Raw genomic sequence first — 55,013 nt, forward strand, 5'->3', positions numbered from 1 at the left:
CATCCGATGGCCTGTCTGCGCTGAGCTGCTCCAGAGACGGCAGGGGCCGCCGCAGAGCATCGGGCTGCAGCCCTTCGCGCAGGGCCAGCACCATGCCGGCGGCCTCGGCATAGCTGGCTGCGGCGATCGCGCGCAGGCCAAGGTCCTCGGCGCTCACCTTCAGCACCGACTGATTGCCCTCGACGGCGATCAGCGGGATGCTTCGCTCCGCGCAGGCCAGAACGGCCTCACCGCCAAGGGCGCCGGCAGGGGCCACCACGGCACCGATCCGGCTGGGGTGGATCAGCGACTCACCAAGGTGGTCCATCAGGGGCTGCGGCCCGACGGGGAACAGCTGGCTTGCGAGCGGACCCAGGGGAATCAGGTCGGGGGCCCGACTCAGGCCCACCAGAACGCAGGGCAGAAAGGTGTGGCCCAGTTCTTCAGCCGCAGCCAGGGGATCCAGCCGCGGATCCAGAGGCAGGGAGGCCAGGGCCGGAGCATGGGCGCAGGGGAGCCCCAGCTGGTGACTGAGCAGATGACTGATCACCGCTTCTGCACCGGCCAGGGCATCCACGCCGCTGCCCTGGCGGTAGGAGGCCAGCGCAGCACTGCCGGGATCATCCGGGAAGCGGGCCACCACGGCGATGGCGGTGGCACCGGCCCGCTTCAGACGTTCCCCGGCTCTGATCAGGGCATCCGGTCGGCCGAGTCCACCACTGCTCGCCCCGCTGGCCGCCAGCGAAAGGGTCACATCCAGGGGAACGTCGGTGCTGAGAACAGGGCCGATCGACAGGCCCAGACTGGCGCGGCAGGCCTCAGCGGCCTGCAGGTGGCGCAGCCTCAGGTCCTGCTCGATGCCCGCATCCAGCAGCAGTCCCACCCGCTGCGCCGCCACCGGGGCCAGGGCCAGATCACCCGCTGCGAAACGATTCAGTCCCCAACCCTCCACGTAATGAATCCGCGGGTCACTCCAGTAGAGGGCCGCCGCGTTGAGGGCATTGGGATGGGTGATCAGGCAGCCTGAGGCCGCTGCCAGCAGCCTGGCGGCGGGCAGGGCATCGCCGGCATAGCCCCCGATGGCGCAGCCGATCCCGGTGGGGATCACCAGCAGGGTGGGCAGAGGCCGGCTCAAGGGAACTGAAGCAGCACCGCTTCGATCCGCAGCCGCCGCGATCCATCTTCGGAGGGCCGCACGGTGGTGATGGCCCAGCGCAGGGGCTCCCCCCGCTCAGCCAGAGCCGCGCGCAACTGGGGCAGCAAGGGACCGGGCGCCGCCAGCAACCAGAAATCGACCGGCTCAAGCCGGGGCCATGAGCTGAAATCAGGGCTCGTCGGGATCTCCGGGTCTGGCACTGGAAGAGGGTTCAGCGCTGGTACTGGCCGAACTGGGCCTCATAGAGCGCATCCTCCTGGCCCGCCACCAGGATCAGATCGCTGCGGGGATAGGACACACAGAGCAGGGCGAAGCCCTCGGCCTGGAGGTCAGCCTTGACTCCCATCGCATCGGGTTGATGCACCTCACCCTGACGGAGGCGGGCCGCACAGGTGGTGCAGACCCCTGAGCAGCAGGAGCTGGGCAAGGGAACACCCGCCGCCTCCGCGGCGGCCAGCACGGTCTGATCAGGCTGGCAGGGGAAGGTGTGAGTCACGCCGTCGAGCTCGGCGGTCACGGTGAAGCTGTCACTCATGGCGTGGTGGAATCGCGGCAGAAAAGCTGTCGCGGTGCGGGGCGGTTGCGTGGGGGTGACCGCCGATCCAGCGGTTCACTGCACCATCTTCCCGGACCGTGGGGCCCCGTCGGGGAGAAGCTCCAACCACTGGCTGGGATGGGGCGCAAGGTATTCGGGCGGCTGGGGCCGGTCGGGCCCGCTGGCCGGCGCCGTCAAGACAAGATCGAAACTGATCGAGAGGCGCAGATCATCGTCGTCTTCACTGGCGAGCACGGCATGGTCCACCCTGGCAGGGAAGAGCACCAGCAGGCCCGCCCGCGGGGCCAGGTCGTGCCAGCCGGCATTGAGGGGATGACCCATGGTGATCGGCCCGTCATGGCCCACGGCGAGTCCGGGAACCAGCTCATTGCTTCGGCCTCCATCGAACAGCCGCAGGCAGCCGCTGCGGCCGCTGCCATCGCCATTGAGGTAGTAGACGGCACTGAGGTGGGCGTTGGGATGGTGGTGACGGCCAACCCCCTGGCCCGGCTCGGCCACGACGGGCCAGCAGCGCTGCAGGTGCAGCCTGACCCGCTCCAGGTCGAACCCGAGAGCGAAAAGATAGTGCTGCGCCTCAAGGCTCACCTGCGACAGCAACCAGGCGAACTCAGGCCGCTGATGGACCTGCCAGACACCATGAAGGTCCCCGGTCCAGGCACAGCCCGGATCCGGGTTGGAGTGATGCCCGCCCCGCAGGGCCAGCACCTGTTGAAGCATCAGGGCTGAGTCGATCGGATCCGGACGCAGTTGCACCTGGGCGACCGCCAGGGGGAACAGGCTGTGGATCTCGCGATCCGGCTCAGGCCATGGCTGTGGCACCACCCACCACTTCGAGGATTTCCTGGGTGATGGCCGCCTGACGGGCCTTGTTGTAGTCAAGGGTCAGGCTCTTGGCCAGGGCCTTGGCGTTGTCGCTGGCGTTGTTCATGGCCGTCATTCGGCTGGCCAGCTCACTGGCCGCCGACTCCTGCAGGGAACGCAGCAGCTGGTTCTCCAGGTAGAGCGGCAGCAGGGCGTTGAGCAGCTGATCCGGGCTCTGCTCGAAGACAAAGTCCGACTGAAGCGCGGGCTCCTGGTTCGGAGCGGTGCCGCGCTCCACGGCCAGGCGACCCTCACGGGTGGTCAGGCGGAAGATCTCGTCGTCGGGACTGGCGACACCCTGGGGATCGAGGGGCAGCAGGGTCTGGGAGACAGGGGCGCTGTTCACCAGGTTGATGAACTTGGTGTACACCATCTCGACACGATCCGTGGAGCCGGAGAGGAACTCGGCGAGCACCTGATCGGCGATGTCACGGGCCTCCTCGGCATTGGGCACCTGGTCGAGCCCGGTGAAGGTGGCCGTGATCGGATACGAACGGTTCTGGAAGTAAGCGATGGCCTTGCGTCCGATCAGCACCAGGGAGATCTCGTAGCCCTTGCCCTTCAATTCAGCGAACCGCTGCTCGGTGCGCTTGATGATGTTGGCGTTGTAGCCACCACACAGACCCCGATCGGCACTGACGGCCAGCAGGGTGATGTGGTGAAGCGGACGCTCCTGCTCGAGCAGGGGGGTGTTGACCACATCTTCGAAGCGCATGCGCGACTGAAGATTCTCGAGCACCCGGGCCAGACGGTCGGCGAAAGGTCTGGATCGGAGCACCTGCTCCTGGGCACGCCGCACCTTGGCGGCTGCCACCAGGCGCATCGCCTCGGTGATCTTGCGCGTGTTCTTGACCGAACTGATCCGGTCGCGGATTTCCTTGAGATTGGCCATGGTGGAGGGACCTCAGGCGGCGGCCAGAAGGGTGGACTTGACTTCGTTGATGGCGTCCTTGAGCATCGACTCGGCCTCCTCGCTGAGCACCTTCTCGCTCTGAACCTTGGCGATGTAATCGGGCTTGTTGCTCTTGAGGTAGTCGCGCAACTCGCGGCAGAACTGTGCCACCTGATCCACGGGCACCTCGTCGATCAGTCCCTTGACACCGGCATACACCACGGCCACCTGCTCAGCCAGGAGCAGCGGGCTGAACTGGGGCTGCTTGAGCAGTTCACGCAGACGCTTGCCACGGCCCAGCTGGGCCTGGGTGGCGGCATCGAGGTCAGAGGCGAACTGGGAGAAGGCGGCCAGTTCATCGAACTGGGCCAGCTCCAGTTTGAGGGTGCCGGCGATCTTCTTGATCGCCTTGGTCTGGGCGGCACCACCCACCCGGCTCACAGAGATGCCAACGTTGATGGCGGGGCGCAGACCGGAGTTGAACAGGTCGGAGCTGAGGAACACCTGGCCATCCGTGATCGAGATCACGTTGGTGGGGATGTAGGCCGAAACGTCGCCGGCCTGGGTTTCGATGATCGGCAGAGCGGTCATGCTGCCCTTGCCCATGGCATCGGAGAGCTTGGCGGCCCGCTCCAGCAGACGGCTGTGGCAGTAGAAGACGTCGCCGGGGTAGGCCTCCCGCCCGGGCGGACGGCGCAGCAGCAGGGACATCTGCCGGTAGGCCTGGGCCTGCTTGGTGAGGTCGTCGTAGACCACGAGAGTGGCCTTGCCTTCGTACATGAAGGACTCGGCAATGGCCGCACCGGTGTAAGGAGCCAGGTATTGCAGAGCCGCGGGCTCGGAGGCACTGGCGGCCACCACCACGGTGTAATCCAGGGCTCCGCGCTCGCGCAGCACTTCGACCACGTTGGCCACTGAGGCCGACTTCTGGCCGATGGCCACATAGACACAGACCACATCCTCACCCTTCTGATTGAGGATGGTGTCGATGGCGATGGCGGTCTTGCCGGTCTGACGGTCGCCGATGATCAGCTCGCGCTGGCCACGACCGATTGGGATCATGGCGTCGATCGCGGTGATGCCGGTCTGCATCGGCTCATGCACCGACTTGCGCTGAATGATGCCGGGGGCCATCGACTCGATCAGGCGGGTCGACGTGGTGGCGATATCACCTTTGCCGTCAATCGCCACCCCCAGGGGGTTGATGACGCGACCCAGCATGGCCTCGCCCACCGGCACCTCAGCGATGCGAGTGGTGGCCTTGACGGTGCTGCCTTCCTGAATCCCAATGCCATCGGTGAGAAGCACGGCGCCGACGTTGTCGTCCTCGAGGTTGAGGGCGATGCCTTCACTGCCGTCGTCGAACTGCACCAGTTCACCGGACATGACCTGCTGCAGGCCATAGATGCGAGCGATGCCGTCACCCACCGACAACACGGTTCCAACGTTGCTGACCGAGACGGACTTGTCGTAGTCCTCGATCTGCTGCTTGAGGATGGCGCTGATCTCGTCGGGGCGGATGGAAACCATGGGTGGAGATCCCCGGATGGGGAGGCGATGGAAGGAAGAAGGGGAAGGCGGAGGGGGAAGGGCTAGCCGGCCTTGGCCAGAGCGAGACCGAGGCGGCGCACCTGGCCGGCCAGGCTGGCGTCGATCACCTGGGAGCCCACGCTGACGACGAAACCACCGATCAGAGCTGGATCGATGTGCAGATCGAATTCCACCTTGTCGGTGCCGGCCACGGCCAGAACCTTGGTGTGAAGGGCCTGCTGCTGCTGCTCACTCAGCGGCGATGCGGAGGTGATCCGGGCGAGGGCGATGCCCCGCTGCTCCCGGTAGAGCCCCAGGAAACGATCCAGCACTGCATCGAAGATGCTGATGCGTTGGCGGTCAGCCAGAAGCTTGAGCAGGTTGAGGAACGTCGGGGTGACGTCCTTCTCGAAGAGGATGACCAGAATGTTCTTCTTGGCCTCAGGCTCGAGAACCGGGGAGGAGAAAGCAGCACGCAGCTCCGGGGAGGCATGCCAGATCTCGAGCAGATCCTTCGCCTCCTTGGCCAGCTGATCAGTTTCCTGGCGCTGGTCAGCCACCTGAAGCAGGGCTTCGGCGTAGGGCGTGGAGATGGAGTTGAGAAGAGGCATCAGGCTTGCCCGAGGCTGTTGATGGATTGATCGATGAACCGAGCCTGAGCTTCGGCATCGAGCTTGCCGGGAAGGGAGGCCAGAGCCTTGTCAACGGCCCGGCGGGCAGCCTCGAGGCGCAGCTGTTCGCTGACGCGGCGAGCCTCCGACTGGAGGTCGGCGACGGCTCCATGCTTGAGGCGGGCCATCTCCTCGACGGTGCGGCGCTCGCTCTCCAGCCGAAGGGCATCGGCACGGGCCTTGGCATCGCTGCGGATCAGCTCGGCCTTCTTCTGAGCCTCGGCCAGGTCTTTCCTGGCCGAGGCCAGTGCAGCAGTGGTGTCCTGAAGGCGTTGCTCGGCATCCTGAAGATCAGAGAGGATCGCCGCCCGCCGTGACTCAAGGATTCCACCGAGCACCTTGGGCAGAAACCAGACCAACGCGGCGATCACGATCGCCAGGTTGATGATGTTGGTTTCGAAGAGATCGAGGTTGAGGCCGAGACCTCCCTCGCTGGCCAGCAAGGCCGGGATCGTGAGGAAGAAACTCATTGAACAGCAAGCAAACGGGTGACGATCAGATCGCCGAGCCGGTCGGCTTCGCCATTGAGGGTGTCTTCAGCCTGCTGGCGCTGGCTGTCGATCTCCCGCCGTGCGGACTCACGGCTGGCGTTGGCTTCAGCCTGGGCCTCGGCCAGGGCGCTGCGGTATAGACGATCCATCTCCTGCTCCGCGTCGACGATCAGGGTCTGGGCCTGCTGACGGGCTTCGCGCAACTGATGGCGCAGATCGGCTTCCAGTCGCTCGGTCTGGGCCAGCTGCTGCTTGGCTTCGGCCCGGCTGGTGGAGATGTAGCTCTCACGCTCCTCGACGGTCTTGCCGACAGGGCGGAAAAAGAGAGCGTTGAGAATGAAGGTGAGGATGACCACCTGGACCGCCATCAGCGGCAGGGTGGCGTCGAGGTCGAACAGACCTCCCTCGGGAGCACCTGCTGCGGCAAGCAGTAGCCAGCTGGTCATGGGGCGGGGTCGCTGGAGGGATCGGGTGGTCCGCACCGGCCTGAGGCCGGAGGGGACGAAATGGAGCGGAAGGCCGAGGGATCGGGGACCGTGGGTTCAGCCTCGGTGCCCCGGTCCTGCCGGGAGGACGATCAGCCGGCGAAGGGATTCGCGAACAGCAGCACCAGTGCCACGACCAGGCCGTAGATGGTGAGCGCTTCCATGAACGCCAGGGACAGCAGCAGGGTGCCGCGGATCTTGCCTTCGGCTTCGGGCTGGCGGGCGATGCCCTCGACAGCTCCCTGGGCAGCACTGCCCTGGCCGATGCCGGGGCCGATGGCGCCGAGGCCGACGGCCAGACCGGCAGCCACAACAGACGCTGCAGAAGTGATGGAATCCATGGTGGAACGTTGGGGATGTGGGGCGCCGGAAGAGCGCGGGATGAACCTGGCGGCTGGGACATCTCCGCTGGGGAGATGGGCCCGGATTGAGACCGGACCTGCGCGCAGGAGATTTAGCAGAACGGCTGACCGGCCCGGAAGGGACCCGTCGGCCCACGGTTAGTCAGTGATGTTCTTCGTGCACCGCTTCACCGATGTAATACGCGGCAAGGGTGGCGAAGATGAGCGCCTGGATGGCACTGGTGAACAGGCCCAGGAACATGGCCGGCAAAGGCACGATCAGTGGCACCAGGAACGCCAGCACGGCCACCACCAGTTCATCGGCAAGGATGTTGCCGAACAGACGGAAGGAGAGCGAGAGAGGTTTGGTGAAATCCTCGACGATCTTGAAAGGAAGCATGATCGGGGTGGGTTCCACGTAGTACTCGAAGTACCGGAAGCCCTTACGGCTCAGTCCTGCATAGAAGTAGGCAAGCGACACCAGCAGAGCCAGGGCGATGGTGGTGTTGATGTCGGCGGTGGGTGCTCCGAGCTCCCCGCTGGGGAGATGGATCAGCTTCCAGGGCACCAGAGCACCACCCCAGTTGCTCACGAAAATGAACAGGAAGAGTGTGCCGATGAAGGGGAGCCAGTCGCGGTAGGCCTTCTCACCGATCTGCTCACGGGACAGGTCACGCAGATAGCCCCAGATGAACTCCAAAAGGTTCTGAACACCCCGAGGATCCCGCTCGAGCTTGCGGGTGCCGGCCACCACAAGGGCGAGCAGCGCACCGATGACCAGCCAGGAACTCAGGAAGACCTGGCCATGAATCTGATAACCACCGACCTGCCAGTAGAGGTGCTGACCCACCTCGAGTTCGGCGAAAGGAAGAAAAAAAGGCAACGGAACCATCGAGGGGTACAGAGGGGCCGCTGAAGCGACGGATGGATTGATCTGGGGACTGGGGATCCTTGATCAGGGGCGGACGAATGCCTGAAGCAGGAGAGCCGGCTTGTAGAGCAGGAATCCGATCAGAGCGGGAAGGATCTCCAGCTGGGGGATGCGCGAGCAGCCCAGCACGAGCACCACCGGAACGAGCAGCTGACCCTTGCCCACCTGCTTGGAGTCGGGACCGATACGCTCAACTCCGCGTGCAAGAAGCCGCAGATAGAGCATGCCTGACACCGCTCCTGCCGAAAGGCTCAGGGCTGTGGTCCGATCGAACAGAAGCGCCGTCACGGGAACAGCGACTACCGAGACGAGCAGCGTGGACAGCAACAGACGCCGTTGAAGGCGGATGTAATCGTCCATGCCGTTGTCCGGCACGTCCACGTCCACCACGGAGGCGGACTCGGCGGTTGGGGCCGGTGGCACCAGAGCAGGAACCACCAGTTCTCTTCCGGCCAGGCCACGCAGCAGGGACGCCCGCAGATCAGAAGCCTCCTGAGGGGACACCTCAGGGGAATCAGGGCCGGCTGGGGTGCCGGATGCGGGAGTGGCCTGCAAGCGCGTCAGCACATTGGAAAAGGCGCGCGGAATCTATCACAAACCTGTTACATCCCAGCCCCAGCGGACGTCCCGGCAGGTGCCAGCAACAACAGGCGACGGCGCCAGAGAGTCCGCGCCACCGTCGCCAGCTGGGTGAGCGACCAGCCCAGGGGCAGCAGACGGATCGGGGTTGACTCGGGCGCCGCCTCCAGGGCCTTCAGCAGCGCCAGCTCCTGATCGTCGAGCTCGATCGGCCGCAGGTCGGGGTCCAGCAATGTGGCCCCCGGCCACCCCCACAGGCAGGGGTTGCGGCGGCCGCTGGCCTCCAGCAGCGACTCCTCCTGCTCCCAGTCGCTGAAGGCAAGGGGGCCACGGCTGAGAAAGAACTCGAAGTGGCTGATGTCGGGGTCGAGGCTTTCCACCAGGGCCCAGCGCTCACGATCGGGAAGGGCCCTGGCTCGCTCAAGCAGCTCTCCCTGCAACAGGCGGGCCGGATCCCAGACCTCGGGATTGGAGAAGCCGGCGAATTCAAGACCGGCACTGGCCACGAAACGGAACAGGCTCTCCAGGTCGTAGCTGGTCTCCTGGGGATGGAGGTACATGTCGGCGAAATTGGCATCCGCCGCGGTGTCGAGGGCCCAGCGCTGTTCGTGGTGGCGCCGCAGGCGGTTGGTCTCGGGCAGTTGCTCGAAGAGTGCACGTCCCAGTCGCAGCCCCTCGCCATCCCCCACCACCTCCAGGGCGGTGAGGGCGCGCTGCACCCGGTGGATCTCCCAGCGACCGCCATCGGCATACAGAAACAGGTGAAGGAGCCCACCCGGCCTGAGCAGCGTGGCCAGCGACCGCAGTCCGGCCTCGGGCTGGCGCAGGTGGTGCAGCACCCCCACCGAATTGATCAGATCGAAGGGGCCTTCCCCATCGAGATCCAGCAGACTTCTGTTCTCCAGGCGCAGCGAGGAGCAGTGCCGGGCGCCGCCGGAGCGGCGCAACCGCTCGCGGGCCAGCTCCAGGGCACCGGGGCTGATGTCGACCGCCAGGATCTCCGCTCCGGGGTTGAGGTGAGCGAGGTAATCGGTGCTCACCCCTGTGCCGCAGCCCGCATCGAGCAGCCGTGGCGGCGGGCCGGGCTCAGGCAGGCGGCCTGTGCAGGCGCTGCTGACGCATGGGTAACACCATCGCCAGTTGTAACCAGGTGGTGGGCCGTCCTGCAGAGGATCCCCGGGGTAGGGGAAGCGGTCGTAGAAGGCGCTCACCGCCGGCGTGGCGGCATCGGCGGGGCCTGGGCTCATCGGCGAATGGATGCGATCCAAGGGGGAGCTTTTCATGGGCCGGGCCCCGGGATGGCGGCAGGCGACGGTCCGCTGCAAACATTTGTTCATGCGAAGCGGGAGGGCAGGAGCTCAGCCGTAACGTGACTTCGCCCGGTACACGCCCGTTCATGACCGTGACCGCCAGCAGCGGCAGCACCAGGGTCAGCCCCCAGCTCTACGACACCCTGCCGCTCTCGAGCGTCCGTCAGGCGGAGCAACAGGATCGTTTTCCTGAGAAGGGTGAGCTTGAGACCCTCCTCACCTTCTATCGGAGCGGCACGGCCCGCGTTGAGGCGGCCCGGCTGATCTCCGCCAATGCCGACGTAATCGTTGCCAAGGCCGCCAACCGCATCTTCGCCGGAGGCACCCCGCTCTCCTACCTCGATGCGCCCCTGACCCCGTTCAACGTGGGTGCTCTGGAGAGCGAAATCCTGGCCAGCGACCAGGTGGCTGCGGCCACCTCCGTGCGCACCTTTGCCCAGGGCAGTGGTGGCACGGGTCTGCTCGGCCGAATTCTGGAAGGCGTGCAGGCCGATGCCGATGTGCGGGTGGTGCTCCCCCCCGGTTTCACCCCGATCAGCGTGGCGCGCTACGGCACCGAGCGCATGCGCAAGTCGCTGCGGGACATGGGCTGGTTCCTTCGCTACGTGGGCTACGCCCTGGTGGCCGGTGATCCCAGCATTCTTGCGGTGAACACCAGGGGGCTTCGGGATGTGCTCGAGAAGGCCTGTTCCCTGGCCGCCACCAACGTGGCCCTTCAGGAAATGCGCGCCGCCGCCGCCAACCTCTTCAGCAAGGAATCGGAGTCGCGTCAGCTCGTCATCGACTGCTTCAACGTGCTGCTCAAGGAGCTGGCGGTTCCCACCCCCTCCGCCCGCCAGCGCCTGGGCAGCCCTGAAAACCAGGGTCTGCAACTCCCTGCCATTTATGCCCTGGCCGCCGAATCCCGCCAGCGCTTCGTGATGAAGCCCGGCCTCTCCGGACGGGAGAAAGCCGAGGTGATCCGCGCCGCCTATCGACAGGTTTTCGAGCGCGACATCGTCAAGGGCTATTCCCAGGTGGTGGCCCCCGTGGAAGCCACCCAGGTGGCCCAGGGCCAACTGCCGATGCGGGAATTCATCCGTGCCCTGGGGCGCAGCAAGGAATACCGGCGCCAGTTCTACGGCCGCTTCTCCAACAGCCGTGTGGTGGAGCTGGCCTTCCGCCATTTCCTTGGCCGAGGCGTGAGCACGATTGAGGAGTTCCGTCGCTACTTCGCCATCGTCAGCCAGCAGGGCTTGCCCGGCCTGGTCGACTCCCTGATCAACACCCAGGAGTATGCCCAGACGTTCGGGGAAGAAACCGTTCCTTACCTGCGCGATCTCGGCGAAGAGGCTCAGGAAAGCGCAGGCTGGGGATCCAATCGCAAACTGTTCCGCTTCAGCGCTCCTTTCGAAGGCGCCCCGCAGTACATCACGCTCTATGCCTCCTACGGCCAACCACTGCCTGACCAGCACGCCTACGGCGGCGGCAACGATCCCCTGGGCCTGACCTACGGAGCCATCTTCCCGTCAGGAACGGCCTCGGTGGCCACCCGGCCGGCCCCCTTCAATTACGACACCCGCAGGATTCTGGTGGGCAACGGCATGGCCGAACCCGGTCAGATGGACAGTCCCCAGTTCCGGGCCTCCGCGCCCCGGCGGGTCGGTCCCAAGGTCGTGAGGTTGCAGCAGATCGCCACAGGTGGTGCCTCGGTGCCCCGCCGCGGCGGCCAGCCCAGCATCCGCGGCACGGAATCCAGCACCCAGGCGGTGATCAGGGCCGTCTACGTGCAGGTGCTCGGGACCACCGGCTACGCGGGTGAGCAGCTGAAGGTGGAAGAGATCAAACTCGAGAACGGCGACATCAGCCTGCGCGAGTTCATTCGCCAGGTGGCTCGTTCTGCCGCCTTCCGCCGCCGTTACTGGTCGAATCTCTACATCACGAAGGCGATCGAAGTGATGCACCGTCGCCTGCTCGGGCGACCCACCTTCGGCCGGCGTGAAATCAACGGCTACTTCGACACGGCAGCTCGCCTGGGTTTCTACGGCGTTGTCGACGCCATCCTCGAGAGCCCCGAGTATCTGGCGGCCTTCGGCGAGGACACCGTCCCCTACGAACGTTTCGTCACCCCCGCCGACCTCAATGCCCGAAGGGTCCCCGCTCTGCGGCGCAGACTCGACCCTTCGGCCATTCCCGACCTCACTCCGGTGACCCGTCCGCAGGTGGCCTCGGGCAGCAGTTTCCGCGGCAGTGGTGACCTCACGCCGCGCAACCTGCCGGACCGCCGTCTGCGCCAGGTGGTCGGGGGCTGGACGGCCCGTTTCGCCGAGGGTGAAGAAGGACCGGCAAAGCCTCAGGGCAGCACACCCCAGAGCCTGCGTCAGCCTCCTGAGCCCAGCCGCCGCTGGAGCGTCTCCCCAACGAAACCCGCCGGCACCCCTTCCAGGGGCTGGAGCGCCAATGTGGGCGACTCAACCGGCGTGACGGCCACCTCCTCCCGCGGAAGGATCGTTGGGGGCTGGAGCGCTCAGGTCAGCGCCAATGGCTTCAGCGCAGCCGTGGCTCCCCAGCCTGGAGCGGCCATGGCCAAGGCCCTTGATGGGGCTCGTCCCCAGGGCTTCAGCCGCCGCCGCAGCCTTGGTCAGCCGGTCATGCTGATGCCCGAAGCCGATGAGGCCTCGCTGCAGCAGGTGATCGAAGCCACCTACCGGCAGCTGCTGAACCGTGTCCCCCTCGCTGCTGAACGCCTCAGCGATGCCGAATCGCAACTGCGTGACGGCCGCTTAGCGGTTTCGGAATTCGTGGCGGTGATCGCCGGGTCCGATCTCTTCCAGCAACGGCTCAACCGGATGGCCCCGCTTCGGGCCGCTTCGGCGGCCTACCTGGCCCTGCTGGGCAGAGCCGCCCAACCCAAGGAAGTCAGCCTCTATCTGGCCACCCGGGGCAAAAAAGGGCAACAGGCCGCCCTCGACGACCTGCTCTCCGGCAAGGAGTACGCCAACCGCTTCGGGCGGGACACCGTGCCCTACCTCAGGGGCATGGGCACCGAAGATGGCATTCCCCTGGCCACGGTGAATCGCACCGCTCTCCTCTATGCCGGGAACGCCGGACTGACGCCTCCCCCACGCGGAGCCATCTGATTGCCTGGTGGATGGATCCACCAGGAGGTGGATCCCCGGATTGTCTTGATCAACCCCGGGCAAAAAAGTCCGGGGATTTTTTAATCAGAACATGATTTCCAAGAACGCATCCTGAATGACGAATTAACCTGGGAAGCCACAGGAAGGCTGCAAAGCGTTAACAAACTACGCAGGCTTCCCTTAGCCGCACGCTCCTCCAGAGTCATTGCCAGCCAAGGGGTTTGGCAAAATCCGACCGCCGTGAAGAACTGTTACCGGCCCCGGGAGGGGTGGCCCCCTCTGCCGCAGAATGACTCGGCGGTCGGCAAGCCTGATCGCCAGCCCACTCTCCCCAGCGAACCGTTGGCGTTCACGTCAACGAAGTGAAGGAGCGAGGGGCATCCCTTACCCACCGGATATCGGTCTCCATTACGGCGACCGCTTGCTTCGAGGCAGAACTGCATGAGCATCGTCTCCAACTCGATCATCAACGCGGACGCCGAAGCCCGCTACCTCAGCCCTGGCGAACTCGACCAGATCAAGTCCTTCGTAGCCGGCGGTCAACGCCGTCTGCGGGTGGCTCAGGTCCTGGGAGAGAGCCGCGAGCGCATCGTGAAGCAGGCCGGCGGCGCCCTCTTTCAGAAGCGACCCGACCTGATCTCTCCCGGAGGCAATGCCTACGGCGAGGAAATGACGGCCACCTGTCTCCGTGACGTCGACTACTACCTGCGCCTGGTGACCTACGGCGTCGTAGCCGGTGACGTCACCCCGATCGAAGAAATCGGCATCATCGGCGCCCGCGAGATGTATCGCGCACTCGGCACTCCCCTGGAGGCCATGGCCGAGGTCGTCCGTGAGCTCAAGAACGCCTCCATGGGGCTGCTCACCGGAGCCGACGCCGAAGAGGCAGGCTTCTACTTCGACTACGTCATCGGCGCCCTCTCCTGAGGCTTCGCCTCTCCTTGCCCCCCGCCTCTTCACAGGACACATGCAAGACGCGATCACCAACGTCATCAACCAGTCCGACGTTCAGGGTCTCTACCTGGACGACTCTTCGATCGGACGGCTGGAGCAGTACTTCTCCAGCGGCGAGCTCCGTGTCCGCGCTGCGGCCACCGTCGGTGCCAACTCGGCAGCGATCATCAAGGAAGCCGTCGCCAAGACCCTGCTCTACTCGGACATCACCCGTCCGGGCGGCAACATGTACACCACTCGTCGCTATGCCGCCTGCATCCGCGACCTGGACTACTACCTTCGCTATGCCACCTACGCCATGCTGGCCGGTGACACTTCGATTCTCGATGAGCGGGTGCTGAACGGGCTCAAGGAGACCTACAACTCCCTGGGTGTGCCCATCGGCGCCACTGTCCAGTCGATCCAGGCCATCAAGGAAGCTGCAGCTTCGCTGGTGGGTCCAGACGCTGGTCGTGAACTCGGCACCTACCTCGACTACATCAGCTCCGGCCTGGGCAACTGATCCCAACCCAACGCCCCACCCGCGAGGATCACCACATGCGCCTGTTCAAGATCACGGCCTGCATTCCCTGCCCTGAAAAGGTCAGGAGTCAGCGGGAACTGCAGAACACCTTCTTCACCAAGTGGGTGCCCTACGAGAGCTGGTTCGCTGAACAGCAGCGGATCATGAAGCAGGGGGGCAAGATTCTCAAGGTTGAGCTCGCCACGGGTCGTCGTCAGATCAACGTCGGCAACTGAAGGCTGAACGGGCTCCGGTGAAGTCCAACACGATCGCCTTGATCCATGGCCTTCACGTCCCAATCCAGCTGAGCCCGGCCCTGGCCGGGCTTTTTTTTGTCCCACCCCCCTTTCCCCAAGCCTGCGTCCACGGCTGAATGGGGAACGGCACGCCCTGCGCCAGTTTTTGCCGGCCACCATGAACCGTCGCTCCAGGAGCCCAGCCAGTCCACGTGCCGGAAACCCGGGAGCAGCAGCGGAGGCGGCCCAGGGGCCGCTGCACCTGGCCTGGGCCCAGTGGCCAGCCGAAGCCAGGTTGCTGCTGGTGATGGTGGCGATCTGGTGCCTGGCTGGGCTGCTGATCCTGGGGTCAGCCAGCTGGTGGGTGGCGGCCCGCGAGAACGGGGATCCCGCCTTCTACATCAAACGCCAGGCGATCTGGTTGATGGCCAGCTGGGGGCTGCTGTGGCTGGCGATGCGCACCTCCCTGCGGCGCTGGCTGCGGTTGGCAGGACCGGCCGTGCTGATCGGCGGCGTGCTGATCGCCGCCACCCTGGTGGCGGGCAGCACGGTCAATGGAGCCAGCCGCTGGCTGGTGCTCGGACCGATCCAGATTCAGCCCTCCGAATTGGTCAAACCCTTCGTGGTGCTGCAGGGGGCCTCCCTCTTCGCCCACTGGAAGCGCATCGGCCTCGATCAGAAAATGCTCTGGCTGGGCACCTTTGCAACCCTGCTGCTGTTGATTCTCAAGCAGCCGAACCTGAGTACGGCCGCCCTGACGGGCCTGCTGCTCTGGTTCATGGCCCTGGCGGCCGGTTTGCCCCTGGTCTCATTGCTGGGCACCGCAGCGGCAGGAGGGGCCCTGGGTTCCGCCAGCATTCTGGTGAATGAATACCAGCGCCTCCGGGTCGTCTCTTTCCTCAACCCCTGGCGGGATCCCCAGGGGGACGGGTATCAGCTGGTGCAGAGCCTGCTGGCGATCGGCTCAGGAGGGGTCCTGGGGGAGGGATTCGGCCTCTCGACCCAGAAGCTGCAATACCTGCCGATCCAGTCGACTGATTTCATCTTCGCGGTCTTCGCCGAGGAGTTCGGCTTCGTGGGCTCGATGGTGGTGGTGCTGTTCCTGATGTTGTTCGGCTTTGTGGGCCTGCGGGTGGCCCTGGGCTGCCGCAGCAATCAGCAGCGCCTCGTGGCCATCGGTGCCACCACCCTGCTGGTGGGCCAGTCGATCCTCAACATCGCTGTGGCCAGCGGATCCATGCCCACCACTGGCCTGCCGCTGCCCATGATCAGCTACGGCGGCAACTCACTGCTCGCCAGCCTGCTCACCGCCGGCCTGCTCATCCGCTGCTCGCTGGAATCCCGCGGCTTAGAGAGTCGGCCGAGCCGCAGCCGCCGCCAACGGGGCGGTGAGGCCCGCGCTGGGGCCGGCCCCGACCCTGCCCCGATAGGCTGAATCTCCCTCCCGAGCGACGGGCCCGCCGCCGTCCGGGACCATCAGGACAAGGATGAACGGCTTCGGCCTGCCCCTTTCGGATTTGGCCCTCTGGAGCGAGCAGCTGCTTCAGAACTCCCTCTCGGCACCCGGTCCTCTCACGGTCACCATGGTGTTCGGTGCCGGCTTGCTCACCAGCCTGGGGCCCTGTTCGCTCTCGCTGCTGCCGATCACGGTGGCGTACATGGCCGGCTTCTCAAGACCGGAAGCGCCGGGGCGGCCCTGGCAGCGCAGCTTCAGTTTCGCGGCGGGAATCGTGGCCGCCCTGGTGGTGCTTGGTGGCACCACCTCCCTGCTTGGGCGGCTCTATGGCCAGGTGCCCGGCTTCATTCCCACCGTGGTGGCCCTGCTGGCGGTGCTGATGGGCCTCAACCTGCTCGGACTGGTGCCCCTCTCCCTGCCGGCGGGTCCTGATCCCGAGCTATGGCGCCAGCGGGTGCCCGCTCCCCTCGCCCCGCTGGCAGCGGGGGCCGCCTTCGGCCTGGCGGCCAGCCCTTGCACCACACCGGTTCTGGCCGTTCTGCTGGCCTGGATTGCCCAGCAGGGTCGCCCGCTGCTGGGCATGCTGCTGCTCACCTGCTTTGGGGCTGGTCAGGTCATTCCCCTGGTGCTGGCGGGGTCAGCCGCGGCCACGATGCCCCGGCTGCTTGCCCTGCGTGAACGCAGCCGCTGGATCCCCCCGATCAGCGGCGCGATTCTGCTCGCCAGCGGTGGTCTCACCCTTCTGGCCCGGCTGCCATGAAGACCCTCAGCCGTCTGGCTGGCTGGATCTCGGATCTGCGCCTGGCCATCGGCCTGCTGCTGGTGATCGCCCTGGCTAGCGGCCTGGGCACGGTCATTCCCCAGCAGGAGGCCGCCGAGGTGTACCACCAGGCTTACGACAGCAAGCCCTGGCTCGGGCTGCTCGATGGCGCCGGGATCCTCAACCTGGAGCTGGATCATGTCTACGCCAGCCGGTGGTTCCTGGCTCTGCTGGCCTGGCTGGGCCTGTCGCTGGTGCTGTGCAGCTGGCGACGCCAGTGGCCCGCCCTGCAGGCTGCCCTGCGTTGGATCGACTACCGCTCTCCCCGCCAGCTGAGCAAGTTGAGCCTGGCCGAATCCCTGCCCAGTGCCCAGCCCATCGCCGACCTCGACGCCCTTGCTCAGCTGCTGGAAAGCCAGCGCTGGCAGCTGAAGACCCAGGGTGATCGGCTGGCGGCCCGACGCGGGATTCTGGGCAGAGTTGGGCCCCTGCTGGTCCATGCCGGTCTGGTGGTGCTGATGGTGGGAGCCTCATGGGGGGCGCTGGCCGGCCAGCGCCTGGAGCGTTTCCTCGCCCCGGGCCACGACCTTCAGCTCCTCAACCAGCGTGGTCAGACCCAGATGACCCTGGCGGTCGACGCGTTCCGGATCGAGCGGGATCCTGCCGGGCGGCCCGAGCAGTTCCGTTCCGAGCTGCGCCTGCTCGATCCCGACGGTGAACCGCTGCAGCACAGCCAGATCAGCGTGAACCATCCCCTGCGCTTCCGGGGAATGACCGTGTACCAAGCCGACTGGTCACTGGCGGCGATCACCGTGCAACTGGGGCGCAGCCCCTTGCTGCAGCTTCCCTTGCGCAGCCTCCCCGAGCTGGGGGAGCAGGTGTGGGGCCTGGCCCTGCCGACCAGGCCGGACGGCTCAGAGCCCGTGCTGCTGGCCCTCAACAGCGAGATGGGACCGGTTGATGTGTACTCGGCCCAGGCCCAGCTGATCGGCCAGATCACCCCTGGGGGCGAGGCCCTGGAGATCGCTGGTCTCCCCCTGAAGGTGGTGGAAGTCATGCCCGCCAGTGGCCTTCTGCTCAAACGGGATCCGGGAGTCCCCCTGGTCTATGGCGGTTTTGCCATTGCGCTGCTGGGCGGCGGCCTGAGCCTGATCGCCACCCGACAGCTCTGGGCCATTGCCGACAGTGATCAAGGCCAGCTGCACGTGGGAGGCCTCTGCAACCGCAACCTCACGGCCCTGGCCAACGAACTGCCACTGTTGCTCGAGCACCTGCGTTCAGGCGCGGGCCTCAGCAGTCCTGCCGCTGGCCGTGGCTGACCCTGATCACGGTGTGCACGTTGCCACGGGGATTGAAATCGGCTTCCAGCTGCATCCAGACCGGCTTGGCGGCGGCCACCAGTTCATCAAGGATTCGGTTGGCCACCTCTTCATGGGAGATGCTGCGGTCGCGCCAGCTGTTGACATAGAGCTTGAGGGCCTTGAGTTCGAGCACGCTCGGTCCTGGCTGATAGATCAGCCGCAGCACAGCGAAATCGGGGTAGCCGGAGAACGGGCACTTGCAGGTGAACTCCGGCAGCTCGATCGACACCTCGTAGGCGCGGCCCCGGCGGGGGTTGTCGAAGCAGATCAGCGGTGCCTCCTCGCTGATCAGTCGCTCTCCGTAGCGCGGGCTGATGGTGCCCTCCTGGGAATCCATGCCGGCTGCGGCGCGACCTGTGGCCGTAGCGGTGGCGGCGGCAGTGGCAGTGGCGGTGCTGGAACTGGAAGGGGATGGCATCGGTGGTGGAAGGAGGAGAGAGGACGTGGCATCGATCGTAGGAACGCTTAATTCGTGAAGATTGCCGAAGGAAGCCCGTTTTTGTTCTCAATGGACAGCTGGACTGGCTAGAAGTAACTTGAAGGACAAAACGTTGGACACCTTTCGGAGAGGTCCCTGGCCCTCCTGTCGGAAGTAGCCCCCGCGAGGCGAAGCAACGCTCCTTCCCACGAAGCGACACCGAGCCCATTGGGCCAGTGAACTCCATCCCTTCGAGGACCCAGTCATGTCCACAGACCAACTTGTCTACCGCGGCGTCCACTACGCCATGCCCCAGCATCAGCAGTTCCCCAGCGTCGAACCGGTGGAGCACGTGTACCGCGGTGTTCACTACCGCGTGCCGCTGAAGCATGAACCCCAGCCGGTCGATGAAACCCTCGATCTTCACTACCGCGGGCACATTTATCACCACCACCACCACCAGCAGGCCCAGCGCGATCTGCAGGAAGGCTGAGGCCCGCCAGCCTGACAGCCCGTAGCAACAGCTACGTCGAAGCCCTGCGCACTCAGGCCTAATGGCCCCAGTGCGCAGGGTCTTCCTTATGGACCTCCTCCTCGCCAGCAGTCATGGCGGCTTTCGCCTCAAGCCCCAGTCAGCTCTGGGGATGGTCTGGCTGCAGACCCACTTCGACGATGCCGTGTGGTCCCATCTGGCCACCGGCAGGGTTCAGGTGAGTCCAAGCTCCGCCGATCGGCTTTGTCAGGATGCCCTGTCCGCAGGGCTCCGGGTCAACCGCATTCCCAACCTTTCCCTTCCTCTCAGCGATCCTTCCTGAGAGACTTGATCCGAACCATTGGAGACTCCATGAAAAAAGTTGAGGCCATCATTCGCCCTTTCAAGCTTGAAGATGTCAAGGTAGCTTTGGTCAATGCCGGCATCGTTGGCATGACGGTGAGTGAGGTCCGCGGCTTCGGCAGACAGAAAGGCCAGGTGGAGCGCTACCGGGGCTCTGAATTCACGGTGGAGTTCCTTCAGAAACTCAAGCTGGAAGTGGTGGTAGACGACGACCGCGTCGACACCGTGGTGACCGCCATCCAGGATGCAGCCCGCACCGGGGAAATCGGAGATGGCAAGATCTTCATCAGTTCCGTGGGCACCGTGATCCGCATCCGCACCGGCGATCGCGATAGCACCGCGATCTGAGTTCGGCGGCCAACCACCGCTTCTGCATCGTCAACCGGAGATCCAAACGGGTCTCCGGTTTTTTGTGCTCAGCCAGCTTGGTTGTTCTCAGCCACCCAGGAGGGTGCGGCTCACCAGGTCACTGATCGATTCCGGTGTCAACGGGTTTCCAGCCTTCAGGTTGCCTGCCAGCGGAGCCTCACCACCTGACTCAGGCATCGAGCACAGCCAGAGCAGGTATTCGTGATTGCCGGCGGGGCCGGTGATCGGGGAAGCGATCAGGCCGCAGGGACGCCAGCCAAGCGCTTCGGCGGCGCTGATCACGGCCGTGATGGCATCAGCATGGGCGACGGGATCGCGCACCACCCCGCCTTTGCCAACCCGCTCGCGACCCACCTCGAACTGGGGTTTCACCAGCAGCACGGCTTCGGCGCCCCTGGGCTGCAGCAGGGCCCGCAGGGCCGGCAGCACCAGGGCCAGGGAGATGAACGAGACGTCGGCCACGGCCAGATCCGGCCAGACATCATCGGGGCCGTAAAGCTGCTCGGGGGTGAGGCGGCGCAGATTGGTGCGCTCGCGCAGCACCACCCGCGGGTCGGTGCGCAGGCTCCAGGCGGTCTGGCCGTAGCCCACATCGATGCCGTAGACCCGCGCGGCGCCGTGCTGGAGAAGGCAGTCGCTGAAGCCGCCGGTGGAGATCCCGCCATCGAGGCAGACGCGGCCCTGAACCTCCAGGGGGAAGGCCTCCAGGGCCGCCACCAGTTTCTCGCCACCGCGGGAGACGAAGCGAGGCGGATGGCTCACCTCGGGCCTCAGCTCCGCCGGCACCTCCTGACCGGGCTTGTCGAGTACCCGGTCGCCGCTGCGCACCCGCCCGGCACGGATCAACTGCTGCGCCTGCTGACGGCTGGCGGCCAGGCCCAGCGCCACCAGATGCTGATCGAGCCGCTGCTTGCCTGCCATCGGGATCCCGTTGGGGTCGACCCATAGATTGACCAGGACGTTGCCACGCGCTGGCCCTTGATCGAGCGTTACACCCTGCCCGAGATGGGCAGCCTCTGGAGCGAAGAGGCGAAGTTCCAGAGCTGGCTGGAGGTGGAGATCGCCGCCTGCGAGGCCAATGCTCAGCTGGGTCGCGTCCCCCAGGAAGCCATGGCCGCCATCCGGGAGCGGGCGCGCTTCGAGGTGCCGCGAATTCTGGAGATCGAGGCGGAAGTGCGCCACGACGTGATCGCCTTCCTCACCAACGTCAATGAACACGTTGGTGAGGCGGGCCGCTACATCCACGTGGGCATGACCAGCTCGGATGTGCTCGACACCGGCCTTGCCCTGCAGCTGAAGGCGTCGGTGGCTGTCCTGCGGCAGGAACTCGATCAGCTGGGGGCCGCCCTGCGCACCCTGGCGGCGGAGCACAAGGACACGGTGATGATCGGACGCTCCCATGCGATCCATGGCGAGCCGATCACCTTCGGCTTCAAGGTGGCGGGCTGGCTGGCGGAAACGGAGCGCAACCGGGAGCGGCTGAAGCGGCTGGCCCAGGTGGTGGCGGTGGGTCAGGTGAGCGGGGCCATGGGCACCTATGCCAACACCGATCCCCGGGTGGAGGCCCTCACCTGCACCAGCCTCGGCCTGGAGCCCGACACCGCCAGCACCCAGGTGATCGCTCGCGATCGCCATGCCGAATACGTGCAGACCCTGGCGCTGGTGGGCACCTCGCTGGAGCGGTTCTCCACCGAGATCCGCAACCTGCAGCGCACCGATGTGCTGGAGGTGGAGGAGAACTTCGCCAAGGGACAGAAGGGAAGCTCGGCGATGCCCCACAAGCGCAATCCGATCCGCAGCGAGCGGATCAGTGGCCTGGCACGGGTGCTGCGCAGCTATACGATCGCGGCCCTGGAGAACGTGGCCCTCTGGCACGAGCGCGACATCAGCCACAGCTCGGTGGAGCGGATGATGCTGCCCGACTGCTCCTGCACGCTGCACTTCATGCTCCGGGAGATGACGGAGGTGGTGAAGGGTCTCGGGGTGTATCCCGAGAACATGAGCCGCAATCTGAACGTGTATGGCGGGGTGGTGTTCAGCCAGCGGGTGCTGCTGGCCCTGGTGGAGAGCGGCCTCAGCCGGGAGGAGGCCTACCGGATCGTGCAGCGCCACGCCCACGACGCCTGGAACCGCGAGGGGGGCGACTTCCGCGCCAACCTGGCCGCCGATCCCGAGGTGAGCGCACGCCTGAGCGAGCCCCAGATGGAGTCCTGCTTCTCCACCGATCTGCACCGCGCCCAGCTGGATGTGATCTGGGAGCGGCTGGGGATCTGAGACTGCCGGGTTGGACCTCCACGGCCCCATCGGCAGGGCCCACCGATCAGAGCGACTGACCAGCCGGGCGCTCCATGGCTGGGGTGGCTGAAGCCGAGGCCAGCAGATCGATCGACTCCGAAACCGGAAAACGGTTGATCGCCTGGAGTGCCTTGCGGGAGGTGGTACGCAGCTGCTCGCTGATCGCTTCGGCGTAGGGCACCTGCGCCAGCAGGTCGACGGTACGGCGCAGGATCCGAACCACATCGCCCTCATCAAGGGACGTGTTGGCGATCACGTCATTCCAGCTGCTGCCGCGGGCCCAGGCATGGACCAGTCCCATCAGCTCGGGCTCCCACCAGGCCGGCACCACCACCTGGGCCCGCTCCTGATGGCGCAGCAGCTCCCGGCGCAGGCCGCTCAGGTCGTGCAGGGCCTCCTCCGAGCGCGGCGGTGGAGGGAAGCCGCTCCAGAGATCAGGGCGGTTGACCTCGGTGCTGATGGCTTCAAACACCGCCGCCAGCTCGGCCGGGTTGAGCTCATCGAGGTGACCGCTCATCAGGGCCAGGCCCAGCCAGAGCTCGTTGTCGCCCCGCAGGGCCGCCACGGTACGGCCCACCTCGGTGGGCTCGAGGCCCTCAGGCCCGGCCAGGGCGCCGAAGGCGCGCAGGATCTCGATCAGGGCCAGGAAGGTGTCCCAGTGGCGATTGGCGCGGTGGTGCAGCAGGCGCTGGCGCTCCTCGATCTCGATGCCCAGTTCCTCCATGCGCCGTCGCTGCTTCTTGAGCTGGCGCCGGTCTCCCCAGCGATGGGCGGGATGCTGTTCCAGCTCCTCCTCCAGCTGCTGCACCAGCTCCGCCTGGCTGCGGACCTCTCCGGCCAGGTCGTACTGGGGGGTGTGCATGTCGTGGCGGCGGGCCATCGACGCCACCGCCAGAGCCAGGCCACCACTGGCGTTGTCGCCATGGCGAATCTCCCCGGCATGCTCCAGCCGGGGTGTCGCGATCGTCTCCACCTGCAGACAGCTGAGCTCGGCATGGAGGCTCACCACCGCATGGCAGGGGACCAGGATCCAGACGTTCTCGTCGGTGAGGCAGAGCAGCAGGGGGAACTGGCCGGAGCCCTTCTGCTTGGCCACGATCACCGCCGGCGTGACCCGCCCCCGCAGCTGGGGGGCCTTGAGGCTGACCAGGGCACCCTCGCTGGCGAACTGCAGCGCCAGGGTGAGCTCGTGGGCCAGGGTCTCCTCGGCCTGCTGCTGAAGGATGCGCTGGATGCGCCGCTCCTCCCGCAGCCGCTCCCGTTGCTTCTCGTAGACCTCGAAGTCCTCCCAGGGGATGTCGGCGGTGGGGCCCGCCAACTGGGCCAGCTGGGCGCGCAGGCCGGCGATCCTGGATTCGTCCTCGGCCAGATCCAGGGTGGCGAGGTAGCGCCCGAAGCTGCGTTCCACCAGCTGCTGGGCCTTGGTGAGGTCGTAGCGCTGCAGCAGGTTCAGCACCATCCCGTAGCTGGGAGTGAACTGGCTCACCAGTGGGTCGGCGGGGCTGGTGGCCAGCGCACCGGCCTCACGCACCCCCTCGAAGCGGCTCTGCACCGTGACGACATAGCCCTGCACATCAAGCCCCCTACGGCCGGCCCGGCCTGCCATCTGCAGGAACTCGCTGCCCATCAGCGGACGATGGCCCCGCTCGGTGCGCTTGGAGAGCGCCGAGATCACCGTGGTGCGGGCCGGCATGTTGATGCCCGCCGCCAGGGTTTCGGTGGCGAAGACCACCTTGATCAGCCCCTGCTGGAACAGCTCCTCGATCAGTTCCTTCCAGGCCGGCAGGACACCGGCATGGTGGGCGGCGATGCCGCGGGTGAGGGCCTCGGCGTGGCCGCCATCGCGCACCGCTTCGGGGGTGGCGGCCACGAAGGCATCAAGCCGCGCCACGATCCTGGCCTGCTCCTGCTCGCTCACCAGGCAGACCCGGCCCAGGTCACGCACCGCCTTGTCACAGCCGCGGCGGCTGAAGATGAAATAGATGGCGGGTAGCATGTCGCGCTCGGCCATCTGGGCCACCACGAAGGGGAGCGGAGCCGCCTCAGGCTGAGGGGGCCTGGGGCTCCGGCCCTTGCGACGTTCGCCCTTGGGGGCCCGCCACACCTTGCAGTTGGGGTGGAGGCCGGTGCCCTGCTCGTTGAGGAGGGGATGCAGGCCCTTGGCGCTGCAGAAACTGAAGGCCAGCGGCACCGGCCGGTGATCGCTGATCACCAGCGTGGTGGGCCCGTGCACCCGCTCGATCCAGTCGGTGAGCTGGCCGGCGTTGGCCACCGTGGCCGAGAGGGCCACCAGCTGCACGGGAGGCGGGCAGTGGATGATCGATTCCTCCCAGACGGTGCCCCGCTGGGAGTCATTCATGTAGTGGCATTCATCGAGCACCACCGCCTCCACATCGGCAAGCGGATCGTCGCCGCGATCCACCTCCGCGTAGAGCATGTTGCGGAAGATCTCGGTGGTCATCACCACGATCGGGGCGTCCCGATTCGTGCTCAGATCGCCGGTCATCAGGCCCACGCGATCGGCGCCGAACTGCTCACGGAAATCGCGCAGTTTCTGGTTGGAGAGAGCCTTGAGCGGAGTGGTGTAGAACACCTTCTGGCCGTGGGCGAGGGCCCGGTGGATGGCGTATTCGCCCACCAGCGTTTTGCCGGAGCCGGTGGGAGCACTCACCACCACCGAATGGCCCTGGTTGAGAGCATCAATCGCCTCCAGCTGGAAGGGATCGAGGGGAAAGGGAAAAAGCTGATCCAGGGCCGGAACATCGACCGGAACCATGGCCCCAAACGCGGCTGGACGCCCCCGAGCCGCCGCCGGATCAGGTGGAGCGTCGGAACCGGCGGTTTGCATCCTCCAATCCTATGGGCTGCTCAGCAAGCAGAGTGGAGGTCTGCAACTGCCCCGGCGGTGCCGCCCGCGTGCCCCCTGATCCGCTCGATACGATCAAGCAGGCTCTGAGCCGGCTCCCCGCCGAGCGGAGACGCTCTCTGCGCACGTTTCGTCCCGGTCCCGAGGCCACCCTGTTGCCTGGCCAGGCTGGCCGACCAGTGGGCCCCCTGCTTGATCTGGCCAGCAACGACTATCTGGGGCTCAGCGCCCACCCCAGCCTGAAGACGGCGGCGATGGCCGCGATCAACGGCGAAGGGGTGGGCTGCGGGGGATCAAGGCTCGTGAGCGGCACGCGTCCTTGCCACGACTCCCTCGAGGCGGCCCTGGCCCACTGGCTGGGGCGTGAGCGGGTGCTGCTCTTCCCCAGCGGCTTTCAGGCCAATCTGGCCGCGGTGCTGGCCCTGGCCGATCGCCGCAGCGACGTGATCGCCGACCGCCTGATCCACCACTCCCTGCTGGTGGGGATCCAGGCCAGCGGCGCCCGCCTGCGCCGGTTTCGGCACAACGATCTGTCCGACCTGCGGCGCCTGCTGGCGCGGGGAGCCCGCAGCGAGCCGGACCGGCGGCGGCTGGTGGTGAGCGAAAGCCTGTTCAGCATGGAAGGCACCAGTCCGGATCTGGCCGGGATCGCCGCGATCTGCCAGGAGTTCGGGGCCCTGCTGCTGGTGGATGAAGCCCACGCCCTGGGGCTGCTGGGCCCGGGGGGACGCGGGCTGGCCTGGGGCTTGACCGGGGTGAGTCTGGTGAGCGGCACCTTTGGCAAGGCTTTCGGGGCCGGTGGCGCCTTCCTCGCCGCCGATGGCCCCGTGGGCGACTGGTTGCTGCAAAGCTCGGGCGCCTTCCGCTACACCACGGCCCTGGCGCCGCCACTGGCCGCCGCGGCCCTGGCGGCACTGAGGCTGCTTGAGGCCGATCCAGGCCAGGGCGCCGCCCTGCACCGGCGCGCGCAGCGCTGGCGGGATGGCCTCGAGGCCGCCGGCTGGCGGCGCCCGCCCGGCGAGGGTCCGGTGCTGCCGCTGCACGTGGGCGACGACGCACTGGCCCTGAGCCTGCAAGGCAGCCTGGAGCAGGCAGGGCTGCTGGGAGTGGCGATCCGCCCACCCACGGTGCCGGAGGGAACCGCGCGCCTGCGGCTGGTGCTGCGCCGCGACCTCCCTAGAGGAAGCCTGGATCGCCTGCTCAACGCTCTGGCCGCCTGGCCCCACGCCCCCTCCCCATGAGCCGCCCTTGCTTCGAGCTGATCGCCATGCACGGCTGGGCCGGCGACAGCCGGGCCTGGCGCCCCTGGCAGCAGGCGGCGACCAGCCGGGGCTGGAGCTGGCAGAGCGGCGAGCGCGGCTACGGCCAGCTGGCGCCCCACACTCCCCGCTGGTTGGAGCTGGGCGGCCCCAGGGCGGTGATCGTGCATTCCCTCGGGTTGCATCTGCTGCCGGCCCCGGTGCTGGCCGAGGCGGAGGCGGTGGTGTTGCTCGCCAGCTTCGGACGCTTCATCCCCACCGGACCCGAGGGGCGGCGCTGGCGGCAGGCCCTGCGCGGCATGGACCGGCGCCTGGGGGCCGGCGACACCACCGCCCTGCTCGAGGAGTTTCTGCGGGAGGCTGCCGCTCCCGCGCCGGTGGAGCTGCTGCCGGAAGGACCCTCGTCGCGGGAGATGCCTGCCGAGGGGGTGGAGAGGCTGCGCCAGGATCTGCTCTTGCTGGAGCAATGCACCGCCGTGCCCTCCGCCTTCCCTGCCGGAGCCCGCACCCTGATCGTGGAGGCCGAGGCCGATCGGATCGTGGCGCCCGAGAGCCGCACGGCCCTGCACCGGGCGCTGCCGGCCGCCGAGCGCTGGGCCCTGCCGGGCATCGGCCACAGCCTGCTGGGCAGCGATCTGGTGGAGCCCGTCCTGACCTGGCTGGAGGACGCCCACTGATGGTTGTGCTCCAGTCCCCCCCCTCGATGGCCCAGCGGGTGCGGGTGGCCTTCAGCCGCAGAGCCCGTCACTACGACGCCGCGGCCAGCCTGCAAAAGGCCGTGGCCTGGCGGCTGGCCCGCCACTGCCGCGACCTGACCCTGCCATCCGGCCCCAGGGCCGATCTGGGGGCTGGAACCGGCCTGCTCAGCAGCGCCCTGGAGCAGCAACGCCCCGGGAGCACCCTGCTGCGGCTCGATGCCTGCGCGGCCCTGCTGGAGCAGGGCGAGGCCCCTGGAGCCAGGCTCCTCTGGGACCTCAACGACGGCCTGCCTGAAAGCCTGGGCGGAGCGGCCCTGCTGGTGTCGAGTTTCGCGCTGCACTGGCTGGAGAATCCCGCAGTCAGCCTGCGCCAGTGGTGCGACGCCCTGGGGCCGGGCGGCTGGCTGGCTCTGGCGGTCCCCACCGCTGGCAGCTTCCCCCAGTGGCGCCAGGCGGCCGCCGCCGCAGGCGTGCCCTGCACCGCCCTCGTCCTGCCCGAGGTGCGGCAGCTGCTGGCTGTGGTGGCGCCACGGCTGGACCTGCGACTGGGAGCACCGCTGCGCTTCAGCCAGAACGGCCCCAGCGGCCGGGCCCTGCTGCAGCGCATGCGGGCTGTGGGGGCCGGCACCACCGCAACCCCACCCCTGGGGGTCGGGGCCTGGCGGCGGATTGAGGCCCACTGGGCCGGGGGGCCGGGCGGCAAGCGCCTGAGCTGGGAGGTGCTGATGCTGCTCGGCCGAAAACCTCAGGGCAGGGCAGAGCGATGACCCGTCTGGTGGTCTGCGGCACCGACACCGATGTGGGCAAGACCGTGGTGAGTGCCCTGCTGGTGCAGGGGCTGAACGCCCACTACTGGAAGCCGGTGCAGTGTGGCCTCGAGGAGGGGGGCGACAGCGCCAGGGTCCAGGCCATGCTCGGGCTCACGCCCGCTGAAGCCACCCGTCGCCTCCTGCCGGAGGCCTACCGCTACACCCATCCGGTCTCCCCCCACTGGGCGGGTGAACTGGAGCAGCGGCCGATCGACCCAGAGCTTCTGAGTCTGCCCCAGGTCAGCGGACCCCTGGTGGTGGAGACCGCCGGCGGACTGCTGGTGCCCCTGCGCCTCGACTGTCTCCAGATCGGTCAGATCCAGCGCTGGGGCTTGCCGGTGCTGCTGGTGGCCCGCAGTGGCCTGGGCACGCTCAACCACACCCTGCTCTCGGTGGAAGCCCTGCGCCGCCGCCGGATCCCCCTGCTGGGGCTGATTCTCAACGGCCCCCCCCACCCCGACAACCCCCGCACCCTCGAGACCCTGAGCGGGGCGCCGGTGCTGGCCTGCCTGCCCCCCCTTCCCCGCCTTGAGCCCGGCACCCTGGCCGCTCAATGGCAGGCGAGCGGACTGGCCCGTAGCCTGGCCGGATGACACGAGGCAATCTGCTGATCAGCGCGTCTGTCGCCCTGCTCTGCGCCGGCATCCTGGTGCTGTTCACCGACGTGGAAATCGGGATGGTGCGCTGGTTCAACTGCGGGCCCTGGGCCACCGAAACGACCCGCCAGGAGAAGTGGTGCCGCTGATGCACCCGGAGGCCATTCCTTGAACTGGCATCCCCATCTCTGGCATCCCACCACCCAGGTGGCCGGGGCCGATCCACCCCTGAGGGCAGTGGCCGGCCGCGGCGCCCTGCTCATGCTCGACGACGGCCGGGAGCTGATCGACGCCATCAGCAGTTGGTGGGTGACCCTGCATGGCCATGGGGAGCCCAGCATCGCCGCGGCTGTAGCCGAGCAGGCCCAGCGTCTGGAACAGGTGATCTTCGCCAACTTCAGCCATCCCCCAGGGGAGCGTCTGGCCGAGCGGCTCAGTGCCATTTCAGGGCTGGAGCGGCTGTTCTTCTCCGACGACGGCTCCACAGCCGTGGAGGTGGCCCTCAAGATCGCCTGGCAGTGGTGGCGCAACCAGGGCTCCGATCGGCGGCAGCTGATCGCCTTTGAGGGCGCCTATCACGGCGACACCTTCGGGGCCATGGCCCTGGGGGAGCGCTCACTGTTCTCGGCCCCCTTCGAGCCGCTGCTCTCCCCGGTGGCGCGGGCCCCCTGGCCCGCCACCTGGTGGGACGATCCCGAGGTGGAAGACAAGGAGGAGGGCGCCCTCGCCCGGCTGGAGCAGCTGCTGGCGGTGCCCACCGCGGCGGTGATCCTCGAACCCCTGGTGCAGGGGGCCAGTGGCATGGCGATGGTGCGGGAGGGTTTCCTGCGCCGGGCAGAGGAGCTGGTGCGCCAGGCCGGCGCCCTGCTGATCGCCGATGAGGTGATGACCGGCTTCGGGCGCACAGGTGACCTGTTCGCCTGCCGACGGGCAGGCATCCGCCCTGATCTGATGGCCCTCTCCAAGGGGCTCACCGGGGGCTTCCTGCCGATGGGAGTCACCCTGGCGAGCGAGCGGATCTACCAGGGCTTCATCAGCGACGATCCCAGCCACACCCTGTACCACGGCCACAGTTTCACGGCCAATCCACTCGGCTGCGCCGCCGCCAACGCCAGCCTGGACCTGCTCCTGCGGCAGCCGGCTCTCCACGCAGGCTTCGAAGCCCGCCACAGGCCCCATCTCCAGGCCCTCCGCGCCCATCCCCTGGTGCGACGGCCGCGGTTGTGCGGCACCATCGCCGCCTTCGACCTGGCCGTGGAACAGCCGGGCTATCTCCACCCCGCCGGCCGCCGGCTGCAGCGTCATGCCCTCGAAGCCGGGGTGTTCCTGCGGCCCCTGGGTCACGTGGTTTATCTCCTGCCGCCGCTCTGCCTCAGCGACAGCCAGCTGGAGCACTGCTACGCCGTGATCCGCTCAGGGCTCGATCAGCTCGCTCAGGGGCCCGCCAGGATCGCCGATTCCACGTCGGCGCGGCTGAGTCCGTAGGGAAACAGACGCACGGTGACGTTGCCCCCTTGCTCCCAGCTCACCTTGAGCTCCTCCACCTCCAGCTCGATCCGGGCATTCCACGTCGGGCGTCTCAGGTCCCAGAGGCAGGGCGTGGCGGGCTCACGGGAGGCGCCGAGATCCCTCAGCCACTGCTCAAGCGCCGGCAGCGGGTGGTTGTACAGAGGCGTCTGGTGTGGGGGCAAGGAACTCATCCCCGGGCAGGCGGTCTAGCGGAGCTCCAGTTTGCCGCTCGATGGGACCAATGGTCCGGGAGCTCACCAGGGGTTGTGTGACCAGTTCCACCCCGCGCCACCAGGCCAGACCCAACCCCAGCACGAGGCTGAAGAGCAGGGCAAGGGCCAACAGCACCAGGGCGAACCATTCCCCACCCGAGAAGGCCCGACGGATCGGGAGCGGCCGCCGGGCAGGCACCGGCCCCGAGATCACAGGTGAAGGCGCCTCAGGAGCGGCCGGGCCGTTGAGGGCCCCGATGCGCTGGATCAGGGCCAGGCGCAGCTGACTGTCGTAGGTGGAGCGGCGCTGGGGATCACCCAGCACCAGGTAGGCCTCCTGCAGCCGGCGGAACTGGTCCTGGGCCTCCGCCACCGGCAGGGTGGTGGTGTCGGGGTGATACCTCTTGCTGAGGGCACGGAAGGCCTGGCGGAGCTCCTGGGGCGTGGCCGTGCTCGGCAGACCGAGCAGGGCATAGAGGGATGGGCCCATGACCGGGTGCTCGCCGCCTGCCACCAACCTCGCGCCATGGTTGGGTGATCCTAGAGAGCTCCTCCATCGGTGCTGCAGGAATGACGGCGGATGCGGCTTCCCGCGATCAACCAGCAGGCCGGGCCTGGGAGGCGATCCCTGCCGATCCGGTGACGGCCGAACTCTGGGACAGCCTGGGCTGGGAGCCCACCCAGGAGCAATTGCAGCTGTTGATGGCCCTGCAGCAGCTCTTGCGTCACTGGAATGCTCGCCTCAACCTCACCCGTCTGGTCGACGGCGACGACTACTGGATCACCCAGGTGTACGACAGCCTCTGGCCCTGGCGTGAACAGCTCAACGGCCCGGGACGGCCGCTGCGCTGCCTCGATGTGGGCCCCGGTGGCGGCTTCCCGGGCCTGGCGCTGGCCATCGCCCTGCCCGCCGCCCGCCTCACCCTGGTGGACTCCGTGGGGCGCAAGGCGGAGGCCCTGAAGGCCATGGCCGCCAGCCTGGGCCTCGGCGAACGGGTCGAGGTGCGCTGGGAGCGAGCGGAAACCACCGGCCGCACCCCGGCCTGCCGCGGCCGCCAGGACTGGGCCATGGCACGGGCCGTGGCGGCCGCACCGGTGGTGGCGGAGTATCTGGTGCCTCTGTTGAAAACCACAGGCCGAGCCCTGCTCTATCGCGGCCAATGGGGTCCGGGGGATCTGCTCGGCCTGCAGCAAGCCGCCAAAACCCTGAATGCCGAGGTGGAGCGGGTGGAGCGGGTGGAGCTGCCGGCGGGGAGGGGTGTGCGTCATGCGGTGCTGCTCAGGCCCCTTGGACCCTGCCCCCCCAGCTACCCCCGGGCGGTGGGACTGCCGGCCAAACAGCCCCTGGCCTGAGAGCAATCACGCATCCGCATCCGCCATCAGACGGCGGGTGCTGGTGCCCCCCAGGCGCTCACGAAGGCCCCGCAGCAGCGAGGGAATCCGCTCGGCCCAGGGGCTGGCCCCCAGCACGGAGAGCAGATCCGCTTCGCTCACCTCCCGGTCGAGGGCATCGGCATTGGCGCCGGGGAACCAGTGGCTTCCCTGGCCCAGCAGGCCATAGCGGGCACGGGCATAACCCTCCAGATCCCAGGCCTCGAGCAGGTTGTGCAGCCAGAGCAGCACTGGCAGGTTGAGCTCCCCGGGGGTGGCCTCCCAGGAGGGGAGACCATCGTTCCAGCTCTCCAGCCAGTGGGCTCCCAGAGCCTCGAGGCGGGCACCCTCCAGCCGCTCCTGCAGCGGGGTCAGCCAACGGTCGGCCTCAGGGAGCAGCGCCACCGCCTGCAGGTGCAGGTCGAGATCGGCCGGGCCTGCGGCTCCCACGCTGATGGTGTGGATCGACTCCTCGCGCAGACAGAACAGATCGTTGAATTCAATCGGGTGAAGCGGCGCACAGAGGCCGCAGATCCGCTCGGAGGGGGTATGGAGATGGCCCCCCTTGTCGGTGGGGCTGATCACGAACACGCCCATGTCGTGGCGGCGGGCGGCCGCCAGGGCCGGGCTGTTGTCCTGACGGATGTAGTACCAGTGCAGGTTGATGTAGTCGAAGGCATCGCTGGCGATCGCCTCCAGGATCAGGGGCAGGGGTGCGTGGGTGGAGAAGCCCACATGGCCGATGCGTCCCTGCTCCTGCCAGCGCCGCACCACCTCCAGGCAACCGCCAGGGCGCAGGGTCTGCTCCAGATGCTCGGGCAGGTTGAGGCCATGGATGCCAAGCAGATCAAGCCGATCGACGCGCAGCCGCTGGAAGCTCAGCTCCAGCTCCGCCTCGAACTGGCCTGGATCATCGTGGGGGGGGACCTTGGTCTGGAGGATGCGCCGCGGATCGAGCACCTCCCGCAGCAGAACCCCCAGTTGCCGCTCCGAACTGCCGTAATGACGGGCGGTTTCGATGTGATGGAACCCGCAGGCCACCGCCTTCTCCAGGGTGGCGCGCAGGTTGGCCTGGCTGTCGGCTGTGATCTCCTCCGCGGGCAGATCGCTCCAGCTCTGCTGGTAGCGCATCCCCCCCAGCGACAACACGGGCATGGCCAGCTCTGTCCGCCCGAAGCGGCGGGTGGGCAGGGGGGTGGCAAGGGCGACCGGTGGCCGGAACCCTGCTGTCCCCGGCGCAGTCATGGCCGCGGCAAGGTGCGCTGAACCCTGGATTGGCTGGGATAACCCAGAGGCAACAGCTCCTGGGAGCGAAGCCGCTGCTCGAGCTGGGGCACCTCTTCGTAGGGCACCCAGTGGATGCAATCGACCGGACAGGTGTCGATCGCCTCCTGGATGGTTTCCGTGCTGTCACCGTCCTGGCGGATCGCCCGGGAACGCCCCCACTGCGGCTCCACCAGAAAGGTGTTCCCGGCCACATGAGCGCAGTAGCGGCAACCGATGCAGACGGCCTCGTCCACCCAGACCGCCTGCTGACGGAGACTGCCACCCAGCAGGGGCTCATGGCCGCTGGGTTCCTCCTGGCAGTGGGCAGGAGCTGCGAACGCCAGGGACGGATCGACCTCAGCCATCCCAGCGGGTGACCACCAGCTCGATCGAGCCATCCAGGCTGGAGGTCTGCTCGCTGACCTGGAAGCCCTCCTGGGCGGAAGCGGCCAGGATCGTGCGCAGGGCATAGCGCTGGGTGATCTGGGAGAGAAAGCGCTCCACCGGGATCGGTTGCTTCCAGAGCTCAAGGTCGGTGACGAGCTCGTAGCTTTCGGTTTCGGCATTCCAGCGGAACCCGATGTCACAGCCGTCGTCCCGGGTGAGGGCCACATCGGCGATCACGGTCTGGCCGCGATAGCCCCGCACCGGCCGCTCGCCCTGCTCAGGGTCATGCCCGAGATCGCGGAGAGCCCCCAGCAGGGCCTGCCGGTCGCGCAGTTCTGTTTTGACGGTACTGAAGTGGGACATCGGAGCGGCCTAAAGGGATCGGTGAATGTCAGGAAGAACGCTGTTGAACGCTCAGGGGGGTGGTCACGGCCTGAGCCGCGGCCTGATAGGCCTCGGAGGTGGATCGACGCTGCTGCAGCGAACCAAGCTGCTGCTCGATCCGCTCGGTGAGCTGCTCGCAGCCAGAGCCCTGGAGTCCTTCCACGAGCTCCTCGACCCGCCCATCGGTGCGAATGCGGAAGCGGATGGTGGTCTGGGCCATCCAGGCTCACTCAGGTGATCGAATGTTAACCAGGTTCCCGAACCACTGAGGGGGCCACCTCAACGGATCAGGCCGTCTTCCACCAAGGTCTGAAGCCGCTCCAGGACAGCCGGACGCTCCAGTTGCTCCAGGGCCACCCGGGCCTCATCCCGCACCGTGGAATCTCCGTCGTGCAGCATCACCGCCACCAGGGTCTCCACCAGCTCCCCCTGGCGCGGATCCACCAGGTGGTCGTAGAGACGCCCGAGCGACCAGGCGCTGTTGCTGCGCACCACGGGCTCCGAATCGATGCGCAGGCTCACGAGCAACTGGGCGGCGGCCTGATCGGCCTTGGCGGCCCCACTGCCGCCCACGTCGGCCAGGGAGCCCGCCGCCCACAGCCGCACGGCCGCGATGTCGTTCTGCAGGGCCCGGATCAGGGGGTTGAGCACGGGGGAGTCGGAGTAATTGCCCAGGCTCCAGGCCACGGCCTTGCGCACGTAGCCGTTGCTGTCGTCCTGCAGCAGGGAGAGCAGGGGAGCCACGGCGCGGGGATCGGGGTTGCGGCCCAGGGCATAGACCGCACTCATCCGCAGGATCGGACAGCTGGCCTCCAGCAGGGGCAGCAGCAGCGGAATCGCGCGGGGATCGCGGTGTTCACAGAAGATGCGCAGCCCCTGCATCCGCTGGTCATGGTCACCGTTGAGCCACTGCAGCCCCAGATCACATTCGGCAGCGATGTCGGCCTCTGCGGGCTCGAGCGCATCGAGGTCTTCAAGTGGATCCCCCAGCAGCTCCTGGGCCAGCTCGCCGGCCAGCAGCTCTGGATCAAAGGCCAGCTCGGCCGGGCCGGAGGGGTAGGGGGGCAGGGATCCCGCGGGATCGGGATTGCGGTGGTCGGTCATGGCCCTCAGCCGATCGGAGCGGGGGCGGCCATGTCACCCGGCAGCCAGATCCTGGCACTCACGGCGAACAGCGCCAGGGCGAACAGCGCCACGATCACCAACGGCAGCAGAACAGTGCGCAGAAAGGAGGTCATCGAAGGGACGCCGCAGGAGTCGTTGGTGAGCCCATCATCTCAACCGAAGCGGCTCAGCGCAGCCGGGCGATCAGGGCTGGTCGGCGCCAGAGCCCCAGGCCACCCAGCACGGCCGCCACCAGGCCGCCCCAGCCCCAGAGCTGCAGGTGCAACAGGAACCCGCCGATGGACAGCAGGGCTCCGAACAGCACGGCGCAGCTCAGCAGCAGCTTGCTGATCAGATCCAGCAGTGTTTCAGCGGGTTCCACGCCGGTGCGCTGGCGCCAGCGGCGCCAGCCCGGCCCGGCCGGCTGCACCTGAACCACGAAGCGCTCGAGCACCTCGGCTGATTCCGGCGGAGTCGACAACAGCACCACCACCCAGAGCACGGCCGTGAGCAAAGTGGTGACCAGAAGCCTCAGCCCGTAGTCCTCCACGCGCAACAGGGGCACGACGGAGGTGGCCATCCCCACCAGAAAACCCCCGACCATGGCGGCCAGCTCGGCCGCGGCATTGATCCGCCACCAGAACCAGCGCAAGACCAGCACCACCCCGGGACCCGTGCCGATGGCGATCACGAGCCGGAACACCGTGCCGATGTTGCTGCTCATCAGCGCCGTGATCACCCCGAGCACCACCAGCAGCACCGAGGCCAGCTGGCCCATGATCAGCAGTTCCCGCTGGCTGGCGGCAGGGCGGATGAAGCGCTGATAGAGGTCGTGGGTGAGGTAGCTGGCCCCCCAGTTCACCGCCGTGCTCACGGTGCTCATGAAGGCCGCCACCAGTGAAACCACCACAAGGCCGAGGGCCACCGGTGGCAGCAGCTTCACCGCCAGCAACGGATAGCTCTGCTCCCAGTCGGTCTGGTCAGGCAGCAGCACCACAGCCGCCAGAGCCACCAGGATCCAGGGCCAGCTGCGCAGCAGGTAGTTGACGCCCAGGAAAACCCAGCTGGCCTTGCGGGCCTCCGCCTCGTTACGGGTGGCCAGCAGGCGCTGAATGAACTCGCCGCCGCCGTCGCTGCGCCGGAAGCTCCACCACTGCAGGGCGATGTAGGCACTGAAGGTGCCCACGCTGATGCCGGTCGTGTCGATCCAGCGCAGCCGCCCCTCCTCCACCTGCCAGGGAACCATCGACAGCAGTTCAGGCCGATCGAGGGCCCGGAGGCTGGTGAGCAAGGCGTCCATCCCACCCGCCGCCTGCACGGCAGCCAGCGACACCGCCACGGCACCGGCGAGGGCCAGCACCAGCTGCAGCAGGTCGGTGACCACCACCGCCCAGAGCCCACCGGCGGCGGTGTAGATCAGCACCAGCAGACCGATCCCCCCCAGCAGCCACAGCCGCTCCTCCGGGGTGGAGGCCAGGCCGAGGGCCTCACTCACTTTGGCCATGGCCAGGAAGGCGTAGCCGATGCCGATGCAATTGATCGGCAAAGCGAACAGAAAAGCCTTGATGCCCCGCAGCCAGGCAGCGGTGGCACCGCCGTAGCGCAACTCCGTGAACGCCGCATCGGTGAGCACGCCACTGCGGCGCCAGAGCGGGGCGAAGACCACAGCCATGGCCACATGGGCCACACCAAAACTCCACCATTCCCAGTTGCCCGCCAGGCCGCGCACGCCCACCAGTCCAGCCACGTAGAGCGGAGTGTCGACAGAAAAGGTGGTGGCCGCCATCGAAGCCCCGGCCATCCAGCCGTTGAGTCGTCGACCCGCCACGAAGTAGTCGTCTTCGGAGTTGTTTCGGCGGGCCAGCCAGAGCCCCACCACCAGGCTCCCCACCAGGTAGGCGATCAGGATCAGCCAGTCGATCAGTTGCACAGGCAGCTCGGGAGAACGGGGGAGCGGCAGAGGCGCTCGGAAGCTGGGGCGATGGGCGGCTCAGCCGGAATGGCGGCGCCTGAGCTGACCGCAGGCCGCATCTTCGTCGAGCCCGCGGCTGGCACGCACGCTCACGGCTCCATGGCGCTCCTGCAAGACCCGCCGGAAGGCCTCGACCCGCTCCGGGCTGGGGCGCTGGAAGTCTTCCTCCTCGATCGGGTTGTAGGGGATCAGGTTCACGTGGCTCTGGAACCCGCGCAACAGGGCCGCGAGGGCCACCGCCTGGCGGGGGTGGTCATTGAGGCCCCCCAGCAGGATGTATTCGAAACTCACGCGCCGGCCGGTGATCTCCACATAGCGGCGGCAGTCGTGGAGCAGCGCCTGAAGGGGATAGGCATGGGCCGTGGGGATCAGCTGCTCGCGCAGGGCCTGGTCAGGGGCGTGCAGGCTCACAGCCAGGGTGAACTGGGCCCGACCGAGCCGCTCGAGGGCCCGTTCGGCCAGGGTGGGCAAGGTGCTGGGCACCCCCACGGTGCTGACCGTGATCCGGCGCTGAGCCATGCCCAGGTCGGTGCAGAGACAGTGAATCGCCGCCAGCACCGAATCGATCGTGAGCAGGGGTTCGCCCATGCCCATGAACACCACATGGCTGGGGCGACGGTCCATCACCTCTCGTACGCTCAGCACCTGATCGACGATTTCGTGAACCGCCAGGGAGCGCTGCAGGCCCCCCTTGCCGGTGGCACAGAAGCGGCAGGCCATGGGGCAGCCCACCTGACTGGACACACAGACCGTGAGGCGATCACGGGAGGGGATGCCCACCGTTTCCAGGGTGAGGCCGTCGGCCGTTCCCAGCAGCAGCTTGGTGGTCCCATCGCTGGCCACACTGCGTCGCAGTTCCCTGGAGCGGCCAAGCGGATCGCCACCGGCTCCGGAGATTTCGTAAGCGAGGCTCTGGCGCCAGGCCTTGGGCAGCACGCTGATCTCGGCCAGGCTGCGGGCACCCTTGGCGTAGATCCAGTCGTGAAGCTGGCGGCCGCGAAAGCCGGGCTGCCCCTGACTAATGGCCCAGGCTTCCAGCTCACCCAGGCCGAGGCCGAGCAAGGGCACGGCCTGGGGCAGGGGGGCCGCGGTGGTCACGACCAGATCAGCAGGCCATGCCCGAGCCAGCGCTCAACGGCCACCAGGGCGATGAACCCAAGCATGGCCAGACGACCATTGAGCCGTTCGGTATGGGTGTGAAAGCCGAAGCGGGGAAGACGCCGCTTCGGAACCAGCGTGGGTTGCAGCAAGGGAATCAGTCCTCCGTGAGTAGACCCTCTTCCTGCAGACCCTCAACGGCTGCGGGATCGGGGATGAGCTCTTCCTCCAGGCCTTCCTCCTGGGTGGGCCTGGCGAAGGCCGCGAAGGAACTGGCGGCCGCCTCGATGCCCCGCTTGCTGCGGACCGCATCCAGCTCGTCCTCGGAAGGATCCTCCAGCACCGCCTTGGTGACAGGAGCCGCGGCGGGCATCTCCACGGTGTAATCGGGGCGGAGGTTGGCCATGCGGCGGTAGCCGCCGGCCTCCTCGTCGAGGATGTCGGGATGGGGACCGGCCTCAGCGCGGAGTTCCTCCTCGAAACCACCGAAGCCTGTGCCGGCCGGGATCAGGCGACCGATGATCACGTTCTCCTTGAGGCCGCGCAACCAGTCACTCTTGCCTTCGATCGCCGCTTCGGTGAGCACCCGGGTGGTCTCCTGGAAGCTGGCGGCGGAGATGAAGCTGTCGGTGTTGAGCGAGGCCTTGGTGATGCCCAGCAGCACCGGGGTGAACTCGGCGGGGGCGCCACCGGTGATGGCCATGGCCTGGTTGACCTGCTCCACCTGACGCAGCTCGATCAGCTCACCGGGAAGAAGGGTGGTGTCGCCGGCATCCTCGATGCGGACCTTGCTGGTCATCTGACGCACGATCACCTCGATGTGCTTGTCATCGATGGTGACGCCCTGGGATTTGTAGACGTTCTGGACCTCCTGCACCATTCGGAACTGCAGCTTGGAGATGGCTTCCTGGGCCGCCTCCATCGAGGGTTTGCGCCCCCTGAGATCGTCGAAGTAGCACTCCAGCAGTTCGTGGGGGTTGATCGGACCATCGGTGAGCATTTCGCCGGCCGTCACCTGCTGACCGTCGTTGACCATCACGTTGCGCCCGAGCAGGATCGGGTACTCGGTGCTGACGTCATCGTGCTCGATCACGGAGACGGTGATCGAGTCGTCGTCGTCGCCCTGCTTGATGTTGACGGTGCCGGATTTGCGGCAGAGCACCGCTGATTCCCGCGGCCGTCGGGCTTCAAGCAGCTCCTCGATGCGGGGGAGACCCTGGACGATATCCCCGGTTTTCTGGCGCTCGAACACCAGCAGCGCCAGGGCATCCCCGCGCTGCACCAGCTCCCCGTCGCGCACGTGCAGCACCGAATCGGGCGAGACCATGTAGGGACGGCCCAGCCGGATGGTGATCACGCTGCCGTCGATGGCCTCGACCTGGCCGCAGCAGGGGGATTCGACGCCGCTGGCAAGGGCCTCGCCATCCACCAGCCGTCGGCCCACGCTCACAGCAAGCTCGGCCCCGGCGGTGTCGAGCGCGATGGTGTCACCCTCGCGCTCGACGATCAGACGACGCACAGGCTCTCCCTCCACGGGATCGGGAAGCTGAACCACGCCGTCCTCCTTGCAGAGGATCTGGGTAGTGGCGACCACATCGCCACTCTTCACGCTGGTGCCGTCCTCCACCTGCAGCTCGGTGTGGGTGGAGCCGTGGCTGGCGTCGGAGAGGGTGTCGCGGCGGACCAGCAGGGTTTCGAGAATCACCAGCTGCAGGCGCTCGATCGTCTTGGCCCGCTTGTCGGGGACCGCCTCCACATCCACCGTCATCTGCGGGGTGGTGTCGAAGGTGTCGAGGATCAGCTGGGTGCGCAGCAGTTCGACACCCTCCACCGACTTGATCAGTTCACCGTCCTTGAAGGTGAGGCGCTGGGTGGCTTTCAGCCCCATGGAGGGGCCGCCGTTCTGCTTGACGCTGGCCAGCTCGGGCAGGTGCGCCTGATCGGGAATGGGGTATTCCTCGACCGGACGGAGCAGCAGGGCACCACCTTCCGGAGTGTCGACGGCTTCGACAAAGACCATGGCGTCGGGGACCAGCCCCGGGGCGATCTCCTCGCCAGGGTTGTGGAGGCGGCCATCTTCGCTGTAGCGGGCGTGGATCTTGCTGTCACTGACAAGATGCAGCGTTCCCGAGCGAACGATGATCTCGCGGAGGATGTCGTTCTTCTGGGTCACGGTCACGATCCCAGCGGTCTGGCTGAAGATGTCCTTGACCACTTCGGTGCCAGCCTCGATCCACTGACCGTCTTCGATCATCAACAGGGAGATGTCCTTGTTGATTTCGTGGGTTTCCTGGGGAATCCAGAGAGCGGTGCCTCCTTTGGACACCTCATAGCCGTTCTTGGCGGAGCGGGCCTTCTTGATCGAGAGACCCGGGGCGTACTTGATCAGCCCCCCGGTCTGGGTGCGGAAACGGTCGTCGGCCAGCTCGGCGATCACCTCACCGCTGCCGATCTTGCTGCCGGGCTGGGTCTTGAGCAGGTAGCGGGTGTTGTCCTTGCCCTCCAGGTGCCAGATCTCTCCGGAATGGGTGGACTGCCCGAGCAGCTTGCAGTCCTTGAGGGTGAGGCTGGCGGTGACGATCTGAACTTCGCGGGAGTCGCCGGTGGAATCACGCAGCCGGACGGAACCGCCGTGCTCGCTGACCAGACGGCTCTCAGCCAGCACCTCGCCGGTGGTCACGGGGGTGTTGCCCCTGACCACGGGCTGGGCATTGGGGGGCAGGTTGTAGACATCTCCCGCCAGCACCCAGAGGCGACCCAGGCGCTGGGCCTTGAGGGTGATGTTGCCCTGACGGTCGGTGACCTCCCTGGGCTGGATGACATCCTCGTAGCGCACCTGGCCCGCCAGGTCGCAGATCACATCCTTGGTGGCCTTCTCCACGCTCTTCTTGACCGCGGCGCCCGCGGAAATCTGAGCCAGGACCATGTCGGCGGGCACAGCATCGCCCGTGGCCACAAACAGCACGGAGCCGGAGGTGATGTCGAGCCGCTGGATCTTGCCCTTGCCGCTGGGTTTCACCTGAAGGGTGAAGTCGGTTTCAGCGAGCTGAGCCTCAACACCATGGGAGGTGCGGTGAGGCCGCACCCGGGCCTTGGCACCGAATTCGACCGTGCCCTCCACCGAGGAACGAACCACGCCGGTTTCTGCCGTGGACACACCACCGGTGTGGAAGGTGCGCATCGTCAGCTGGGTGCCAGGTTCGCCGATTGACTGGGCGGCGATGATGCCCACCGCTTCGCCCAGATCCACCAGCTCATTGTGGGCCAGGGCCCAGCCGTAGCACTTGCGGCAGACCGATCGGGCCGCCTCGCAGGTGAGCGGTGAGCGCACCACAACGGTCTTCACACCAGCGGCCTCAATCCGCCTGGAGAGTTCAGGGTCGATCTGCCCGTCGCGGTCGACCAGCTGGGACCCATCGGAGCCCACCACAGGCTCAGCCGCCAGACGTCCCACCAGCTTGGCGAAGAATCGTCCCTTCTCATCAGCATGGATCGGGATGCCGCGGGTGGTGCCGCAGTCGTCCTCACGCACGATCACGTCCTGGGCGACGTCCACCAGGCGACGGGTGAGGTAGCCGGAGTCGGCGGTGCGCAGGGCCGTGTCCACCAGTCCCTTGCGGGCGCCGTAGGAGGAGATCACGTATTCGGTGACCGTGAGCCCCTCGCGGAAGTTGGTGCGGATCGGCAGGTCGATGATCTCCCCCTGGGGGTTGGCCATCAGGCCGCGCATGCCCACCAGCTGACGCACCTGGGACATGTTCCCCCGGGCGCCGGAGTTGGCCATCATCCAGACCGAGTTGAGCGGGTCGTTCTCGTTGAAGTTCTTCTTGACCTCCTCGACCAGTCGCTCATTGGTTTCGGTCCAGGTGTCGATCACCTTGGTGTGCCGCTCCACCTCGGTGATTTCCCCCAATCGGTAGCGCTCCTCCGTGTCGGTGATCTGCTGCTCGGCTTCCTGGAGCAGACGGGCCTTCTCGAAGGGAATGCGCAGATCTTCCACGGAGATCGAGACCGCGGCCTGGGTGGCGTAGTGGAACCCGAGGTCCTTGAGGTCGTCGGCCATCGAGGCCGTGGCAGCCGTGCCGTGGTGCTTGTAGGACCAGGCCACAAGATTGCGCAGGGCTTTCTTGTCGATCTCCCGGTTGCGGAAACGGGGCGCTTCCTTGCTCAGGGGAGCACGACGGTCCTGGGCGTTGGGCTTGGAGGGGGTGGTGGTCATGACGGCGAGCGAAAAGGAAGACCGAAAAAGGAAACCTGGAGCACCAGGGGAAGATGACGACGTGCTGCAGAAGGTCAGCTCAGCTGGTAGCCACCGCGTCGATGATCGTTCTGTTCATCACCACACGACCCACGGTTGTGAGCAGATAACGGGTGATCAGGGCACCGTCTTCATCGAAACGGTCGCGTCGGTACTTCCACTGTTCGATGCGCGTGCCGTCGCTGAGGGTCTCCTCATGGACGGGGGCCTCACCCTCGTCATCGTCATCGACCTCGCCGTTGAATCGCACCCAGACCCACTCGTGCAGATCGAGGTGATTCTCCTCGAAGGAATTGATCACGTCATTGAGGCCGGCGAAGGTGCGGCTGCGGTCGCCGAAGTCGGGCTTGGATTCCTTGCGATCCACCGCGGTGAGGTAGTAGATGCCCAGCACCATGTCCTGGGAGGGGGTGATGATCGGCTCGCCGGTGGCGGGCGAAAGAATATTGTTGCTGGCCAGCATCAGCATGCGTGCCTCGGTCTGGGCCTCGATCGCCAGAGGCACGTGCACGGCCATCTGGTCACCGTCGAAGTCGGCGTTGAAGGCTGGGCAGACCAGGGGATGAAGCTGAATGGCCCGACCATCCACCAGTTTCGGCTCGAAGGCCTGAATGCCGAGGCGGTGCAGGGTGGGAGCCCGATTGAGCATGATCGGATGGCCTTCGATCACCTCCTGAAGCACCTGCATCACCTCATCATCAGCCCGCTGAATCAGCTTCTTGGCGGCCTTGATGTTGTTGACGATGTTCTGGCGGATCAGCCGGTGAATCACAAATGGCTGGAACAGTTCGATGGCCATTTCCTTGGGAAGGCCACACTGGTGCATCTTCAGCTTGGGGCCCACCACAATCACGGAACGACCGGAGTAGTCGACCCGCTTGCCGAGGAGGTTTTGGCGGAAGCGGCCCTGCTTGCCCTCGATGATGTCGCTGAGCGACTTGAGGGGCCGGTTGTTGGCGCCCACAACGGTGCGTCCGCGGCGGCCGTTGTCGATCAGGGCATCGACCGCCTCCTGCAGCATCCGCTTCTCGTTGCGGACGATGATTTCGGGAGCCAGGATCTCCTGCAGCCGCGCCAGACGGTTGTTGCGGTTGATCACCCGGCGGTAAAGGTCGTTAAGGTCGCTGGTGGCGAAACGGCCGCCGTCGAGCTGCACCATCGGGCGGAGATCGGGGGGGATCACCGGGATGGCATCGAGCACCATCCAGTCGGGCCGCGCATCGGTGGCGATGAAGTTGTCGATCACCCGAAGGCGCTTGATCAGCTTGGCCCGCTTCTGGCCCTTGCTGCCGGCGATATCCTCACGCAACTGCTCGGCAATCTCGGTGAGGTTGAGATCTTCGAGCAGACGCTTGAGCGCTTCAGCCCCGATGCCCACCTCAGGCTCGTTTTCTATCTCTGAATCTTCCGCATAGATCTGGTCCTCGATCTCCAGCCACTCATCCTCTGTGAGGAGTTGCTTGTAGGTGAGGTCCTTGTGGTCGCCCGGCTCGAGCACCACATAGCAGTTGAAGTAAACAATCTGCTCCACATCCCGCAGGGGCATGTCGAGCAGGATGGCCACATAACTGGGGATTCCCTTCAGGTACCACACGTGGGAAACGGGAGCCGCCAGCTTGATGAAGCCCATGCGATGGCGCCGCACCCTGCTTTCGGTGACCTCAACACCGCAACGCTCGCAGACGATGCCGCGGTGACGCACCCGCTTGTACTTGCCGCAATGGCACTCCCAGTCTTTGGAAGGTCCGAAGATCTTCTCGCAGAACAGCCCGTCCATCTCGGGCTTGAGGGTGCGGTAGTTGATCGTTTCGGGCTTGGTGACTTCACCAACAACCTGTCCATTGGGCAGGGTCCGCTGACCCCACTGCATGATCCGCTCCGGCGAGGCCAGGGTGATCTTGACGTAGTCGAAGTGGTTCTCGGTGCGGAGGTTGCTGTTGGTCATGGCCGAAGGGCGCGCGGACGTTGAAAGGAACTGTGAGGCTCAGGAAATGGATTCAATCGTCGTCGTAATCCGCGACGCCGAGGGATTCATAGGTGGGGCGGTTGGGAGTGCTGCGGCGAGGATTGACGTCCTGCATCAGATCAACCTCAGCTCCGTCATCGGTGTAGACAGCGATGTCCAGCCCCAGCGACTGCAATTCGCGCATCAGCACCTTGAAGGACTCCGGTGTACCGGGACGGGGAATCGGCTTGCCCTTGACGATGGCGTTGAGGGCCTCGTTGCGTCCCTGCATGTCGTCGGACTTGACGGTGAGCAGCTCCTGAAGGGTGTAGGCGGCCCCATAGGCCTCGAGGGCCCAGACCTCCATCTCGCCCAGGCGCTGTCCGCCCTGCTGTGCCTTGCCGCCCAGGGGCTGCTGGGTGACCAGCGAGTAAGGGCCGGTGGAGCGCGCGTGGATCTTGTCGTCCACCAGATGGACAAGCTTGAGAATGTGGGCGTAGCCAACGGTGACCGGCTGATCAAACGGTTCGCCCGTGCGTCCGTCGATCAACTGGATCTTGCCGGGATTCTCTGGGTCATAGACCCAGTCTTTACCTGGCTCGCTGGCGGCCTCCTCGAGATACTTCTGAACGGTGTTCTTGGAGGTTTCGTTGCCGTGCATCTCATCGAACGGCACCACCTTGACCCGGCAGCCCAGGTGAGACGCTGCCCAGCCCATCAGGCACTCGAACACCTGACCCACATTCATCCGTGAGGGAACCCCCAGTGGATTGAGGACAATATCGATCGGAGAACCATCCGGCAGGTAAGGCATGTCCTCGCGAGGAAGGATGCGACTGATGATGCCCTTGTTGCCATGACGGCCGGCCATCTTGTCGCCGACCTGAATCTTGCGACGCTGGGCCACATAGACCCGCACGACCATGTTCGCCCCCGGCGGCAGCTCATCCCCCTGCTCGCGGGTGTAGATCCGCACATCCACCACCCGGCCGCGCTCGGTGCTGGGAACCCTCAGGGAATTGTCGCGCACATCGCGGGCCTTCTCACCAAAGATCGCCCGCAGCAGCTTCTCTTCCGGTGGCTGATCCGACTCGCCCTTGGGCGTGACCTTGCCCACCAGGATGTCTCCGGATTCGACATAGGCACCGATCCGGATGATGCCCATCTCATCGAGGTTCCCCAGGCTCTCTTCAGCCACATTGGGAATCTCGCGCGTGATCTCCTCAGGACCGAGCTTGGTCTGGCGGGCTTCGATCTCATACTTCTCGATGTGCACCGAGGTGTAGAGGTCGTCCTGGACGAGGCGCTCACTCACCAGGATGGCATCCTCGTAGTTGTAGCCCTCCCAGGGCATATAGGCAATCAGGACATTCTGGCCCAGAGCGATCTCTCCGCCTTCGCAGGCTGAGCCATTGGCCAGCACCTGGCCGGCGATCACCGGATCGCCCTGGCTGACGATCGGTCTCTGGTTGAGGCAGGTGTCCTGGTTGGAGCGCTGGTACTTCTGGAGATGATGAATGTGATCCGTGTCGTGCTCATCGCGGATCACGATCGCTGTGGCATCCACGAAGGTGACGGTGCCATTGACCCGGGTGATCGGAACCATGCCCGAGTCGCGGGCGACCTGGGTTTCCAGACCGGTTCCCACCAGAGGCCGCTCGGGCCGCAGCAGGGGGACGGCCTGACGTTGCATGTTCGAGCCCATCAGAGCCCTGTTGGCGTCGTCGTGCTCGAGGAAGGGGATCAACGAGGTGGCCACGGAAATCACCTGAACAGGTGAGAGCTGGACGTAGTCGACCTGCTCCGGCGGCACCGTCTCGAAGTCCTGGCGGTAGCGGACGGGAATCAGCTCGGCCAGGATGCGACCGTCGGCATCGGTGGCCACATCGCCTGGCGCGACGCGGCACTCGTCTTCGAGGTCGGCGGAGAGATAGATCGGATCACCCTGCTTGTGGACGATGCCCTGCTCCACCTTCCAGAAGGGGGTTTCGATGAAACCGTATTCATTGACGCGGGCGTGGGTGGCCAGCGAACCGATCAGGCCGGCATTGGGACCCTCAGGCGTCTCGATCGGGCAGATGCGCCCGTAGTGGGAGGGGTGAATGTCGCGCACGGCGAAACCAGCCCGCTCGCGGGTGAGGCCACCTGGGCCCAGGGCACTGATGCGCCGCTTGTGGGTGAGTTCCGCCAGAGGGTTGGTCTGGTCCATGAACTGGCTGAGCTGGCTGGAGCCGAAGAACTCCTTGATCGCCGCCACCAGGGGCTTGGGGTTGACCAGCTGCGCGGGGGTGAGCGATTCGGTCTCACCGACCGTCATGCGCTCCTTGATGATCCGCTCCAGCCGGTTGAGGCCGACCCTGACCTGGTTCTGGAGAAGTTCTCCAACCGAGCGCACCCGCCGGTTGCCGAGGTGATCGATGTCGTCGAGGGAGGCCCCGCCCACATCGAGCTCGAGGTTGATCAGATAATCGATGGTGGAGAGCACGTCCTCAGCCGTGAGGGTGCGCACCGCATCGGGGATGGTGAGCCGCAGCTTCTTGTTGATCTTGTAGCGGCCGACACGGCCGAGGTCGTAGCGCTTGGGATCAAAGAAGCGGCTGTGCAGCAGCTGCTGACCACCACTCACGGAAGGAGGTTCGCCGGGACGGAGCTTCTTGTAGAGCTCAAGCAGCGCCTGATCCTCCGATGAGATGCCTTCGTCGTTGGCGGCTTCGATCGACTTGCGGTAGTACTCCGGGTGGCGCAACTTGTCGAGGACATCGTTGTCGGAGAGCCCGATCGCCCGCATCAAAACATGGGCGTTGATTTTGCGGGTTTTGTCGACGCGAACGTGGAGCAGATCGTTCTTGTCGGTTTCGAACTTCAGCCAGGCTCCCCGGTTCGGGATCAGGCTGGCGTTGAAGGTTTTGCGGCCGTTCTTGTCCTGCTCATCCTTGAAATAGACGCCGGGGCTGCGCACGATCTGGTTGACGATCACCCTCTCAGCACCGTTGATGATGAAGGTGCCACGCTCGGTCATCAGCGGCAACTCGCCGATGAAGACTTCCTGCTCCTTGATCTCACCGGTTTCCTTGTTGACCAGCCGGCAGGTGACGTACATCTGCGAGGCAAAGGTGGCGTCGCGACGCTTGGCCTCTTCCACATCGTGACGGGGGCGCTTCAGCCGGTACTCCGTGCCCACGAAATGGAGCTCGAGCTTGCCTGTGTAGTCGGTGATCGGGGAGAAGCTGTCGAGCTCCTCAATCAGACCCTTCTCCAGGAACCACTTGAAACTCGCCCGTTGCACCTCGACCAGATCGGGCAGGTAGGTGACGGTCTTGGCGACCTGAATCGCGCTGCTCATGCGGGGACCTGCAGGAACGGGTGAAAAGGTGGATGGGGTGCGAAGGCGGGAACACGCCTCACGCTCAGGGCTGCCGTAAGGTCAGCCGAAGGCACGGCAGGGCAGCCCCACAGAAGTGGGACGCCCCTGCCGTGTTCACGCTGATGAATCTCGAATCGGAGCTGCCGATCTAGACAATGGAGCTTTCAAGCTGCCAGGCCAATAAAACATCATACACTATTGGCTGAGATGGTCTGAGGAAGGCCGAAAAGGCGTACCGCATTTCCTGTGGACTCCGCCGCCACCTGCCCCAGCGGCTGCTCCCTGAGTTCGGCCACGCGGCTGGCCACTGCCGCCACGAAAGCCGGCTCGTTGCGCTTCCCCCGCCTGGGAACAGGAGCCAGGAAGGGGCAGTCGGTCTCGATCAGGTAACGATCCGCCGGGACCTGACGGGCACAGGCGTGGGTGTCGAGCGCCTTGGGGAAGGTGACCGTTCCGCTGAAGCTGATGTAAAGCCCCAGATCCAGAAAGGCCGCCATCTCCTGAGGAGTGCCGCCCCAGCAGTGCATCACCCCCCGGGGGCAGCGCCCCTCAGCCTGACGCTGGCGCAACTCCTCCAGCATCGGTTCGGCGGCATCCCGGCAATGGACGATCACCGGCAGATCCAGCTCGACCGCCAGATCGAGCTGGGGGCGCAGAACCTCCAACTGGTGCACGAGGTTGGTGTCGCGGAAGAGATCCAGACCAAGCTCCCCGATGGCCACCACCCGCTCGTCATCGAGGGCGGCCTGGCGCAGAACCGCCTGGGTGGTGGGGCCCCAGTGCTCCGTGTCGAGGGGATGCACCCCCACCGAGTAGCGAAGCTCGGGGAAGCGATCGGCCAGACGACGGATCGGGGCGATCTGGGAAGGCTCCACACAGGCATGCAGGAGTGAAACCACGCCGGCCTCACGCCAGCGTTCAGCCACAGCATCGAGATCGGCCTCGAAGGTACTGAACACCACATGGCAGTGGGAATCCACCAGCGCCGAGGGGGTGGGGGCCGCGGAAGGCGAGGGTTTGGCGTGCATCAGGACCGCGCGCCGCTCAGGCGTTGCCGGCAACGGGCTCGATGGCCTGCTTGACGGCTGTGCTGAGACGCGACTTCTGATTGGCTCCGGTGTTGCGGTGGATCACCCCGCGCTTGACGGCCTTGTCAATTTTGCTGTAGGCGGCGTTGAGGCTGGCCTGCACGGCCGTCTTGGTGTCCTCGCCCGGCTCCTGGCTGTAGGCGTTCACGGCCGTGAAGCAGCGCTTCATCAAGGTGCGCACCGCAGCCTTGTAGGTGCGGTTCTGCAGCCAGTTGCGCTCGGCAATCAGGATGCGCTTCTTCGAAGACTTGTTATTGGCCACAGGCGGATTCAGCGCTGATTCAGCAGTTGTCGATCTTACCCTCACAGCCTCACCAGGTGTTCAGCCAGCTCTAGCCTGGGTCGCTGACTCCTCGGCGCCGCTTGCCGCCACCGCCTTCCCCCGTGCCGAACACCCTGAGCAATCCCGCACCAGCCCTGGCCCTCGACATTCTCAAGGACCTCGATGCGGCCGCGGCCAGGCTCGAGAGGATTGCCGGCCGTACCAGCGGCGAGGCCAGCCTTGAGGCAAGCGCCCGCGTGGAGGCCATCCTCGAGCAGGTCAAACGACAGGGCGACCATGCCCTTCTCGAGCTGAGCGAGCGGTTCGACGGCATCCGTCCGGATCCCCTGCGCCTGCCCCGCGAGGAGCTGGCCCGCGCCTGGAAGGAGTGTCCCTCCGACCTGCGCAGCGCCCTGGAGCTGGCCCACAGGCGCATCCTCGATTTCCATCAGCGCCAGAAGCCCAGCGACCTTTCGGTGACCGGCGTGCATGGCGAGAAGCTGGGCCGACGGTGGCGTCCCGTGGCCAAAGCTGGCCTCTACATCCCCGGAGGCCGTGCCTCCTACCCCAGCACCGTGCTGATGAACGCGGTCCCCGCGCGGGTGGCCGGAGTCAAACGCGTGGTGATGGTGACGCCTCCAGGCCCGCAGGGACAACCGGATCCCACGGTGCTGGCAGCCGCCCACCTCGCCGGGGTCGAGGAGGTCTACAGGGTGGGCGGGGCCCAGGCGATCGGCGCGCTGGCCCACGGCACTGAATCCATCCCGCGCGTGGATGTGATCAGCGGCCCCGGCAATCTCTACGTGACCCTGGCCAAGAAAGCCGTTTATGGCCAGGTGGCGATTGACTCCCTGGCCGGCCCCAGTGAAGTGCTGGTGATCGCCGACCAGAGTGCCGATCCGGATCACGTGGCCGCGGATCTGCTGGCCCAGGCCGAGCACGACCCCATGGCGGCGGCGATCCTGCTCACCACCAGCGCGGCCCTGGCGGAGTCCGTCCCCCGGGCCCTTGAGCAGCAACTGCGCCACCACCCCCGCGCCGAGTTGTGCCGGGAAGCTCTGGAAGCCTGGGGGCTGATCGTGGTCTGCCCCTCCCTGGAGGATGCCGCCCGCCTGAGCGACCACTTCGCGCCTGAGCATCTGGAGCTGCTGGTGGAGCGGCCTGAGCCCCTGGCCGGGCGCATCGAGAATGCCGGAGCCATCTTCATCGGCGCCTGGAGCCCCGAAGCCGTGGGTGATTACCTGGCCGGGCCCAACCACACCCTGCCCACCTCAGGCACCGCCCGCTTCTCGGGTGCCCTGAGCGTGGAGACTTTCATGCGCCACACCAGCCTGATCGCCTTCAACCGCCAGGCCCTGGAGGCCACAGGACCTGCAGTGATCACCCTGGCCGAGAGCGAAGGACTCCACAGCCACGCCGATTCGGTGCGTCGCCGGCTCGACTGAGCCGATCAGGCCCGCTCCAGATCCCGCACCCGGGGCTCCCCGTCAACGATCTCGCCCACGAGCACCTGATCGGTGAGCCCCACGAACAAACCGTTCTCCAGCACCCCCGGCAGGTTGTTGATGGCCTGCTCCAGGGCCACCGGATCAGCGATGCCGCCGGCCAGCTTGAGATCGAGCACGAGGTTGCCCTGGTCGGTGACCACCGGGCCCGCCTTGCGCACCGCCATGCGCAGCTCCCCAGCGGCGCCCATCCCCTCCAGTTGAGCCTTCACCTGGCGCCAGGCGCCGGGCAGCACCTCCACCGGCAGCAGGAACTCCAGATTGAGGCGCTTCACCAGCTTGCTGGAATCCACGACCACCACGAAGCGATCGGCCCGGCGGGCCACCAGCTTCTCCTGCACGTGGCAGGCACCGCCTCCTTTGATCAACTGGAAGGCAGGGTCGACCTCATCGGCACCGTCGATCGCCAGGTCGATACGGGAGACGGCATTGAGGCTCTGCAGGGGGATGCCCAGCTCTGCGGCCAGCACCTCGCCCTGGAATGAGGTGGGCACGCCTGTGATCTCGCTGAGCTCACGCCGCTGCAGGCGGGCGCCCAGTTCACGGATCATCAACGCTGCGGTGGAACCGGAGCCGAGCCCGAGCACCATGCCGTCGCGGATCTGATCGACGGCGGCGGTGGCCACAGCCAGCTTCATCCGGTCCTGCAGCTCGGCCATCGGGTTGAAACGAGGGGGTGAGACCGTAGCAAGCTGAAGGCTGAAGGCCTGCGGAATCCAGGTGTCGCCGGGCTGCTCAGGAGGCCCGCGGCAGCGCGGCGGGGCGGATCGAGAGCTGCAGTTCCCGGTTGCCGCGCACCACCTTCAGACGCAGGTCCTCGCCCACCCTGGAGGCCTCGACCCGCTGCAGCAGGGAGGCGGGATCGGCCACGGGCTGATCGGCCGCCGCCACCACCAGGTCACCACGGCGCAGTCCGGCGTTTTCAGCCGGGCTGCCCTGGAGCACCCGCTGAACCAGGGCACCATCGCGCTCCGGCAACTGCAGCACCGCCTCCGGGTCGCGGTTGTTCTCGCGGGCACGGCGGGCCGTGAGCGGCACCAGCTGCAGCCCCAGGTAGGGGTGAACCACATCGGCGCCGGTGCGCAGCTGATCCGCCACGCCCCGGGCCAGGTTGATCGGGATGGCAAAGCCGAGTCCAGCACCCGGGCCGGAGCGAACCAGGGTGTTGATGCCGATCACATCACCGGCCGCATTGATCAGGGGCCCCCCGGAATTGCCCGGGTTGATGGCGGCGTCGGTCTGAATCAGGTCGAGCCGCTTGTCGGCGAAACCGAGGCTGTTGATGTTGCGGTGCAGGCTGCTGACAATGCCGAGGGTGACCGTGCGCTCGAGGCCATAGGGACTGCCCAGAGCGATGGCCCAGTCGCCCACCTCCAGAGATTCGGAATTCCCCAGGGGAGCGGCCTGGAGGCCGCGGGGAGCTTTGATGCGCACCACCGCAAGGTCGGTGACGGGATCAGCACCCACCACGTTGCCATCGAGATGGCGGCCATCAGCCAGGGTGACCTCCACCTGATCGACGCGGTCGACCACATGGGCGTTGGTGAGGACCAGTCCAGCGGCGTCGATCACCACGCCGGAGCCCTGGCCACGCTCGCGGCTGCTGCCGGCGGGGTCGCCGAACAGATCACGCAGCAGCGGATCGAGCATCGCCGGATCGAAGGCCTGACGGGGAACCTCTCGCTCGGTGTCAATGCGAACCACGGCCGGGCTGACCCGGCGGGCTGCCTGGGCCACGAAATTGTGGGCCGGTGCCAACGGAGGTGTCGACGCATCGGCAACAGCTGGGGCAGCGGCAGCGGCAACGGCAGCGGCAACAGGGGCCGCAGCAGACTCGGGCGTGAGCGCCAGGGCCCGAGCGGGCGCCAGGCTCAGGCTGATCACCAGCAGCAGCAGCGCCAACCAGCAGCTCCGATCGACCCGTGCCCGCCATGAACAGGGAGCCGGGGGCAGGAGGTGAAAGTTGGTGAAGCTGGCCATGGAAACGAGATTAGGTGGCTGAATCGGTCGCCGCCGTCTCCGGACAGGGCGACCAGCGCAGCAGCCTGTGGCTCCAGTTGCCATCCCTGTGGAGCTCCAGCAGGCGCCCGCCGGGATCATGGGGACGCCCCAGAGGGCAGGGTTGCACCGCCTCGAAGGCGCAGAGGGTGGACGGGCAAGCCAGGACGGGAATGGCCGGCTCACCTGCCAGAAACCCCTGCCAGTGCTGATGGACGTGGCCGCAGAGCACGATCACCGGTGCGCTGGCCTCGGCGAGGACACCGGCCAGCTGGGCCCCATCCCGCAGCCCGATCGCATCGAAGAGCGGGGAGCCGATCGGCAGCGGCGGATGGTGCACCATCACCAGGGAGGGAGCCTGCCGGCGGAGCAGGCACTGACGCAACCAGGCCAGCTGCGGAGCGCCGAGCCATCCGCCCGCATCGCCGCACCGGTGGCTGGAGAGCAGCAGCAGGCGCCAGGAGCCCATTCGGAGCTCAGCGGGCGCCAGCACGGCCTGACATCCGAGCACCGCCTGCAGCAGGAGCGGGTGATCGTGGTTCCCCGGCAGCAGCGCCAGGGGAAGGCCGGTGGCGGTGAGCAGGGTTCGGAGCTGGACGTAGCCACCCCAGCTCTCGTCCTGACAGAGATCACCGCTGATCAGCAGCAGATCCGGCGGAGCACCAACGGCGTCGAGGGCCTGAAGGAGACTGTGACGCAGTTGCTTGAAGGGGGTACGCCCCCTGTAGCGACCCTGTTGCTGGCGCAGCAGGTGGGGATCGCTGAGCTGCAACACCCTCAGGGGCTCTGAACCGGAGCAGGGAGCCCCTGCATCCGGCTGACTCGGGACCCACTCTTGAAGGGGTCGCAACAGAAGTGGCCACAGATGGGGGCCTTCACACTAAGTTGCCGCAACAGCGCTGCCAGCCCATGGCCTCGATCCCTCCCGGCACCCGTGTGCGATGCGCTCTCTGCCAGGTGGAGATCCAAGGCATGGTGGGCGGAGAGGACCAGGTGCTCTTCAGTCAGGGCGCCCCTGGAACCCGCGCCAAGCTCTGGGCCAGGGTCTGCCAGTACGTCAGGGAACCCCAACGCTGCCTCAACCAGGACCAGGACAAACGGGGCGAGGTCGGCCCCGACGACTTCTACGGCGAAGCCCCCAGCCTGGGCCTGTTCGACGCACCCGGCGGGGCCCAGCCCCCGGCCTGAGCGGGGTCATCCAGACCGGCTTGTAGGGTGAAGGTCATGCCCGGCGGGCATCATCCTGGTTCTCGAGAGCGGCTTTCGGCCGGCCTCGATGGCAGGGGCAGTTCACTGCAGTGGCCGGTCGGGCGTCCGACCCGATTCCACCCCTGCTGGTGCCCCATCCACTGATCCCCGAACTGGAGCGTCTGGTCACCCCGTTGGCGGAGGCTTCCGGCCTCGAGCTGAAGGGGGTCGAGATCCAGGCCCACAGGGTGCCCCTGGCACTGGTGGTCCAGATCCGTCATGCCGATGGTCGGGACGTCAACCTCGATGACTGCGCCGCCTTCAGCGGGGTGCTCGGCGAGGCCATGGAAACGAGCACGCTGATGCCCTCGGCCTATGTTCTGGAGATCAGCAGCCCGGGGATCGGCGAGGAGCTCCTCGAGGACCGTGATTTCCACAGTTTCCGTGGGTTCCCGGTCGCTGTGCGCTTGCGGGATGCCAAAGGCCTGGAGACCACCCGCGAAGGCCTCCTGCTGGAACGGGACGAGGAGCACGTCCAGCTCAACCAGCGCGGCCGCATCCGTCGCCTTTCCCGCGCCGATGTGATCTCCGTCTGCCTGGTCACCCCCAGGGACTGACCCCGTCACTCTCCCCACCCCCTCACCACCACCCCTTCGACCCGATGGCACTCGTTCTCCTCCCCGGTCTGCAGAACCTGATCGAGGACATCAGTGAGGAGAAGAAGCTTCCGACCCAGGTGGTGGAAGCCGCCTTGCGCGAAGCGCTGCTGAAGGGCTACGAGCGCTACCGCCGAACCCTTTATCTCGGCATCAGTGAAGACCCCTTCGAGGAGGACTACTTCAGCAATTTCGATGTGGCCCTCGACCTCGACGAGGAGGGCTACAGGGTGCTGGCCAGCAAGATCATCGTGGAGGAGGTGGAGAGCGACGACCACCAGATCGCCCTCTCCGAAGTGCAGCAGGTGGCCGAGGACGCCCAGATCGGGGACACCGTGGTGCTGGATGTCACCCCCGAGAAAGACGATTTCGGCCGCATGGCCGCCTCCACCACAAAGCAGGTGCTGGCCCAGAAGCTGCGGGATCAGCAGCGCCGGATGATCCAGGAGGAGTTCGCCGATCTGGAGGATCCTGTGCTCACGGCCCGGGTGATCCGCTTCGAGCGCCAGTCGATCATCATGGCCGTCAGTTCCGGTCTGGGCCGGCCGGAGGTGGAAGCGGAGCTGCCTCGCCGCGACCAGCTCCCCAATGACAACTACCGGGCCAACGCCACCTTCAAGGTGTTCCTCAAGGAGGTGAGCGAGGTGCCCCGCCGCGGACCCCAGCTGTTCGTCTCCCGGGCCAATGCCGGTCTGGTGGTGTACCTGTTCGAGAACGAGGTGCCTGAAATTCAGGAGGGCTCAGTGCGGATCGTGGCGGTCGCCCGTGAAGCCAATCCCCCATCTCGGGCCGTTGGCCCTCGCACCAAGGTGGCCGTCGACAGCGTCGAGCGGGAGGTGGACCCCGTGGGCGCCTGCATCGGAGCCCGCGGCTCCCGGATCCAGCAGGTGGTCAACGAGCTGCGGGGCGAGAAGATCGATGTGATCCGCTGGTCGCCCGATCCGGGTCAGTATCTGGCCAATTCCCTCAGCCCCGCCCGCGTGGAGATGGTGCGCCTGGTGGATCCGGAAGGGCAACACGCCCATGTGCTGGTTCCCCCCGACCAGCTCAGTCTGGCGATCGGCCGTGAAGGCCAGAACGTCCGCCTGGCGGCACGTCTCACCGGCTGGAAGATCGACATCAAGAACGCCG

58 protein-coding genes (3 of these 58 only partly in view) are annotated in these 55,013 nt (G+C 66.6%); 23 read left to right on the top strand and 35 right to left on the bottom strand.

The genetic code is table 11. The features are described from left to right. A protein-coding gene (ald, locus tag FPZ61_RS04065; protein ID WP_185465080.1) for an alanine dehydrogenase crosses the window boundary here: on the top strand, positions 1 to 24 show its 3' portion. It extends 1,116 nt beyond the left edge of the window; the window shows 24 of its 1,140 coding nt (coding positions 1,117-1,140); its start codon lies beyond the left edge, outside the window; it ends in the stop codon at positions 22 to 24. On the opposite strand, the gene FPZ61_RS04070 is transcribed toward ald, so the two are convergent. From FPZ61_RS04070 to FPZ61_RS04130, 13 genes are all read right to left on the bottom strand, one after another. Then, a protein-coding gene (locus tag FPZ61_RS04070) for a DUF3326 domain-containing protein (RefSeq protein WP_185465081.1) crosses the window boundary here: on the bottom strand, positions 1 to 1,114 show its 5' portion. Its footprint begins 65 nt before the window's first position; 1,114 of the gene's 1,179 nt are visible here — the first part of the coding sequence; the start codon lies at positions 1,112 to 1,114; its stop codon lies off the left edge, out of view. The two genes, ald and FPZ61_RS04070, sit on opposite strands and share 89 nt — an antisense overlap. Next, entirely contained in the window at positions 1,111 to 1,335 is a 225-nt protein-coding gene (locus FPZ61_RS04075) for a hypothetical protein (protein WP_185474756.1), read from the bottom strand. The genes FPZ61_RS04070 and FPZ61_RS04075 overlap by 4 nt, the downstream gene beginning before the upstream one ends. A gap of 11 nt (positions 1,336 to 1,346) precedes the next feature. Further along, positions 1,347 to 1,670 (bottom strand): 2Fe-2S iron-sulfur cluster-binding protein, encoded by a 324-nt coding sequence (locus FPZ61_RS04080; RefSeq protein WP_185465083.1) that lies wholly within the window; start codon positions 1,668 to 1,670, stop codon positions 1,347 to 1,349. Positions 1,671 to 1,745: 75 nt separating this feature from the next. Then, positions 1,746 to 2,513: a TIGR02466 family protein gene (locus tag FPZ61_RS04085; RefSeq protein WP_185465084.1), complete on the bottom strand. Its 768-nt coding sequence runs from the start codon at positions 2,511 to 2,513 to the stop codon at positions 1,746 to 1,748. Next, the gene (locus FPZ61_RS04090; protein WP_185465085.1) at positions 2,491 to 3,444 is read right to left on the bottom strand and encodes a F0F1 ATP synthase subunit gamma; all 954 of its coding nucleotides are present in this window, start codon (positions 3,442 to 3,444) and stop codon (positions 2,491 to 2,493) included. Before FPZ61_RS04090 ends, FPZ61_RS04085 begins: the two co-directional genes overlap by 23 nt. A gap of 12 nt (positions 3,445 to 3,456) precedes the next feature. Next, positions 3,457 to 4,974 carry a F0F1 ATP synthase subunit alpha gene (atpA, locus tag FPZ61_RS04095; RefSeq protein ID WP_185465086.1) on the bottom strand — a complete coding sequence of 506 codons (1,518 nt, stop codon included), beginning with the start codon at positions 4,972 to 4,974 and terminating at the stop codon, positions 3,457 to 3,459. Positions 4,975 to 5,036: 62 nt separating this feature from the next. Beyond that, entirely contained in the window at positions 5,037 to 5,585 is a 549-nt protein-coding gene (gene atpH / locus FPZ61_RS04100) for an ATP synthase F1 subunit delta (RefSeq protein ID WP_185465087.1), read from the bottom strand. After that, on the bottom strand, positions 5,585 to 6,115 hold the full coding sequence (locus FPZ61_RS04105; RefSeq protein WP_185465088.1) for a F0F1 ATP synthase subunit B: 531 nt from the start codon (positions 6,113 to 6,115) through the stop codon (positions 5,585 to 5,587). Before FPZ61_RS04105 ends, atpH begins: the two co-directional genes overlap by 1 nt. Continuing rightward, positions 6,112 to 6,582 (bottom strand): F0F1 ATP synthase subunit B', encoded by a 471-nt coding sequence (locus FPZ61_RS04110; protein WP_185465089.1) that lies wholly within the window; start codon positions 6,580 to 6,582, stop codon positions 6,112 to 6,114. Before FPZ61_RS04110 ends, FPZ61_RS04105 begins: the two co-directional genes overlap by 4 nt. Before the next feature lie 131 nt (positions 6,583 to 6,713). Next, the gene (gene atpE / locus FPZ61_RS04115; RefSeq protein ID WP_185465090.1) at positions 6,714 to 6,962 is read right to left on the bottom strand and encodes an ATP synthase F0 subunit C; all 249 of its coding nucleotides are present in this window, start codon (positions 6,960 to 6,962) and stop codon (positions 6,714 to 6,716) included. A 163-nt stretch (positions 6,963 to 7,125) separates the two neighbouring features. After that, entirely contained in the window at positions 7,126 to 7,854 is a 729-nt protein-coding gene (gene atpB, locus FPZ61_RS04120; RefSeq protein ID WP_185465091.1) for a F0F1 ATP synthase subunit A, read from the bottom strand. A 63-nt stretch (positions 7,855 to 7,917) separates the two neighbouring features. Further along, positions 7,918 to 8,448, bottom strand: coding sequence for an ATP synthase subunit I (locus tag FPZ61_RS04125; RefSeq protein ID WP_185465092.1), 531 nt, complete (start codon positions 8,446 to 8,448; stop codon positions 7,918 to 7,920). A 47-nt stretch (positions 8,449 to 8,495) separates the two neighbouring features. Next, positions 8,496 to 9,719, bottom strand: a complete 1,224-nt coding sequence (locus FPZ61_RS04130) for a trans-aconitate 2-methyltransferase (protein ID WP_185465093.1) — start codon at positions 9,717 to 9,719, stop codon at positions 8,496 to 8,498. A gap of 149 nt (positions 9,720 to 9,868) precedes the next feature. On the opposite strand from FPZ61_RS04130, the gene FPZ61_RS04135 reads away from it, so the two are divergent. The 7 genes from FPZ61_RS04135 (at position 9,869) to FPZ61_RS04165 (ending at position 18,128) form a co-directional block, all read left to right on the top strand. After that, positions 9,869 to 12,901, top strand: a complete 3,033-nt coding sequence (locus tag FPZ61_RS04135) for a phycobilisome rod-core linker polypeptide (RefSeq protein ID WP_185465094.1) — start codon at positions 9,869 to 9,871, stop codon at positions 12,899 to 12,901. A gap of 441 nt (positions 12,902 to 13,342) precedes the next feature. Next, positions 13,343 to 13,828 (top strand): allophycocyanin, encoded by a 486-nt coding sequence (locus tag FPZ61_RS04140; protein WP_185465095.1) that lies wholly within the window; start codon positions 13,343 to 13,345, stop codon positions 13,826 to 13,828. A 40-nt stretch (positions 13,829 to 13,868) separates the two neighbouring features. After that, complete coding sequence (apcB, locus tag FPZ61_RS04145) at positions 13,869 to 14,357, top strand: allophycocyanin subunit beta (protein ID WP_185465096.1); 489 nt, start codon at positions 13,869 to 13,871, stop codon at positions 14,355 to 14,357. Between the two features lie 35 nt (positions 14,358 to 14,392). Continuing rightward, complete coding sequence (locus FPZ61_RS04150; RefSeq protein ID WP_185465097.1) at positions 14,393 to 14,593, top strand: phycobilisome linker polypeptide; 201 nt, start codon at positions 14,393 to 14,395, stop codon at positions 14,591 to 14,593. A 178-nt stretch (positions 14,594 to 14,771) separates the two neighbouring features. Next, the gene (locus FPZ61_RS04155; RefSeq protein WP_185465098.1) at positions 14,772 to 16,028 is read left to right on the top strand and encodes an FtsW/RodA/SpoVE family cell cycle protein; all 1,257 of its coding nucleotides are present in this window, start codon (positions 14,772 to 14,774) and stop codon (positions 16,026 to 16,028) included. Between the two features lie 52 nt (positions 16,029 to 16,080). Then, positions 16,081 to 16,809 (top strand): cytochrome c biogenesis CcdA family protein, encoded by a 729-nt coding sequence (locus FPZ61_RS04160; RefSeq protein ID WP_185465099.1) that lies wholly within the window; start codon positions 16,081 to 16,083, stop codon positions 16,807 to 16,809. Further along, a complete protein-coding gene (locus tag FPZ61_RS04165; protein WP_185465100.1) occupies positions 16,806 to 18,128 on the top strand; it encodes a cytochrome c biogenesis protein ResB in 1,323 nt (440 codons plus the stop codon). Before FPZ61_RS04160 ends, FPZ61_RS04165 begins: the two co-directional genes overlap by 4 nt. On the opposite strand, the gene queF is transcribed toward FPZ61_RS04165, so the two are convergent. Beyond that, positions 18,100 to 18,507 (bottom strand): preQ(1) synthase, encoded by a 408-nt coding sequence (gene queF, locus FPZ61_RS04170; protein WP_185465166.1) that lies wholly within the window; start codon positions 18,505 to 18,507, stop codon positions 18,100 to 18,102. The genes FPZ61_RS04165 and queF overlap by 29 nt on opposite strands. Positions 18,508 to 18,853: 346 nt before the next feature. Here queF and FPZ61_RS04175 point away from each other — a divergent pair, with 346 nt between their 5' ends. From FPZ61_RS04175 to FPZ61_RS04185, 3 genes are all read left to right on the top strand, one after another. After that, positions 18,854 to 19,081, top strand: a complete 228-nt coding sequence (locus FPZ61_RS04175; protein ID WP_185465101.1) for a DUF4278 domain-containing protein — start codon at positions 18,854 to 18,856, stop codon at positions 19,079 to 19,081. A gap of 88 nt (positions 19,082 to 19,169) precedes the next feature. Then, entirely contained in the window at positions 19,170 to 19,403 is a 234-nt protein-coding gene (locus FPZ61_RS04180; RefSeq protein WP_094554774.1) for a hypothetical protein, read from the top strand. Between the two features lie 29 nt (positions 19,404 to 19,432). Then, positions 19,433 to 19,771, top strand: a complete 339-nt coding sequence (locus FPZ61_RS04185; protein ID WP_006171995.1) for a P-II family nitrogen regulator — start codon at positions 19,433 to 19,435, stop codon at positions 19,769 to 19,771. 87 nt (positions 19,772 to 19,858) lie between these two features. Here FPZ61_RS04185 and FPZ61_RS04190 read toward each other — a convergent pair whose 3' ends face one another. Continuing rightward, positions 19,859 to 20,713, bottom strand: coding sequence for a TlyA family RNA methyltransferase (locus FPZ61_RS04190; RefSeq protein ID WP_185465102.1), 855 nt, complete (start codon positions 20,711 to 20,713; stop codon positions 19,859 to 19,861). Positions 20,714 to 20,770: 57 nt separating this feature from the next. Here FPZ61_RS04190 and purB point away from each other — a divergent pair, with 57 nt between their 5' ends. After that, positions 20,771 to 22,066: an adenylosuccinate lyase gene (gene purB, locus FPZ61_RS04195; RefSeq protein WP_185465103.1), complete on the top strand. Its 1,296-nt coding sequence runs from the start codon at positions 20,771 to 20,773 to the stop codon at positions 22,064 to 22,066. Positions 22,067 to 22,112: 46 nt separating this feature from the next. Here purB and FPZ61_RS04200 read toward each other — a convergent pair whose 3' ends face one another. Next, entirely contained in the window at positions 22,113 to 24,863 is a 2,751-nt protein-coding gene (locus tag FPZ61_RS04200; RefSeq protein ID WP_185465104.1) for an RNA helicase, read from the bottom strand. 140 nt (positions 24,864 to 25,003) lie between these two features. Here FPZ61_RS04200 and FPZ61_RS04205 point away from each other — a divergent pair, with 140 nt between their 5' ends. From FPZ61_RS04205 to bioA, 6 genes are read left to right on the top strand one after another with little or no spacing between them, the layout of a single operon-like run. Then, positions 25,004 to 26,194: an aminotransferase class I/II-fold pyridoxal phosphate-dependent enzyme gene (locus FPZ61_RS04205; protein ID WP_370593363.1), complete on the top strand. Its 1,191-nt coding sequence runs from the start codon at positions 25,004 to 25,006 to the stop codon at positions 26,192 to 26,194. After that, a complete protein-coding gene (locus FPZ61_RS04210; RefSeq protein ID WP_185465106.1) occupies positions 26,191 to 26,889 on the top strand; it encodes an alpha/beta hydrolase in 699 nt (232 codons plus the stop codon). Before FPZ61_RS04205 ends, FPZ61_RS04210 begins: the two co-directional genes overlap by 4 nt. Continuing rightward, positions 26,889 to 27,677, top strand: a complete 789-nt coding sequence (locus tag FPZ61_RS04215; RefSeq protein WP_185465107.1) for a methyltransferase domain-containing protein — start codon at positions 26,889 to 26,891, stop codon at positions 27,675 to 27,677. Before FPZ61_RS04210 ends, FPZ61_RS04215 begins: the two co-directional genes overlap by 1 nt. After that, positions 27,674 to 28,312, top strand: a complete 639-nt coding sequence (gene bioD / locus FPZ61_RS04220; protein ID WP_185465108.1) for a dethiobiotin synthase — start codon at positions 27,674 to 27,676, stop codon at positions 28,310 to 28,312. Before FPZ61_RS04215 ends, bioD begins: the two co-directional genes overlap by 4 nt. Continuing rightward, a complete protein-coding gene (locus FPZ61_RS04225; protein ID WP_185465109.1) occupies positions 28,309 to 28,464 on the top strand; it encodes a hypothetical protein in 156 nt (51 codons plus the stop codon). The genes bioD and FPZ61_RS04225 overlap by 4 nt, the downstream gene beginning before the upstream one ends. Before the next feature lie 19 nt (positions 28,465 to 28,483). Continuing rightward, complete coding sequence (gene bioA, locus FPZ61_RS04230) at positions 28,484 to 29,800, top strand: adenosylmethionine--8-amino-7-oxononanoate transaminase (protein WP_185465110.1); 1,317 nt, start codon at positions 28,484 to 28,486, stop codon at positions 29,798 to 29,800. Here the strand turns inward: bioA and FPZ61_RS04235 are convergent. Together FPZ61_RS04235 and FPZ61_RS04240 are read right to left on the bottom strand one after the other, a co-directional pair. After that, complete coding sequence (locus FPZ61_RS04235) at positions 29,749 to 30,015, bottom strand: DUF3143 domain-containing protein (RefSeq protein WP_185465111.1); 267 nt, start codon at positions 30,013 to 30,015, stop codon at positions 29,749 to 29,751. The genes bioA and FPZ61_RS04235 overlap by 52 nt on opposite strands. Continuing rightward, positions 29,957 to 30,526 (bottom strand): J domain-containing protein, encoded by a 570-nt coding sequence (locus FPZ61_RS04240; RefSeq protein ID WP_185465112.1) that lies wholly within the window; start codon positions 30,524 to 30,526, stop codon positions 29,957 to 29,959. The genes FPZ61_RS04235 and FPZ61_RS04240 overlap by 59 nt, the downstream gene beginning before the upstream one ends. Before the next feature lie 80 nt (positions 30,527 to 30,606). On the opposite strand from FPZ61_RS04240, the gene FPZ61_RS04245 reads away from it, so the two are divergent. Next, entirely contained in the window at positions 30,607 to 31,389 is a 783-nt protein-coding gene (locus FPZ61_RS04245) for a 16S rRNA (guanine(527)-N(7))-methyltransferase RsmG (protein WP_185474749.1), read from the top strand. Positions 31,390 to 31,395: 6 nt separating this feature from the next. Here FPZ61_RS04245 and FPZ61_RS04250 read toward each other — a convergent pair whose 3' ends face one another. The 14 genes from FPZ61_RS04250 to rpsT all read right to left on the bottom strand — a co-directional run bounded on the left by FPZ61_RS04250 (position 31,396) and on the right by rpsT (position 48,535). Continuing rightward, positions 31,396 to 32,652, bottom strand: a complete 1,257-nt coding sequence (locus FPZ61_RS04250) for an aldo/keto reductase (RefSeq protein WP_185465114.1) — start codon at positions 32,650 to 32,652, stop codon at positions 31,396 to 31,398. Then, positions 32,649 to 33,038, bottom strand: a complete 390-nt coding sequence (locus FPZ61_RS04255; RefSeq protein ID WP_185465115.1) for a ferredoxin — start codon at positions 33,036 to 33,038, stop codon at positions 32,649 to 32,651. The genes FPZ61_RS04250 and FPZ61_RS04255 overlap by 4 nt, the downstream gene beginning before the upstream one ends. After that, positions 33,031 to 33,423 (bottom strand): DUF1257 domain-containing protein, encoded by a 393-nt coding sequence (locus FPZ61_RS04260; protein ID WP_185465116.1) that lies wholly within the window; start codon positions 33,421 to 33,423, stop codon positions 33,031 to 33,033. The genes FPZ61_RS04255 and FPZ61_RS04260 overlap by 8 nt, the downstream gene beginning before the upstream one ends. Positions 33,424 to 33,451: 28 nt before the next feature. Continuing rightward, a complete protein-coding gene (locus FPZ61_RS04265) occupies positions 33,452 to 33,664 on the bottom strand; it encodes a DUF2997 domain-containing protein (protein ID WP_185465117.1) in 213 nt (70 codons plus the stop codon). A gap of 59 nt (positions 33,665 to 33,723) precedes the next feature. Next, on the bottom strand, positions 33,724 to 34,548 hold the full coding sequence (locus FPZ61_RS04270) for a HEAT repeat domain-containing protein (protein ID WP_185465118.1): 825 nt from the start codon (positions 34,546 to 34,548) through the stop codon (positions 33,724 to 33,726). A 5-nt stretch (positions 34,549 to 34,553) separates the two neighbouring features. Continuing rightward, positions 34,554 to 34,682, bottom strand: coding sequence for a hypothetical protein (locus FPZ61_RS15465; RefSeq protein ID WP_255441343.1), 129 nt, complete (start codon positions 34,680 to 34,682; stop codon positions 34,554 to 34,556). 53 nt (positions 34,683 to 34,735) lie between these two features. Continuing rightward, complete coding sequence (locus FPZ61_RS04275) at positions 34,736 to 36,478, bottom strand: sodium:solute symporter family protein (RefSeq protein WP_185465119.1); 1,743 nt, start codon at positions 36,476 to 36,478, stop codon at positions 34,736 to 34,738. Between the two features lie 60 nt (positions 36,479 to 36,538). Further along, positions 36,539 to 37,618, bottom strand: coding sequence for a 23S rRNA (adenine(2503)-C(2))-methyltransferase RlmN (rlmN, locus tag FPZ61_RS04280; RefSeq protein WP_185465120.1), 1,080 nt, complete (start codon positions 37,616 to 37,618; stop codon positions 36,539 to 36,541). After that, on the bottom strand, positions 37,615 to 37,770 hold the full coding sequence (locus tag FPZ61_RS04285; RefSeq protein ID WP_185465121.1) for a high light inducible protein: 156 nt from the start codon (positions 37,768 to 37,770) through the stop codon (positions 37,615 to 37,617). The genes rlmN and FPZ61_RS04285 overlap by 4 nt, the downstream gene beginning before the upstream one ends. A gap of 5 nt (positions 37,771 to 37,775) precedes the next feature. Then, on the bottom strand, positions 37,776 to 41,837 hold the full coding sequence (locus FPZ61_RS04290; RefSeq protein ID WP_185465122.1) for a DNA-directed RNA polymerase subunit beta': 4,062 nt from the start codon (positions 41,835 to 41,837) through the stop codon (positions 37,776 to 37,778). A gap of 79 nt (positions 41,838 to 41,916) precedes the next feature. Next, positions 41,917 to 43,821, bottom strand: coding sequence for a DNA-directed RNA polymerase subunit gamma (locus FPZ61_RS04295; RefSeq protein WP_185465123.1), 1,905 nt, complete (start codon positions 43,819 to 43,821; stop codon positions 41,917 to 41,919). A 52-nt stretch (positions 43,822 to 43,873) separates the two neighbouring features. Further along, a complete protein-coding gene (gene rpoB, locus FPZ61_RS04300) occupies positions 43,874 to 47,164 on the bottom strand; it encodes a DNA-directed RNA polymerase subunit beta (RefSeq protein ID WP_185465124.1) in 3,291 nt (1,096 codons plus the stop codon). A 209-nt stretch (positions 47,165 to 47,373) separates the two neighbouring features. Beyond that, positions 47,374 to 48,213, bottom strand: coding sequence for a TatD family hydrolase (locus tag FPZ61_RS04305; protein WP_185465125.1), 840 nt, complete (start codon positions 48,211 to 48,213; stop codon positions 47,374 to 47,376). Between the two features lie 16 nt (positions 48,214 to 48,229). Continuing rightward, positions 48,230 to 48,535 carry a 30S ribosomal protein S20 gene (gene rpsT, locus FPZ61_RS04310; RefSeq protein WP_185465126.1) on the bottom strand — a complete coding sequence of 102 codons (306 nt, stop codon included), beginning with the start codon at positions 48,533 to 48,535 and terminating at the stop codon, positions 48,230 to 48,232. A gap of 134 nt (positions 48,536 to 48,669) precedes the next feature. Here rpsT and hisD point away from each other — a divergent pair, with 134 nt between their 5' ends. Beyond that, entirely contained in the window at positions 48,670 to 49,980 is a 1,311-nt protein-coding gene (gene hisD, locus FPZ61_RS04315; RefSeq protein ID WP_185465167.1) for a histidinol dehydrogenase, read from the top strand. 5 nt (positions 49,981 to 49,985) lie between these two features. Here the strand turns inward: hisD and rpiA are convergent, their stop codons facing one another. The 3 genes from rpiA to FPZ61_RS04330 form a co-directional block, all read right to left on the bottom strand. Beyond that, a complete protein-coding gene (gene rpiA, locus FPZ61_RS04320; protein WP_185465127.1) occupies positions 49,986 to 50,699 on the bottom strand; it encodes a ribose-5-phosphate isomerase RpiA in 714 nt (237 codons plus the stop codon). A gap of 76 nt (positions 50,700 to 50,775) precedes the next feature. Then, positions 50,776 to 52,020, bottom strand: coding sequence for a trypsin-like peptidase domain-containing protein (locus FPZ61_RS04325; RefSeq protein ID WP_255441344.1), 1,245 nt, complete (start codon positions 52,018 to 52,020; stop codon positions 50,776 to 50,778). A gap of 10 nt (positions 52,021 to 52,030) precedes the next feature. After that, on the bottom strand, positions 52,031 to 52,819 hold the full coding sequence (locus tag FPZ61_RS04330) for a metallophosphoesterase (protein WP_185465169.1): 789 nt from the start codon (positions 52,817 to 52,819) through the stop codon (positions 52,031 to 52,033). Positions 52,820 to 52,947: 128 nt separating this feature from the next. Between FPZ61_RS04330 and FPZ61_RS04335 the strand changes: the two genes are divergently transcribed. From FPZ61_RS04335 to nusA, 3 genes are all read left to right on the top strand, one after another. Beyond that, the gene (locus FPZ61_RS04335) at positions 52,948 to 53,226 is read left to right on the top strand and encodes a hypothetical protein (protein ID WP_185465128.1); all 279 of its coding nucleotides are present in this window, start codon (positions 52,948 to 52,950) and stop codon (positions 53,224 to 53,226) included. 149 nt (positions 53,227 to 53,375) lie between these two features. After that, positions 53,376 to 53,843 (top strand): ribosome maturation factor RimP, encoded by a 468-nt coding sequence (rimP, locus tag FPZ61_RS04340; protein ID WP_185465129.1) that lies wholly within the window; start codon positions 53,376 to 53,378, stop codon positions 53,841 to 53,843. A 44-nt stretch (positions 53,844 to 53,887) separates the two neighbouring features. Continuing rightward, positions 53,888 to 55,013: the 5' portion of a transcription termination factor NusA gene (gene nusA / locus FPZ61_RS04345; RefSeq protein ID WP_185465130.1), read on the top strand. 317 nt of this gene lie beyond the right edge of the window; only the first 1,126 of its 1,443 coding nucleotides appear in the window; its start codon is at positions 53,888 to 53,890; its stop codon lies beyond the right edge, outside the window.

Source organism: Synechococcus sp. BSA11S, from assembly GCF_014224355.1.
Lineage (GTDB): Bacteria > Cyanobacteriota > Cyanobacteriia > PCC-6307 > Cyanobiaceae > Regnicoccus_A.

Excerpts from the sequence above, each read along its gene's own strand:
- FPZ61_RS04080 (WP_185465083.1), bottom strand. The coding sequence starts at position 1,670 with ATGAGTGACAGCTTCACCGTGACCGCCGAGCTCGACGGCGTGACTCAC.
- FPZ61_RS04090 (WP_185465085.1), bottom strand. The coding sequence starts at position 3,444 with ATGGCCAATCTCAAGGAAATCCGCGACCGGATCAGTTCGGTCAAGAAC.
- atpA (WP_185465086.1), bottom strand. The coding sequence starts at position 4,974 with ATGGTTTCCATCCGCCCCGACGAGATCAGCGCCATCCTCAAGCAGCAG.
- atpH (WP_185465087.1), bottom strand. The coding sequence starts at position 5,585 with ATGCCTCTTCTCAACTCCATCTCCACGCCCTACGCCGAAGCCCTGCTT.
- FPZ61_RS04105 (WP_185465088.1), bottom strand. The coding sequence starts at position 6,115 with ATGAGTTTCTTCCTCACGATCCCGGCCTTGCTGGCCAGCGAGGGAGGT.
- FPZ61_RS04110 (WP_185465089.1), bottom strand. The coding sequence starts at position 6,582 with ATGACCAGCTGGCTACTGCTTGCCGCAGCAGGTGCTCCCGAGGGAGGT.
- atpE (WP_185465090.1), bottom strand. The coding sequence starts at position 6,962 with ATGGATTCCATCACTTCTGCAGCGTCTGTTGTGGCTGCCGGTCTGGCC.
- atpB (WP_185465091.1), bottom strand. The coding sequence starts at position 7,854 with ATGGTTCCGTTGCCTTTTTTTCTTCCTTTCGCCGAACTCGAGGTGGGT.
- FPZ61_RS04130 (WP_185465093.1), bottom strand. The coding sequence starts at position 9,719 with ATGAGCCCAGGCCCCGCCGATGCCGCCACGCCGGCGGTGAGCGCCTTC.
- FPZ61_RS04135 (WP_185465094.1), top strand. The coding sequence starts at position 9,869 with ATGACCGTGACCGCCAGCAGCGGCAGCACCAGGGTCAGCCCCCAGCTC.
- FPZ61_RS04140 (WP_185465095.1), top strand. The coding sequence starts at position 13,343 with ATGAGCATCGTCTCCAACTCGATCATCAACGCGGACGCCGAAGCCCGC.
- apcB (WP_185465096.1), top strand. The coding sequence starts at position 13,869 with ATGCAAGACGCGATCACCAACGTCATCAACCAGTCCGACGTTCAGGGT.
- FPZ61_RS04150 (WP_185465097.1), top strand. The coding sequence starts at position 14,393 with ATGCGCCTGTTCAAGATCACGGCCTGCATTCCCTGCCCTGAAAAGGTC.
- FPZ61_RS04155 (WP_185465098.1), top strand. The coding sequence starts at position 14,772 with ATGAACCGTCGCTCCAGGAGCCCAGCCAGTCCACGTGCCGGAAACCCG.
- FPZ61_RS04160 (WP_185465099.1), top strand. The coding sequence starts at position 16,081 with ATGAACGGCTTCGGCCTGCCCCTTTCGGATTTGGCCCTCTGGAGCGAG.
- FPZ61_RS04165 (WP_185465100.1), top strand. The coding sequence starts at position 16,806 with ATGAAGACCCTCAGCCGTCTGGCTGGCTGGATCTCGGATCTGCGCCTG.
- queF (WP_185465166.1), bottom strand. The coding sequence starts at position 18,507 with ATGGATTCCCAGGAGGGCACCATCAGCCCGCGCTACGGAGAGCGACTG.
- FPZ61_RS04175 (WP_185465101.1), top strand. The coding sequence starts at position 18,854 with ATGTCCACAGACCAACTTGTCTACCGCGGCGTCCACTACGCCATGCCC.
- FPZ61_RS04180 (WP_094554774.1), top strand. The coding sequence starts at position 19,170 with ATGGACCTCCTCCTCGCCAGCAGTCATGGCGGCTTTCGCCTCAAGCCC.
- FPZ61_RS04185 (WP_006171995.1), top strand. The coding sequence starts at position 19,433 with ATGAAAAAAGTTGAGGCCATCATTCGCCCTTTCAAGCTTGAAGATGTC.
- FPZ61_RS04190 (WP_185465102.1), bottom strand. The coding sequence starts at position 20,713 with ATGGCAGGCAAGCAGCGGCTCGATCAGCATCTGGTGGCGCTGGGCCTG.
- FPZ61_RS04200 (WP_185465104.1), bottom strand. The coding sequence starts at position 24,863 with ATGGTTCCGGTCGATGTTCCGGCCCTGGATCAGCTTTTTCCCTTTCCC.
- FPZ61_RS04210 (WP_185465106.1), top strand. The coding sequence starts at position 26,191 with ATGAGCCGCCCTTGCTTCGAGCTGATCGCCATGCACGGCTGGGCCGGC.
- FPZ61_RS04215 (WP_185465107.1), top strand. The coding sequence starts at position 26,889 with ATGGTTGTGCTCCAGTCCCCCCCCTCGATGGCCCAGCGGGTGCGGGTG.
- bioD (WP_185465108.1), top strand. The coding sequence starts at position 27,674 with ATGACCCGTCTGGTGGTCTGCGGCACCGACACCGATGTGGGCAAGACC.
- FPZ61_RS04225 (WP_185465109.1), top strand. The coding sequence starts at position 28,309 with ATGACACGAGGCAATCTGCTGATCAGCGCGTCTGTCGCCCTGCTCTGC.
- FPZ61_RS04235 (WP_185465111.1), bottom strand. The coding sequence starts at position 30,015 with ATGAGTTCCTTGCCCCCACACCAGACGCCTCTGTACAACCACCCGCTG.
- FPZ61_RS04240 (WP_185465112.1), bottom strand. The coding sequence starts at position 30,526 with ATGGGCCCATCCCTCTATGCCCTGCTCGGTCTGCCGAGCACGGCCACG.
- FPZ61_RS04245 (WP_185474749.1), top strand. The coding sequence starts at position 30,607 with ATGACGGCGGATGCGGCTTCCCGCGATCAACCAGCAGGCCGGGCCTGG.
- FPZ61_RS04250 (WP_185465114.1), bottom strand. The coding sequence starts at position 32,652 with ATGACTGCGCCGGGGACAGCAGGGTTCCGGCCACCGGTCGCCCTTGCC.
- FPZ61_RS04255 (WP_185465115.1), bottom strand. The coding sequence starts at position 33,038 with ATGGCTGAGGTCGATCCGTCCCTGGCGTTCGCAGCTCCTGCCCACTGC.
- FPZ61_RS04260 (WP_185465116.1), bottom strand. The coding sequence starts at position 33,423 with ATGTCCCACTTCAGTACCGTCAAAACAGAACTGCGCGACCGGCAGGCC.
- FPZ61_RS04265 (WP_185465117.1), bottom strand. The coding sequence starts at position 33,664 with ATGGCCCAGACCACCATCCGCTTCCGCATTCGCACCGATGGGCGGGTC.
- FPZ61_RS04270 (WP_185465118.1), bottom strand. The coding sequence starts at position 34,548 with ATGACCGACCACCGCAATCCCGATCCCGCGGGATCCCTGCCCCCCTAC.
- FPZ61_RS15465 (WP_255441343.1), bottom strand. The coding sequence starts at position 34,682 with ATGACCTCCTTTCTGCGCACTGTTCTGCTGCCGTTGGTGATCGTGGCG.
- FPZ61_RS04290 (WP_185465122.1), bottom strand. The coding sequence starts at position 41,837 with ATGACCACCACCCCCTCCAAGCCCAACGCCCAGGACCGTCGTGCTCCC.
- FPZ61_RS04295 (WP_185465123.1), bottom strand. The coding sequence starts at position 43,821 with ATGACCAACAGCAACCTCCGCACCGAGAACCACTTCGACTACGTCAAG.
- rpoB (WP_185465124.1), bottom strand. The coding sequence starts at position 47,164 with ATGAGCAGCGCGATTCAGGTCGCCAAGACCGTCACCTACCTGCCCGAT.
- FPZ61_RS04305 (WP_185465125.1), bottom strand. The coding sequence starts at position 48,213 with ATGCACGCCAAACCCTCGCCTTCCGCGGCCCCCACCCCCTCGGCGCTG.
- rpiA (WP_185465127.1), bottom strand. The coding sequence starts at position 50,699 with ATGGCCGAGCTGCAGGACCGGATGAAGCTGGCTGTGGCCACCGCCGCC.
- FPZ61_RS04325 (WP_255441344.1), bottom strand. The coding sequence starts at position 52,020 with ATGGCCAGCTTCACCAACTTTCACCTCCTGCCCCCGGCTCCCTGTTCA.
- FPZ61_RS04335 (WP_185465128.1), top strand. The coding sequence starts at position 52,948 with ATGGCCTCGATCCCTCCCGGCACCCGTGTGCGATGCGCTCTCTGCCAG.